The sequence below is a fragment of the Ruegeria sp. YTSA144 genome (assembly GCF_059610125.1).
The window spans coordinates 172,175-229,845 of sequence record NZ_JBXWNA010000004.1 but is presented as its reverse complement, the minus strand read 5'-3'; the positions used below and the strand labels follow the sequence as shown (position 1 = coordinate 229,845).

The following is a 57,671-nucleotide window of genomic DNA, read 5'->3' as shown; positions in this document are numbered from 1 at the left end:
TTGCTGGAAGTCTTCAACAGCTTCTACATTGTCATTGTCGGTTTTTTCTTCTTTTTCCTGGCCGTTGTTGCGATCATTCCGTCCACGGGTCGCCGGATCATGGGAACGCCGGGGGAAAAGCCCGAGTTTTCGAACTTCTCGTGGTTTTCCATGATGTTCGGTGCCGGTCTTGGTGTCGGTCTCATGGTCTTTGCGACAGCAGAACCGCTGGGTCTCTGGGGATCTAACCCGGTTGTCGTTTCTGGTGAGGTCGAAGGTAACACGCCTGAGGCACTGCAATCGGCCTACCGTTTCACTTTCCTGCACTATGGTTTCCACGCCTGGGCGATCTACGTGGTGACCGGCCTGTCGTTGGCGTATTACGCTTATACACGCGACATGCCTCTGACGATCCGCTCGGCGCTGACTCCGCTGTTTGGCCGTTTCGTCAACGGTTTTTTCGGCCACGTGGTCGACGTTTTGGGCGTTGTCGCAACGATCCTCGGCGTGTCCGTAACCATCGGTTTTGGCGTCAGCCAGTTCATCGACGGCCTCTATGCCATCACCGGCATGCAGTGGATCATGGATCTGGGCGGCGAGGTGCCGACCCCCAGCAAGGTTGGTCTGATTGCAGGCTTGGTCGTCATCATGGGTCTGTCGATCATTTCGGCGGTTTCCGGTGTTGGCCGAGGTGTCAAGTACCTGTCCAACCTGAACTTGGTGCTGTCGATCATCCTGCTGGGCACTTTCGTGGTCTTCGGTTCGTTTGTCTTTGCCATGACCACTTATGGCACTGCGATGATCGACTACATTTTGCACTTCGTGTCGCTCAGCTTTAACGCCTATGGCCCGCTGTCGGCCGAAGCATTCGCAGCGGCCCTGCCGGCCGAGGCGCAAGCACATGCCGCAGACCTGATGGCAGGCGCGACCAATGCCTGGGGCAGCTTCGACGGCTTCAAAAGCGGTCTGGAAGGTGCAGCAGCCGAGTTGGACGAAGCAACCTTGGCTGCGGCCTATGCTGCGGGTGAGCAAGGTCGTCAGTTCGGCTGGCAATCAGGCTGGACTACCTTCTACTGGGCATGGTGGATCGCATTCTCGCCCTTCGTGGGTCTGTTCCTGGCGCGCATCTCCAAGGGGCGCAGCGTTCGTGAGTTCATTCTGGGCTGCGTGTTCGCACCTGCGCTGGTATGCTTTGCCTGGATGACCGTTCTGGGCGGCACAGCGATCGATCTGGAACTGGCAGGCGCGGCGGAAGGTGCGATCATTGGAGCATCGAACACCAACAAGCTGTTCGTAACCCTGTCCTACATGATCGACAGTGGGCTTCTGTCCATGCTGAACATCATGTGCGTGATCCTGATCATGACCTTCCTGGTGACCTCGGCTGACTCGGGTATTCTGGTGATGAACACCATCATGTCGGGTGGTAGCCAGGAAACCGGTATCAAGCACCGCATCATCTGGGGTGTGATCCTGACGGCGGTGATCGGCGCGCTGATCCTGGCGGCCGGTGAAAACAACCCGATGGACGCGCTGCGCAATGCCATGATCATCGGTGCGCTTCCGTTCACCGTGGTGATGGGTCTGATGTGCGTATCGCTGGCCAAGGCGCTGTTCCGCGACAGTCAGCGTGACAAGCACTCTGCCAGCAGCACGCAGGCTGCTGAATAAGGCATAAGCTCAAAAAAAACAGGTCAGGCCGCCCCTACTGGGCGGCCTGTTCTTTTTTCAGACCGTAGCCTTTGAAATGAAAAACCCCAATATTACCCCGGGGTCGATGCCGTACTGAACGGAGAACCAAGTCTGTCTCCTATCGACTGCCCGCATACCCCGTACTTCCGCCACCTCTGGCTGCTGTGGTGACAGTTTGCTCACCGGACCGGCGAGGGCCGCATCACCCGCCAGGGTCAATTTCCTTGCTGTTGCAACTTTGGATAAAGGGCTGTCTTAGGGCCGCGGCAGGAACTTAGGACTTTCATCGAATGTTCCAGCGAAGGGCGGAAAGCTGGTCTTTCGAACATGCGCGTACTCGCAGGCATTCTGACGCTGCTTTTCAGTGGCCTGGCGGCTTTGGCCGAACCTTTGTCGCGCGAAGATATCGAATCCCATATTCGCGCGCCGTTCTCTTTGGGGCCGGCGTTGAACGAGAACGGCGTCTACAGTCTGCTGAACTCCGGCGGGGCCGATGCAGGCTATGTCTTTGAATCGGAGCCCCTGGCGCCATTGCCCGGTTTTTCCGGCGCACCGATCAACATGTTGATCGTGCTGGATCTTGAAGGGCGTTTTCTTGACGTGCAGTTGATCGAACATAACGAACCGACTTTTTTGTTTCAGGGCTGGGAAAGGCCCCTTTCCACAAATTCTTCGAGCAATACAGGGGCCTTTCGATCTCGGATTCCATCGTTGTCGGAACCCCGTACGGCGATGCAGCAAGCGGATCGTCATTGGTCTATTTGGACGGGGTTACAAAGGCGACGGCAAGTGTGCGGATCGCGCATGAATCCGTCATGGGTGCTGCTTTGGCAGTCGCGCGTGAGAAAATGCGGGGATTGGAACCGCACCGCTCAGCGTTTTGCTACTGATCTGGTCGTTCGCGCCTTGCGCAAGGCCGGGTGGGAAAAGGTTCTGGTCAATATCGGAGAGTATTATGCAAGTGGCCGTCAGTGGCTGCTGGGTGTCACGGATCCAGTGCACGGGCTTGACGAAGCCACGCATTTGAAAGACCGCGCCATCGCTACGTCCAGCCCCGGCGTCATGCGCCTGCGGTCCGGCGGTGCTTACATCATCAACCCGATGGGCGAAAACGCACCGCTTTGGTCAACGGTCAGTGTCCAGGCCCTGGATGCTGCGACAGCAGGCGCGCTTTCAACGGCATTCTGTCATGCTTCCGAGACTGAAATAGCAGCGGCCCTTGCGCGGGCAGCCGGCGACTGCATCGCGATCTGTGTTGGCCCCAATGGGAAAGTGGTCGTGCTTCAGGGTCAAAAAGCCCCGGATCACACCGAGGCTTTTCGAGTTCTCTAAGATGGCCTATTGGCAGTCTGCAACCGCGCGTTTGGTCATGACCGAAACGAGATGTGCTCGATACTCCTTGCTGCCATGCAGATCCGCAATCATGTTCGCCGGGTTCACGCGCAGGTCCATAAGGGCATCAGGGCGAAATTCTTTGTTCAGCGCCTGTTCAGCCTCTGACCACCGGAAAACGCCGTCCTCGCTCGCGCCGGTTGCCGCGACACGTACTCCATCGGCGAAACGGGCCAGATAGACCCCGACAAGCGCAAATCGCGACGCTGGCTGAAGGAACTTTTGATAGCTCGCCGCTTGCGGCACCGGGAAACGGACCGATGTGATGATTTCACCCTCATCCAGCGCCGTCGTGAACATTCCCTGGAAAAAGTCATCGGCGGCAATCTGGCGGGTATTGGTCACCACTGTCGCCCCTGATCCCAATACCCCTGCCGGATAACAGGCCGCAGGGTCATTGTTGGCAACCGAACCGCCAATCGTCCCGCGGTTGCGGACTGCCGGATCGCCGATCTGACCGGCCAGCGCTGCAAGCGCTGGATATGATCCCGCGGCCTCGCGGGCGACGACAGCGTGGGGCGTCGCCCCACCGATCGACACCGATCCGTCATCCTCGACGCAAACGCCTTGCATCTCGGGAATTCCGCTGACCGACACCAACTTGGACGGGGCCGCCAACCGTTGCTTCAATGTTGGGATCAGCGTCTGTCCGCCCCCCAACGCCTGCGCATCCTCGGCGGCCAGTGCTGCAACCGCGTCAGCAATGGTCGAGGGTTTCTCAAACTCGAAACTGTACATTTCGTTCTTCCTTTCCGAAAGGCGCTGATCCGCCCTTCATCTGGCTATAAATATCCCGGGGAGCGCGAGGGGCTGGCCCCTCGCACTCTAACCTCTCAACCATGCATCGCCGTCCAAACGCGTGACGGGCTCATCGGCATGTCGATATGATCAATAGCCCTTCCACCCGAGTTCAACGCATCCAGGACCGCGTTGACCACCGCAGGCGGTGAGCCGATCGCACCGGCCTCGCCGCAACCCTTCACACCAAGCGGATTGTGGGTACACGGCGTCTGGCTGGAATGGTCGACACCGTAGAATGGCACGTCATCCGCACGCGGCATCGCGTAGTCCATGAAGGACGCGCTCAGCAGCTGGCCGTTTTCATCGTAGGCGCAGTTTTCCAGAAGCGCCTGCCCGATGCCCTGACCGATACCGCCATGGACCTGACCATCCACGATCATCGGGTTAACGATGTTGCCGAAGTCATCCGCCGCAGTGAATTTCTCGATGCTGACCTGACCGGTTTCCGGATCAACCTCGACTTCGCAGGCATAGGCGCCTGCCGGGAAGGTAAAGTTGGCCGGATCATAGAACGCGGTTTCCTCCAACCCGGGCTCCACTTCCAGTGGATAGTTGTGCGGGACATAGGCCGTCAGGGTCACATCGCCCCATGCCACTGACTTATCAGTACCCGCAACGCTGAACTGACCGTCCTTCAGCTCGATATCGGCCTCGGACGCTTCCAGCAGGTGGGCGGCGATCTTCTTGGCCTTGTCGATCACCTTTTCGGTCGCCTTGACCATGGCCGAGCCACAGACCGCCAGCGAACGCGAACCATATGTGCCCATACCGAACGGGATTTTCGATGTATCGCCATGCACGATCTCGACCATCGACTCGTCGATGCCGATCATGTCGGCCACCACTTGCGGAAAGGCCGTCTCGTGCCCTTGCCCGTGGCTGTGCGCGCCGACCATGACGCTGATCGAACCGGTGGCGTTCACCCGAACCGTTGCTGCATCATAAAGGCCCGCCCGGGCCCCAAGCATGCCGACAATGTTGGAAGGTGCGATGCCACAGGCCTCGATATAGCAGTTGATGCCCAAGCCCCGAAGCTTGCCGTTGGCTTCGCTTTGCGCGCGCCGCGCTGCAAAACCTGCCAGATCGGCGGCGGCCTCAAGCTTGTCCATCGTTCCGTTGTAATCCCCGGTATCATAGGTCAGCGCCACCGGCGTGTCGTAGGGGAACTGCGTGATGAAGTTCTGCCGACGCAGCGCGATCGGATCCACGCCCAGTTCGCGCGCGGCCTTGTCGATCACGCGCTCCAGCTGGTACGTCGCTTCGGGGCGGCCTGCGCCGCGATAGGCGTCCACCGGCACTGTATTGGTGAACATCGCCTTCACGTTCACCTGAATGACCGGCGTCTTGTAGTTGCCTGCCATCAGCGTACCGTGCAGCCAGGTCGGGACCGAGCTGGAGAAGGTGGACAGATAGGCGCCCAGATTGGCGTATGTGTTGGTGCGCAGCCCGACGAAATTGTTGTCGGCATCCAGCGCCAGCTCGATCTTGCTGACATGGTCGCGGCCCTGTGCATCCGACATGAACGCCTCGGACCGGCTGGCCGTCCACTTGACCGGGCGGTTGCAGGCCTTGGCGGCGAAAGTACAAAACGCTTCCTCGGCGTAGTGGAAAATCTTGGTGCCGAAACCGCCGCCCACATCCGGCGCCACGACGCGGACCTTGTGCTCGGGCAGGCCCAGCACGAAGGCGCACATCAGCAGCCGGATCACATGCGGGTTCTGCGACGTGGTATAGAGCGTGTATTCATCCGTGCCCCGGCTGTATTGCGCCACGGCCACGCGCGGTTCCATCGGGTTGGCAACCAGACGGTTGTTCACCAGTTCCAGCGTGGTGACATGCGTCGCGTTGGCAAACACCTCGTTCACCTTGGCGTCGTCCGCCTCGCCCAGCTGCCAGTCATAGCAGATGTTGTTCTTCAGATCGTCATGGACCAGGGTCGCGCCATCCTGCGCGGCGGCTTTCATGTCGATCACCGCGGGCAGTTCCTCGATATCCACCTCGATGGCCTCGGCCGCATCGCGGGCCTGCTCAAGGCTGTCGGCCACAACGGCCGCGATCGGGTCGCCCACATGGCGCACTTTGCCCTGCGCCAGAATGGGGTGAGGGGGCTCTTGCATCGGCGCGCCGTGCTTGTCGGTGACTTCCCAGCCGCAGGGCATGCCGCCCACGCCTTCGAAATCCTTGCCGGTAAAAACCTTGACCACGCCCGGCATGCCTTCGGCCGCCGAAGTGTCCAGGGATTTGATCCGGCCATGCGCGATATCAGACCGCAGAAAATGCACATAGGCCTGACCATGTACGTTGATATCGTCGGTGTAATTGCCTGCTCCGGTCAGAAAGCGCACGTCCTCGCGTCGCTTGGAACTGGCTCCGATGCCACTGTCTTTGGGCATTGCTTGTTCTCCTCCCATAAACGGATGCTGTTGCATCCCTTACTCATCCCACGGGCGTCAAGATCACGCCCGCAGCGGCATCATTCGGCAGCGATGCTGCCCACGTCCTGGCCGGATGCGGCCATGATCGCTTTGACGATGTTGTGGTACCCGGTACAGCGGCACAGGTTGCCCTCCAGATATTTCCGGATCTCCGCCTCTGACGGCCGCGGGTTCTCTTTCAGCAGCGCTGCGGCACTCATCACCATGCCCGGAGTGCAGAAACCACACTGAAGACCGTGGTGATCCTGAAACGCCTGCTGGATCACGTTCAGCGAACCATCTGGCGATGCCTGACCTTCAATCGTGCCGACATCAGCGCCGTCTGCTTCGGCGGCAAGCATGTTGCACGATTTCACCGCTTCGCCATTCACATGCACCACGCAAGCACCGCATTGCGCTGTGTCGCACCCCACATGCGTCCCCGTCAAAGACAGATGATCGCGCAGAAAACCGGACAACAATGTCCGGCCCTCGACGTCTCCGCTTACGGCTTTGCCGTTCACGGTCATGGAAATTTTCATGACTTTCTCCTCCCTGAATTCCAAAGGATCAACCGCCTAACACGCGCTTGATCCAACCTTTCTTTTCTTCCCCGGTCTCGCCTTCTTCCGAGGTTTCGGGTTCGGGCGCATCCTGAGGTTCGACCGCATTCTGGAAGTTCTCAAAGAACTGGTCGGCCATTTTTCTGGCAACCCCATCAATCACTCGCCCCCCCAACTGAGCCAGCTTGCCACCGACGCGCGCATCGACCTTGTAGGTCAGCAGCGTACCTTCGGGGGCATCCGACAAGGTGACGTCGGCCGCACCCTTGGCAAATCCGGCGGCTCCTCCCTTACCTTCACCCGATAACTTCACGCTTTCAAGCTCCACGAGATCAGAAAGGGTCACAGAGCCTTTGAAAGTCGCTTTGACCGGGCCTACTTTCTGCACGACGGTGGCCTCGAACCCGTCTTCGATCGAACCTGTCATCTCCTGACATCCCGGCACGCATTCCTTTAGAACTTCTGCCGACAAGAGCGCGGCCCAGACTTTGGATCGCGGCGCGGCGATGACGCGGCTGTCATTGAGTTCCATTTCACTTCTCCAAGTATTTTTTTTGTTACGCTACGCGGTGTTCGCCGCCTTGCCTATAAGACCTTGGGTGTAGTCACCGCAGCGCAGGCGGCGAATGTGCAAGGCCGTGACGATTGAAGATTTCGGTGATGCGCCCGTCCTGCAACGCCGCAAAAATGGCATCGTCCACAGCATAGCCGAGGCCGCGATAGGCGAAATGAACGGCCACGCCAGTGGTCCATGAACTGACGGCAAAACCGGGCAGGGGTGGGGTATGGATGTCCAGCTCTGGCGTCCGCCTGGCCTCAAGTTGGGCACGCGGTCCCATGGCCGCCATCGTCGCACCACCGGCAAGCGCCTGCATTGCCTTGGCGACAGTGGGATATCTGCGCATATTTTGGGCCAATTGACCGCCGGGAAATGCCGACAAATAGAAATCGGCAATCGAATCGTTCTCGACGGCGACAGTGTCGATCCGGAAACACGCAGGAACTGGCGGGTCATCGGGATAGGTATCGCGGCCATACGCGATGGCGATTTCCTCGACATGGTATTGCCCGGTGAAGACCACCTGTTCGACCCGGCAGGCGAATTCGCTGTCATAGGGAACGTGCAACATCACATTTGCGACCCGCCCATTGATCAGGGGTCCCTTCCAGATCCAGTTGCGCAGGTCGGCCTCAAGGTTTTCTCCGGCAGCCACCAGATTGAAACGCGCTTCAACATCCAGCTCCTCGGCAATCAACCTGCCTATGTCGATGTCCACGCCAAGTGTCTTGCCGTCCCTCTCATAGGACCACGGTGGGAAATCGTCATAGGCGGCGAATTCGATATAGCCACGCTCGACAATGGTATCGAGATCGGCGCCAACGATATCCCGACCGGCGTTTTGTGGTTTGGGTTGAGGCACATGATCCTCGCATCGGGCCATCGCCATTCCGGTGGAAAGGGTGGCAGCCAACAGGAGGAGAAAAAGTGAGCGTCCGATCATGTGCTTCAGTCTGCCGTCCTATTGCGCGGCAGACAATCCAATTGTCAGTTGTTCTGCGGCTTCCGCGAAATCAGGACTGTCGCCCGAGATCAGAACAGCGGCGCGGAAGGCCACGCTGTCAGCCACTGGGGCGCCCGATCCTGTTTCCACGGCGCTTGCAATCTCGCTGAGTTCCGACCGAAGCGCCGCGGCATCGCCTTCACCACCGTCGGCCATCGAGGCCAGAAGGTCACGGATTTCTTTCAGCCGATCCGTATGATCGTCCAGCGCTCCATCGTCGGGGCGCGTTTCGATATAGGTGCGAATGGCCCAGGCGGCCTTTTGGCCCAATAACTCTCCGAAGGCCGGCATCTTGGTGATCCCGTTCTGGGTATAGCCTTCGCGGAACCGTTCCACGTACCATTCGTCACCATATTCTTCAGCCTCGAGGTAGCGCAGGTCAGGCGCCAAACCGCCGGAAACCACGCCCAACCCATGGCAGCGCGCACAGTTTTGATTGTAACCGGAATCGCCAATTTCGATGGCGGCTTGCCAAACCTCATCACCCTGATCGCGATAGGGGTTTTCGATCAACCATTCCTCACCCACATCCGGCAGGGCATCTGTATTCACCGGCTGCGGGGCGACATCTCCGTGCGCAAACGCCATGCCGCCTGCGGTCAGGCCAGCCAGCGCTGTGTGAAAAAAAATACAAGACGCATCGTTTCCTCCTTCCGATGCTTGCCCCGGTCATAGCTCAGGGAAAACCATCGTGAAATTCGACCTTGGTTGCAGATGATCCGCCGCGTGCGACAAAGGTCGAATGGCATGCCACCCAAGGACTCATTTTAGTGGAGGCGCATCGGAGGAGGAGCAAACACGGCCATGTTTTTCGCGTCTTAGCAACCCTTGTTCTGTTGCCAATGGTTGCTGCGGCTGAGGTCTCTGTATCTGTTGTCTACCTTCAGCAACAGGTCAGGCGACCACCGGTTTTGTCGAACCTTGACCCATTGCCCGAAGACCTTGGTGCGGCGGGTGCGAAACTGGCACAGACAGACAATCTGACAACGGCCAAGTTTCTGGGTCACAAGTACGAACTGACAGTTGCGACAGCCCCGCAAGACGGGGATTGGCTTCAAACGGCGCGCCGGGCCCTGTCCCAGACAAGCTTCCTGATATTGGACGCACCTGCGCAGGCGCAACTGGCGGTCGCTGATCTTCCCGAGGCCGCCGACGCCATCTTGTTCAACGCGTCTGCACCTGAACGCGACATAAGAGATACCACCGGCCGCGCCAACCTGCTGCACACTGTGCCATCAGACGCGATGCGCACGGACGTATTGGCACAGTTTCTGGTCAAAAGACGCTGGGACGATCTGGTTCTGATCACCGGAGAGCACGTGTCGGACGTGGCCTTTGCAGACGCCTTGAGACAGTCGCTGACCAAGTTCGGACTGGAGTTTCGTGCAGAAAAGATCTGGCGTTTTGATGCTGACCTGAGACGTAATGCGGCCCAGGAAGTTCCAGTTTTCACTCAGGATTTCGGAGATTACGATGTCTTGCTGGTAGCTGATGAACTGAACGACTTTGCCCGGTCCATACCGTTTAACACATGGGAACCCAGACCGGTTGCAGGTTCGGAAGGGTTGCGACAGGTGGCGTGGTCGCCCGCGGTCGAGCAATGGGAGGCGGTTCAGTTGCAGAGCCGGTTCGCCGATCAAGCAGGACGGTCGATGAGGTCAATCGACTATGCGGCATGGGCTGCGTTTCGGTCATTGGGCGAGGCTGTGACCCGAACGCAATCTGGCGATCCTTCTGTTCTGCCGGACTACATTCTGTCGGACAGATTTGAACTGGCAGGCTTCAAAGGCCGGGCGATGAGTTTCCGCGCCTGGAACGGCCAGTTGCGCCAACCAATCCCTTTGGTGACGGGACGGGCTGTCGTGGCCCTCGCACCGCTTCAGGGTTTCCTGCACCAACGAACGGTACTGGATACGCTTGGCATTGATGAGCCCGAAAGCCAGTGCACGGCCTTCAAGGAGGAATGAAGATGAAGGTAGCCACCCTTTTGGCTGCGACGGCACTTTGCGCCCCGGCGGCCGCAGATGAAATCTGGGTAAGCAACGAAAAAGACGACACGCTCAGTGTGATCGACATCGAAACGTTTGAAGTGATCCGCACCCTTGAAACCGGTGAATGACCACGCGGGATTACTCTTACCAAGGACTTCTCGGTTCTCTACATCTGCGCGTCAGACAATGACTCGGTGCAGGTCATGGATCCCGAAACCGGAGAAATCCTTTATGATCTGCCGTCGGGCGAAGACCCCAAACAGTTCGTTTTGCACCCGAATGATCGGCATCTTTACATCGCCAACGAAGATGACGCGATCACAACTGTCGTCGATACGGTGTCGCGGAGGGTGATTGCCCAGATTGACGTGGGTATCGAACCGGAAGGAATGGCGGTTTCACCCGATGGAAAGATCGCTGTCACCACATCCGAGACCACCAACATGGCTCATTGGATCGATACTGAAACACAGGAGTTGTTCGCCAACACCCTGGTGGATTCGCGCCCGCGCCACGCGGAATTCATGAAGGGCGGAACCGAACTTTGGGTCAGCTCTGAAATCGACGCCGAAAACTGAAACAAGCTCCTGAATTTCAACGGCAATAGTGGTCGGCAGATTTTTGGGCGGCCTGAAAGGTCAAGGAAACATATCCCTGCATTCTGGGCGGGACGTCGCGAGACAGACCCGTTCCGAACGACGCGCGCAGGGCCAAATGGCGCAACCGTATCAAGATCATGTTCGTCCGGGAGAAGGATCGGCGCCGCGTCGCAATCCGTTGCGACAGATGCCCGAAAGTGGTCCGATAAGTCACCGCTGGTGCCGCCGAAACCATGAGTGTGGAGCCCGGATGAAATGCGCGAATTGCCCCCACGACCATTGTGCAGTTTCGCCGACAGACCCGCCTGCGAATAGTTGCCATGCCAACAGCTCCGACCTGTCGGGGATTCGGCGTGGAGGGAAGACTCAAGTCTAGAGAGGACACCGATGAACCGGTTCACAATGACGACAGTCGCAAGCGTGATTGCAGTGGGCACGGCCCATGCAGAAGTTACCGAGGATGATCTGGCCAACGACCAGTCAATTACGACCCAGGTCGTGACAAACGGGATGGGACGCCACTTGCAGCGCTACAGCCCGTTGGACATGCTGAACAAGGACAACGTCAAGAACCTGTTGCCGGCCTGGGCGTTCAGCCTTGGTGGCGAAAAACAGCGCGGGCAGGAAACCCAGGCGCTGATCTATGACGGCATGATGTACATCACCGGATCGTATTCGCGCCTGTATGCGATTGATCTGGAGACCGGCAAAGAGGTCTGGCAATACGATGCGCGCCTGCCCGAGGGCATCCTGCCTTGCTGTGACGTGTTGAATCGGGGTGCCGCCATCTACGGTGACAAGGTGATTTTCGGGACACTTGATGCCCGGATCGTGGCCCTGAACAAAGCCACTGTGACGTTGTGTGGCGTGACAAGATCGCGGATTACAAGGCGGGGTACTCTTACACCTACACTGCGGCTCCGCTGATCGTCGACGGGCTGGTGATCACCGGAAATCCCGGCGGGTATTTCTATGTTCTGAACCGCGAAGACGGCGCCTTTGTGTCGGCCAATCCGTTTGTCAAAGACATAACGTGGACGTCCGGCGTGGATGAGACCGGCCGCCCGATCTTTGTCGAAGACAACCGCCCTGGCGATCCGGCGTCAGCGGCTGATGGCAAGAAGGGTGAAGTGATCTTTGCATCGCCTTCTTTCCTTGGCGGCAAGAACTGGATGCCGATGGCCTTCTCGCAGCGTACCGGTAACTTCTATGTGCCATCGAACGAATGGGGCATGGATATCTGGAACGAGCCGATCTCGTACAAAAAGGGTGCCGCCTATCAGGGCGCAGGCTTTACGATCAAACCAAACTAAGAAGATCACATCGGCTCGCTCAAGGCCATCGACCCGGATACCGGCGACTGGAAATGGGAATACAAGAACGACGCGCCGCTGTGGTCAGGCGTGATGACGACGGCTGGAGGTCTGGTGTTCTTTGGCACGCCCGAAGGTGAGTTTATCGCGCTGGATGACGAAAACTGCGGTCGTTCCAGACCGGCTGGGGCATCGTCGGGCAGCCTGTGACCTGGGAACAGTACGGCGAACAATATGTCTCGATCATTTCGGGCTGGGGCGGCGCGGTTCCTCTGTGGGGTGGTGAGGTGGCCAAGAAGGTCAACTACCTGAACCAGGGCGGCACCTTGTGGACTTTCCGCCTGCCGAAGGAACTGGCTTCGGCTAACTGCCCTAGGACGTAACAAAATCCTGACGCGTGCCCCTGATCCGGGGTGCGCGTTGCTATACGACTTTCCGCCAGTATGCGTGGATTTCATTCGTTGCTAGGATTGGTTAGGCTGGAGACCATTTGAATGCAAAAGGCTATACCAGATGCTTGCTGAATCCGCCGCACGCAATGATTTCGAAAACGTGCTGATCGTTGATGACCATCCATTGTTTTGCGACGCCTTGTCGATGACCCTGCAAAGTGTGGCTCAGATTCGGGAAATCCATACGGCAGACCGGCTGGAAGACGCATTGGATCTGCTGGCAAGTGGGCTGAAACCTGATGCTGTCATGCTGGATCTCAATTTACCGGATGTGGACGGGCTGGATGGCCTTGTCCGCTTGAAGGCTGCCGCAAACGCACCGGTAATCGTGGTGTCGTCGCTGACCGACAACCGCGTCGTCAGCCAGGTGATACAGGCCGGCGCATCGGGCTATGTCCCCAAGCACAGTCAGCGCGACGTGTTCCGTACCGCATTCGAGACCGTGCATGCCGGTGACGTCTTCGTGCCGGAAGGCTGCGTTTTGATCGACACAGAGGAAGACGACGAACACGGCGAAGCGGTCAAGCGACTGGCGACACTGACAAACCAGCAGGCGCGTATCCTGCAACTGATCTGCGAAGGTAAACTGAACAAGCAAATCGCCTATGACCTGTCGATTGCGGAAACGACCGTCAAAGCGCATGTGACCGCAATAATGCGAAAACTGGGTGTCCAAAGCCGCACGCAGGCGGTTCTGATCGCCAAGAAAGCGTCCTTTGCCAGTGTCTTGCAAGATCAAGGCTAGGCGTCATACTCTCACGTCATCGTCGCGCTTTTAGGGAGGAGGCACGATGGACCAAGCAGTCGGGCGGGCAACAGCCCGGGCCCGTACGCCAGGCATCGTCAAAACGGCTTTTGCACGCCACGACACCGGGCAGTCGATCGAGACACTCAGACGCCAGTTGGGTGATGACCCACTTGCGCTTGTCATTCTTTTTGTCAGCCCGAACGCTGATGCACCCGTGGTGATCGCGGATGCCGCGCGCGCCTTTGCGCCGACCCCGATTGTTGGATGCACCACCGCCGGAGAGCTGGCGGATAGTGGGTATTGCGAAGATCAGATCGTCGCGATCGGCCTGCCGCAATCCCATTTCGAAACACGCACGGTTCTTGTTCCGGACCTGAATGAATTCGATTCCGACAGCATCATCAAAGAGATGATCCACAACAGGAACGCGATGATGGCAAGCGCGCCCGAATGGAGCCACGAATTCACGTTCCTGATGATTGACGGGCTGTCGACAAAAGAAGATGAACTGACGTCGGAATTGGCTGTGGGGCTTGGGCCGGTACCATTGTTCGGTGGATCGGCGGGGGATGGAACCAAATTCGGGCGCACATATGTTCTGTATCAGGGACAGGCAAGAAGCAATGCCGCCATACTGACCCAGGTTCGCACGCGGTGTCCGATCAAGGTGTTCAAGACCGATCACCTTCTGCCCACCGCGCGCCGCATGGTGGTGACCAAGGCGGACCCGGCCAAACGCATCGTTCAGGAAATCAATGCCGAACCCGCTGCCCGCGAATACGCCCGCATTCTCGGCAAAGACCCGGAACAGCTCACTACATTCACATTCGCAGCCCATCCGGTCGTTGTGCAAATAGGCGGGCAACACCATGTCCGTGCGATCCAGCAGGTGGCGGGAAACGGCGATCTTGTCTTTTTTTCGGCGATTGACGAAGGCTTGGTCCTGACGCTGGCCGAACCTCGGGACATGGTTGAACACCTACAGGAAGAAATCAGCCTGTTGACCGAGAAGCAGCAACCCGACACCATTTTGGGTTGTGACTGCATTCTTCGCCGGCTGGAGGCCCAGCAAAAGCAGAAGACGCGCGCGATCTCGAACATTCTGTCTCGCAATCACGTGGTCGGTTTCTCGACCTATGGAGAGCAATTCAATTCGATCCATGTGAACCAGACCCTGACCGGTGTGGCGATATATCCGCCCGAGAAAGAGTAAGGCATGATCGAGCATCTCACAGATCCCTCGGACTCACTTGATCGTCAGAACGAGAAGCTCAGGAAAATCGTCGAAGCCCTGATGCGGCGCGTGGAAGAATCCACCAATGCCTCTGGCGCGGCTTATGCTCAGTTCCAACGGGCGGCGGTGCTTGAACAAGAGGTCCGCGCCCGAACGGATGATCTTGAGCGCGCGCTTGAGCTTCTGAATGACTCCAACGCCAGGTTGGCGCAGGCCAACAAGGAAACCGAAGCAGCGCGCGCAGATTTGGCAAATGCGATCGAAACGGTGCAGGAAGGATTCGCCCTGTTCAATCGTGACGAAGAACTGGTGCTGTGTAACAGCCGGTTCGGGATGCATATGCCCGACATTCAGGAACAGCTGAACCCCGGCTTGCGCTTTGCCGACTACGTGGAACTGGTCAGCCAATCCGGGTTCCTGTCCTTGCCAGAGACAATGACCCCGGGGGACTGGGCCAAAAGCCGCCTGGATCGTCACGCAGATGACCACGTGGTGTTCAATGTTCGCCTTTCAGGCAATCGGTGGTCGCAAGTTTCCGAACACCGCACGCCAGACGGGGGCACCGTGATTCTGCAAACCGACGTGACAGACATCATGCGGATCGAACGGCAAGAAAGGGATCGCATTCTGGATGACAAGGCGCGGTTGATCCGCGCCACGCTTGAACATATCGATCAGGGCGTCTGCATCTTTGACAACAAGCACCGCATGATCGGGTGGAACACCCGCGCAAGCGAGCTTTTGGCCATTCCGATCACGCAGTTTCAGATGGGCACGCGGTTTGAAACCCTGTCCAATCGCCTGGGCGACAACATCAGCTTTCAGAAAGGCATAACCGAGGCGGATCTGCTGGATTGGGTCAGCCGACCAACCTATCGCCGCCCCCTTCAGTTCCAGATGCATCGGGGGCGATCGAAAATCCTGTCGGTCTTTGCCCAGGAAATGCCGGACCGGGGCTTTGTGATTTCCTTTACCGATGTAACTGCGGAGCGGAAGTCTGCTGAGGCTTTGTACGAAGCCAAGGAAATGCTGGAACAACGTGTGGCGTCTCGCACAATGGAGCTTGCGGATGCGCTGAACGAGGCTGAACGGGCGAATGCGTCAAAATCGCGTTTTGTGGCTGCCGCCAGCCATGACCTGTTGCAACCTCTGTCTGCGGCAAAACTCTATGTTGCGTCACTGGGCAGCGGTTTGGACAAAGACACAGCGCAGACCGTCGCAGCAAAAGCAGAAAGCGCCCTGAACAGTGTCGAACACATTCTCGAAGCCCTGCTGGACATCTCAAAGCTGGATTCCGGGCGGGCCAAGGCGCATCTGTCCACGGTGTCGGTGGGCGAACTTTTCTTGCAGATGGAAGACGCCTTCAAGCCCGTCGCCCAGGCCAAAGGTCTGAAATTGCGTTTTGTCGACACAAAGGCTCTGGTCACAAGCGATGCCAGTTACCTTCGGCGGATATTGCAGAATCTGCTGTCAAACGCGATCCGGTACACCGAGACCGGCAAAGTTCTTGTTGGTGTCAGGCATCGCAAGAACGCAATTGCCTTGGAGGTCTGGGACACGGGCATCGGCATAGCATCAGACCAAAGAGATATCGTGTTTCAGGAATTTCAGCGCCTGCATTCGGATGCCAGCGCTGCCGAAGGCATGGGGTTGGGTCTTGCGATTGTCGAGCGGGCCTGCGGGTTGCTTCAACATCCCATCCAGCTGTTTTCCGAAGTTGGAAAGGGAACGGGGTTTTCGGTCGAAATACCTTTGGCCCGGGCAAAACCAGAGGTTTCTCTCTGCTCTTCAGTGGTACAAAAACCAAACTCGAATGTGCTGGGCAACACCGTCGCCCTGTTGATCGAAAACGATGAAAACCTGCGCGGCGCCTTGACCATGACCATCGAATCCTGGGGCGTCGAAGTTCTTGAATGCGAAAGCGAAAGCGAAGCGATTGGCCTTCTGCGCGAAATAGGCATCCTGCCAGATTTTGTTGTCGCAGACTATCAATTGAACAACGGGAAAACAGGGACGGACGCCATGCGTGCCCTGACGGATGAATTCGGGCATTTGCCTGGCTGCATTATTTCAGCCAATCGATCACAAGAGCTTGTCCAGCAGTGCAAACAAGCAAAGCTGCCGCTGTTCTACAAACCGATAGATGCGCAACAGCTCAAATCGACGCTGGAGGCCTCTGTTGCGCGCAGCATCTGAGTTCTTCCGGTTGTCGCCTGCGTCACAGTGCGGTCGCGTGTCTTTCAGAAATCTTCCGTCCGCGGGTTCGCGTTGGTCTGATCCAGCATCGATACAACTTCCGCCTTCCACCCCGCTTTTATTTTCAGCGCCAATTGCGACGGAGGGCGGTGATCCGGCGACAGGATGGCGTATTCGTATCTGAGGGGGTCCTTGAAAGGCAGGAATACCACACGGCCATGCGAGATGTTCAGTTTCCGTTCCGTCGCAACGGTCAACGGATCGACAATCGAGCAGCACTGCCCCGATCCAACAAACGGAATGAGCGGAAGAAAATACTGGCACGTCACACTTGGTTTGTAAGTGGCTGAAACCATCTGAAAAGCGCGCTGAACTTTTTTCTGGAAAGGGTGGGTGTCGTACAGTCCACCCATTGGCACATCATCGAGATCCGAAATCGTCAAAGCCTTTTCTTGCGCCAACGGATTGTCCCGATCCATTGCGCAAAAGCAATCTCCGCTGATGATCTCTGCCGTGAATTGCGGCTTCTTTCCGACCGGGTGTTCGAAATCAGCAAACCCGAAATCAATGTTCTGAGTGCCAGCAAGTTCCATTATCTGGGGCGAGCTGCGGGTTGACAGCGTAACCCGAATGTCCGGATTTCCGCCAACCGAGCGGCTGATGAAATTCGGAAAGGCAAAAATGGACGGTCCCGGCATGGCGGCAATGTTCAGGTTGCCTGAACTTCCTTTAAGAAGCCCGTGCATCGTGCTGGAAACCGTTGATAATCTGTCCAGTATCCCAGTGGTTTCCGCCAACAGGTAATGCGCCTCGGGCACCGGGATCAAACGCCGGCCTTTTCGTTCGAACAGGGTCAGTCCAAGACTTCTTTCCAGGTTCTTGATTGCCAGGCTGATCGCCGGTTGTGTCCGGTTCAGCTTCTTTGCGGTCTGAGAGATGGACCCGGTTTCCATCACCTCACGAAAAACAGTCAATTGAGCAAGGTTCATGCCCAAAGCATAAGCTAAACTTTCGTTTTGTTAAATATAACAAATTTGTTTTTATGCTAAAATTGCATAGGCTGAACGGATCAGAATTCGGACAAACCGAATCCAATGATCCACAACTGGGAGCTTACGATGAGATTGATGAAATGCCTGACGGGTTTGGCTTTGGCGGGTGCATTGGCTGCACCGGCGCTTGCACAGGACCCAACCTTTTTCCGCATCGGCACCGGCGGTGCGGGCGGCACTTATTTCCCGATCGGCGGGACCATCGCCAACGGAATTTCGGCCCCTCCGGGCTCACGCCCCTGCGAAGAGGGCGGCCAATGCGGTGTGCCCGGGCTGATCGCGATCGCGCAGTCGACAACTGCGTCGGTCTTCAACAATGCCGCCGTGCAAAACGGCGAGCTTGAGGCTGGTCTGGCCGCGGCTGATGTAACCCGTTCGATGTATCTGGGTGAGGGCAAGTTTGAAGGCAAACCCCACCCGAAGCTGCGCATCGTCGCAAACCTGTTCCCGGAAGACCTGCACCTGGTTCTTCCCGCAGGCCAGACGATCAACGATCTGAGTGACCTCAAAGGCAAGCGCGTTGGTATCGCGCAGGCCGGTTCGGGCACGCAGGTGGCCGTGTTGCAAATGCTGGAAGCATGGGGCGTCAACCGTGACAATATGGATGAGGCCGAGTTGAACAACAGTCAGAGCGCCGAACGTCTGGCCGATGGCCAACTTGACGCCTATTTCTACGCGGCGGGCTGGCCGGTTGCCGCAATGGTGCAGCTGTCTTCGACCAAGGGCATGAACCTGCATTCCTTCAGCGATGAAGACTTGGCAAAGATCAACGAGATCATTCCTGCCTATATCCCGTCCGCTATCCCGGGGGGTGTATATGAAGGCATCGATTCCGAAACCAAGACCCCTGCGGTAAGCGCGATGCTGGTCGTGTCATCGGATCTGTCCGAAGACCTAGTCTATCAGCTGACCAAGGCCCTGTGGAACGACAACACGCGCAAGCTGCTGGACAACGGCCACGCAAAGGGCAAGCAGATCACGCCTGATACCGCCCTCGACGGTGTCGAGGCGCTGGGTGTTCCGCTGCATCCGGGTGCCGAGAAGTTCTATAAAGAAGCCGGTCTTCTTCAATAACCACACCTGACTGAAACCTGTCGTCGGTGCCCCGGTCGGGGCACCGCACTCTGGAATCATGCGAAATCGGGGGGCCATCATGTCCGAGACCCAGAAACTTGATGACCACGAACTGACGGCCGAGGAACTTGCGGCCATCGAAGAACAGTTCGACGAAGGCGCCGCTGTCCGGCAGGTCACGCCCACGGCAGGCAAGGTGTTGCGTGTCGTCGCCCTGATCTTTGCATTCTACGAATTCTTCACGGCTGGTTTCGGCCTGCCTGCCGACCACTGGCATATGGGCATCTATCTGGCTCTGCTGTTCATTCTGGTCTACGCCACGATCCCGATTGTCGGAGCCAAAAGCCTCTATGCTCTCAAAGTCAGTCGTTTCCGCGTCGGCAACGTCCCTCTCTATGATCTGGTCTTCATGGCGCTTGGCATCATCGCCGCGCTTTACGTGGGTTTCGCCTGGCGCGGCATACCGTTCCTGGGGATCGAGGAACAAACCTTCCGCATGGGCAACCCAAACAGCTATGATGTAATCCTCGGCGTCATCATCATCCTTCTGGTACTGGACATCGCGCGCCGCACGCTGGGTTGGGTGCTGCCGCTGATTATCTGCGTATTCATTTCATACGCGCTGCTGGGCCCCTATTTTCCCGGGTTGCTTCAACATCCGGGCGTGAACTTCAAAACCTTCGTATCGTCAATGTACTTCCCGCAGGAAGGAATCTATGGCGTGACGCTTTGGGTCGTTTCGACCATCGTGTTCCATTTTGTCCTGTTCGGCGTGATCGCTCAGCGAACCGGGCTTGGGCAACTGTTCATTGACAACGCAACCATTTTGGCGGGCCGCTATACGGGCGGCCCGGCCAAAGTGTCGGTGGTATCCTCGGCCTTCTTCGGCACGATCTCGGGCTCTTCGGTGGCCAACACCGTTTCGACCGGCGCGCTGACAATTCCCAACATGAAGCGCCTTGGATACCCCGGTCACTTTGCGGGCGGGGTCGAGGCCGCGTCTTCGGCTGGCGGCCAGATCACACCGCCCATCATGGGCGCTGCGGCCTTCATCATGGCCGAGTTCCTCGAGGTGCCTTATACCACCATCGTGATCGCTGCGATCTTCCCGGCGCTCCTGCATTATGTCGGCGTCTTTGCCGTGGTGCATCTGATGGCGCGCAAGCTGAACCTGCAAGGTCTGGCGAAAGAGCAATTGCCGCAACTCAAGGCCGTCTGGGCCGAAGGCTGGGCCAATATCGTGCCGCTGATCGGTCTGCTGGTAGTTTTGTTCACTGGATACACGCCCTTCATGTCGGCCTTCTGTGGCATATCGCTGGCGGTGATCGCGGGCATGTCGCGGATCAAACAGCCGCCAACTCTGATCTACGCAGCGGCGTTTCTTGCGTTCGTGCTTTGGAAGTTCTCCGACGGTGGGTTCGACCTGTCCATGACCGCGATTCTGTGCGGATTGTCGGTTATCGCCACGCTGAACCCGCAGAAACGGGTCGAAGTACCCGAGATGCTGGCCGCGGTCGAACTTGGGGTAAAGTACTCGCTGGCCGTGGGGGCCGCTGCCGCCGCGGTGGGTATCGTGGTGGGTGTGATCAACACCACCGGTATCGGTTTCCGCATCGGATTCATGGTGACACAGGGTGCGGGCAATCTGGCATCCGATCTCTACAACATGATCTCGTTCGGCAGTTTCCAACTGTTTGCAATGGAAGACCTGCAACTGTTTATCTCGCTGGTTTTCATTGCCATCGTCTGCATTCTGATGGGGGCCGGCATTCCGACCACCGCACTGTACATCATGCTCGTTTCGGTCGCGCAGCCTGCGCTGGCGCAGTTGGGGGTTCCACCCATCGCCAGCCATCTGTTCGTGCTGTATTACGGCGTGGTCTCCGAGATCACACCTCCGGTCTGCACTTCGGCCTATGCCGCCGCAGCGATTGCGAATTCCAACCCGTTCCGCACCGGTCTGTCCGCCTTTACGCTGGGACTGGGCAAGGTGATCGCGCCGATGGCGTTCGTCTATGCGCCGGTTTTGCTGTTCGTGTCTTCCACAGGGTTCGATCTTTGGGAATTCACCTATACCGCCGCCAGCTGTATTGCCGGTGTCATCGCGCTTTCGGCGGCGGTCGTGGGGTATTGGTTGCAGCCACTCAACCTCGTGTCGCGCATCCTGATGGTCGTTGCCGGGATTATCTTCGTTGCGCCCACGCTGACGGCTGACCTGATCGCTTTGGCGGTGGCGTCTCCTGTCATTGTCACACAGTTGATCGCCCGCAGCCGAATTCAAGCAACGATCTGACATGCCTGAACAAGTGACCATCATCGGCGCCGGGATCGTCGGTCTGTGCTGTGCGCTCTCGTTGCAGGAGCGCGGTATTGCCGTGCGTCTGATCGACCGTGGAGATCCGGGGCAGGAGACATCGTTCGGCAATGCCGGTGTCGTCTCGCCCTGGTCGGTCATTCCACAGTCCACGCCCGGCATCTGGAAAACGATCCCTCGGATGCTGCTGGATCCGAAAAGCGCGTTGACCGTCAGGCCTGCGTTCTGGCCCAGGATGATACCCTGGGGCCTGAGGTTCCTGAAGACTTCGAGCGAGAAATCCGTACGCAATATCTCGGACGCAATGGAGTTGTTGTGCCGCCCATCGGTAGATCTGTACCGAAGACATCTGCAAAATACCGGGCACGAAGACCTTATTGTTGATTCCAATTATATCCACGCGTTTCGCAACCCGGATCAGGCTGACCTGAAAGAACTGGGATATCTGATCCGGCAGGAAAAAGGCGGACGGCTTGAGCGGATCGGCGGGCCAGAGCTGCGCCGGATCGAACCCGCTTTATCCAGGGATTTCAAAGCAGCGATCCTGATCAAAGGGCAGGCGCGGGTTACCTCACCCGGCCGGGTTGGCGAGGTTTTGGCCGACAAGGCCCGTCGACAAGGCGCCGAGTTCGTGCGGACAGAAGTCAATGAAATAAAGCGCACCGAAGACGGCCAATGGCATTTGACCTCGCCGACCGGCACGATCCACGCCGATACTGTCGTGTTGGCCGCCGGGGTTTGGTCTGCCGGGTTGCTGAAACCTTTGGGTTTGCCCGTGCCACTGGTGGCCGAGCGTGGATACCATGTCCAATTCCCGACCCCCTCTGCCAGCCTGGAAAACTCGGTGATGGACGTGGACGCCAAGGTGGTGGCCAGTTCGATGCAGGACGGTTTGCGTGTGGCCGGTACGGCCGAATTCGGCAGCATCGACGCGCCGCCGGATCCTCGCAAACAGTCACTTCTGACCGCACAGGCCCGCGCAATGATGCCGGATCTGAACACCTCGGACACGCAGTTCTGGATGGGTCGACGCCCGTCTTTTCCCGACAGTTTGCCGGCGATTGGTCCGGTTGAGGGGCACAAGGGCCTGTTCACCGCCTTTGGTCATTCCCATTACGGTTTGATGATGGCCCCCAAAACAGGTGAGCTGGTGGCTGACCTGGTGTCAGGGCAACGCCTCAACATCCCGTTGGATTCATTCGCCTTGTCGCGATTTTAACGCGCAACAACCACCGTTTCGAAGAAGGATTGCCCCATTATGCCGATCTACCAGGGTGGACAGAATATCTGCGGAGCCTCAATCGGCGTTTTGTGTCTGGAAAGCTATTTCCCCAAACCGCCCGGTCATATCAAGAACCCTTCCAGCCTTCCGTTCCCCGTGCTGTACGAGATGATAGATGGCGTCACGGTGCCAACGCTGCTGAACAACCCGACACCTGATCTGCTGAACCCATTCATACAAGGCGCGCAACGGCTTGAGGCTGAAGGCGTTCGCGCCATTACCGGAAGTTGCGGGTTTCTCGCCCTGTTCCAAAAAGAGTTGGCCGCGGCCGTATCGGTGCCAGTCTTCGCTTCGAGCCTGATACAGGTGCCATTGGCCTTTCACATGACCGGGGCCAGCGCACCGGTCGGGGTGATTACAGCGGATTCATCAGCGCTGACACAACGTCATTTCGAAGGCGTTGGGGCGGGGGGCGTTCCGGTGGCCGTGCAGGGTCTGGAACACACCAGCGAGTTTGCCGAAGTCATCCTGCGCAACACGCGCACCCGTATGGATACTGATCTTATCGAGGCCGAAGTGCTGGACGCTGCGCGCAGGCTGAAGCGCGATACGCCTGAAATACGCTCGGTGGTATTGGAATGCACGGATCTTCCGCCTTATGCAAACCGCATTCAGGAAGACCTGAAACTGCCGGTCTTTGACCTGACGACGCTGGCGCAAATGGCGCATAACGCAAGCGCGCGCACCGGGTATTGCGGGTTGATGCCGTGGAGTTGAGGCCGTCGCACGCTGGTAGTGTCCAAGAAATGCCAAATAGCCGCAAAAACAGTGGCTACCTGCTGATGCCTTTCGACGGACCGGTACAAGGGACTTCCCCTTGCTGAAACGGCTGGTTAAGAAGCCCTTCCACTGCCGTTTCAGGAGGCCCCCTTGGATCGTATCGCCCGCACCATAGCCACCGAGATCAACGCACGTTCCGATCAGGTCGGTGCTGCGATCAATCTTTTGGATGACGGAGCGACGGTTCCCTTTGTCGCCCGCTATCGGAAGGAAGCAACCGGTGGGTTGGACGACACCCAATTGCGCCTTCTGTCCGAGCGATTGACCTATCTGCGTGAGCTTGAGGCACGGCGGGAAACCATCCTGAAGTCGATAAAAGAACAGGGAAAGCTGACCGAAGATCTGAGCAATTCGATAGCTCGGGCCGAAACCAAGGCACAGCTGGAAGACATCTATCTGCCTTACAGGCCCAAGCGGCGCACCAAGGCGATGATCGCGCGCGAAAACGGGCTGGAACCCCTGGTCGAAGCCATTCTGGCCGATCGCGATGCGGACCCGGAAACACTGGCCGGGGCATATCTGAGCGAAACCGTTGCCACCCCTCGTGACGCGCTGAACGGCGCGCGCGACATTCTGACCGAACGATTGACGGAAAACGCGACATTGCTGGGTGAATTGCGGGCCTTCATGCAGCGCGAGGCGCTGCTCAGCGCCAGGGTTATCGACGGGAAGGAAAAGGAAGGCGCCAAGTTCAGCGATTACTTTGACCATTCCGAGCGTTGGGCGGATGTTCCATCGCACAGGGCATTGGCAATGCTGCGGGCGTCAAAAGAGGGCATTGTTTCACTTGATATCGCGCCGGAACCGGAGTTCGGGGCAGCCCGGGCCGAGACCATCGTGGCCGTACATTTGCAGACACGCGGCAATGGGCCGGGTGATGCCTGGTTGCGCAAAGTTGCCGGGTGGACTTGGCGGGTCAAGCTTTCGCTGTCCATGATGGTCGAATTGATGGCCGATCTGCGCAGCCGTGCGCAGGACGAGGCAATTCAGGTCTTTTCACGGAACCTCAAGGACTTGCTGTTTGCTGCTCCGGCAGGTGCCAAGGCCACTTTGGGCCTTGATCCCGGCATCCGCACCGGCGTGAAAGCGGCGGTGGTTGACGCAACGGGCAAGGTCGTGGCCACTGATACGCTCTATCCCTTTCAACCCAAAAACGATTTGCGCGGGGCGCAGGCGACCATCCTCAATCTGATCTCGGCCCACCAGATCGAGCTGATCGCCATCGGAAACGGAACCGCGAGCCGAGAAACCGAACGGTTGGTTGCAGATACGCTGGCTCTGCTGCCCAAGACGGTAAAAGCGCCAACCAAGGTGGTTGTGTCCGAAGCCGGTGCCTCGGTCTATTCCGCGTCTGAACTGGCAGCGCGAGAGTTTCCCGATCTGGATGTCTCGCTGCGCGGGGCGGTGTCCATCGCCCGGCGATTGCAGGACCCATTGGCGGAACTGGTCAAAATCGAACCGAAATCCATTGGCGTCGGTCAATACCAGCATGACGTTGACCAGCACCGCCTGTCGCAATCCCTGGATTCCGCGATCGAGGATGTCGTGAACGCGGTCGGGGTTGACCTGAACACAGCCTCTGCACCTTTGCTTGCCCGTGTGTCTGGGCTGGGCCCGGCGCAAGCCGAAGCCATCGTCGCCCATCGCGATCTGAACGGACCGTTCCAATCGCGAAAGGACCTGTTGTCCGTCGCAGGCTTGGGTCCGCGTGCCTTCGAACAATGCGCCGGGTTTCTTCGCATAAGGGACGGCGCCGAACCGCTTGATGCGTCGTCGGTGCACCCCGAAGCCTATGAAGTCGCCCGCCGCGTCGTGTCCGCCTGCGGGCGGGATATCAGGCACATCATGGGCCATGAGGGGGCCTTGAAAGGGTTGCGGGCACAACAATTCGTAACCGAAGATTTCGGCCTGCCCACGGTTCTTGATATCTTTGCCGAGCTCGAGAAACCCGGACGGGATCCGCGACCCAGTTTTGTCACGGCCAGTTTCGCGGATGGCATCGAAGAGATAACCGATCTGAAGCCCGGAATGGTTCTTGAGGGCACCGTGACAAACGTGGCGGCCTTTGGGGCATTTGTGGATGTGGGCGTTCATCAGGACGGTCTGGTTCATGTCAGCCAGCTCGCGGACCGCTTCGTCAAGGATCCGCATGAGGTCGTCAAGGCCGGGCAAGTCGTGAAAGTGCGCGTGGTCGAGGTGGATGTGCCCAGAAAGCGGATCGGTCTTTCGATGCGCAAACAGGGCGGCGGCGGAAAGCGGCGCGCCTGATCTGCGATCTGCACATTATCCGGGCGTCACGACATAAAGGCGTTACCCACCGGAAATAGCGTGCAGACCGATACGGGCAGCCAGCATGCGTTGTTTTCATTGTGCGCTGAACTGGGTATCAGCAAGAGAGTTCACAGCGTCGCCAAACCGATCGAAACAGAAACGAAAGCTCATGCAGTACCACAACAAGCCATACAACAAGCTTCAGGTCGGTGATACCGCCGAGTTGGTCCGCACGTGCTCGGTCGATGATTTCTATGTGTTCGCCAACAATTCGGGCAATCACAATCCTCTCCATCTGGCCAGCGAAGACGGCGACGGCGACCACATCAACGAAGCGGTTGCCCCTGCCATGTTCGTGGGGGCCCTGATCTCGGCCGTTTTGGGGAACGTTCTGCCGGGGGCAGGGACGCTTTACAAATCGCAATGCTTTGACTTTGTGGAAAGGGCGCATGCCGGTGATGAACTGGTCTCCAAAGTCACCGTTCTGGAAAAGCGACCAAACCGGGAGGTTGTCTTTGACACGGTCGTTACGCGCCCATCGGACGGTGCCGTGATCGTCAGCGGGCAGGCCGTCGTGATCGCGCCGGAGAAAGAGATGGTGTTTGCCGAGTTGGATTTGCCTGGGCTGGTGGTGAAACGTCATCGTCATTTTGATGCCATGCTGGAAAAGGTACGCCCGCTGCCGCCTATGCCGACTGCTGTTGTGGCTCCGGAAGAGCCCAATGCCCTGGGTGGGGCGCTGTTGGCCGCGCATGAGACGATCATCACACCCATTCTGATCGGTGACCCGGACAAGATCGCGAACGCTGCCGCCGAAATCGGAGCATCGTTGGATGGGATCGAAATCATACCGCAGAGCGATCATTTCAGCGCGGCCAACACGGCGGTCGATCTTGTTGCGGAAGGTCGAGCAAAGGCGCTGATGAAAGGGCATCTGCATACCGACGAACTGTTAAAAGCCGCGCTCAGGCGCGAGAAAGGCCTGAGCACCGGTCGCCGCTTTACCCATGTCTTTGTCATGGACGTGCCCGGACAACCCAGACCACTCTTGGTGACGGATGCTGCGATCAATATCGAACCCGATCTGGAAACCAAGATTGATATTGTCCAGAACGCAATCGACCTGGCCCTGTCTCTGGGGATCGAAAACCCCAGGGCGGGTATTCTTTCTGCAATCGAAACCGTCAATCCGGCGATCCGATCCTCGGTTGATGCGGCTTTGCTGTCGAAAATGGCGGAACGCGGTCAGATCACGGGCGGGCTTGTTGACGGCCCTCTGGCCATGGACAATGCCGTCAGCCTTGCGGCTGCACGTTCCAAAGGGATTGTGTCGGATGTCGCGGGCAAAACCGATATTCTGGTGGTGCCCAATCTGGATGCCGGGAACATGATGGCCAAGCAACTGACCTACATAGCCAATGCAGAAGGGGCCGGTGTGGTCATGGGGGCCAAAGCGCCCATCATTTTGACCAGCCGTGCCGATGACGACAAAGCCCGGCTGGCTTCCTGCGCCGTGGCAGCCCTGCACGACGCCTTCTCACTTTCACGCACCGGAGCACCCGCATGACACATGTCGTGACACTGAACGCTGGATCGTCTTCGATGAAATTTGGCCTGTTTGAACTAACCGATGACGATCCGATCATGGTGTGCACCGGGGCGGTCGAGCGGATTGGGGAACAGGAACCGCTTGTCAAGGCAAAGTCTTCCGACGGAAGTGTCCTTGCCAGCGGCACCGCCGGAGAAATTAGTGATCACGCCGCAGCCCTGGACTGGGTATTGAACCTGCTTGCGCGCTCATTTCCGAACAGCGACGTGACTGCGGTCGGGCATCGTGTTGTCCATGGTGGACCTGACATTGACGCTCCTGTGCCATTGACCAAAGCTTCCATTCAAGAACTGGACAAGCTGTCCCCGTTCGCGCCTTTGCATCAGCCGCACAATCTGGCCGGGGCCAGGGCGGCGATGGAACGTTTTCCGAACGCGGTTCAGATTGCCTGTTTCGATACGGCCTTTCACCGCAATCACCCCTGGGAGAACGACGTTTTCGCCTTGCCGCGCGAGTATTACGACAAAGGTGTTCGGCGTTATGGCTTTCACGGGCTCAGCTATGAATACATATCGGATCACATGGCAAAAACAGCGCCGCTTCTGCACGAAGGGCGCGTGGTCGTGGCCCATCTGGGCAATGGTGCATCGATGTGTGCGATGATCGGAGGGCGGTCAGTGGGCTCGACCATGGGGTTTTCGGCCCTGGACGGGCTGCCGATGGGTTCGCGCTGTGGTCAACTGGATCCCGGCGTGGTCCTGTATCTGATGGATCAGGAAGGGCTGAGCGCTGACGAAATCTCGGACCTGTTGTTCCGGAAGTCGGGGTTGTTGGGCCTTTCCGGGCTGTCCAACGACATGCGTACCCTGGAAAAGGCGGACACACGCGAAAGCCGTCAGGCGATCAGCTATTTCACTTTCCGTATTCGGCGCGAGCTTGGCGCCATGGCGGCCATTCTCGGGGGAATCGATGCCTTGGTGTTCACCGGTGGGATCGGGGAAAACTCGCGTCTTGTGCGTGACCGGGTTTGCTCAGGGATGGGATGGCTGGGCATCGAACTGAATCCCGACGCAAATGCGGACAATGACCGGATCATTTCAACCGATCTGTCACGCGTCGTGGTCATGGCAATCCCGACCAATGAAGAACTGGTCATTGCCCGTGCAGCGGCAGATCTGTTGGCCAAACGCCCTCGGCTCAGAACTGCCTAGCGACCTACGTCTCGACATAGGTCCAGCGGTAGGCAGGCGGAGTCGGTCCCTTGTTCCGGCCGCCTTGCTGCATCTGTTCCCACGCATGGGCCAGAATGCCAACAGATCTGGATAGGCAGAAGAGACCGCGTGCCAATGGGGGCGCAAAGCCCAACTCGGCATAGATCACCGCGGTGGCACCATCAATGTTCATAGGAACGGGCTTCCCCTTGCGCCGGGCCAGTTCTGCCTCGATCGCCTGCCCGATCCGCATAAACTGACCATCACAAGCCCCGTCCTTCACAGCATCACGGACCAACGCCATCAGACGTGGTGCGCGCGGATCCGTTGGCGTGTGGAAACGATGGCCAAAACCCGGCAAGATCTTTCCTTCGCTCTTGATCCACTCGTCCAGCGTTTGATCCAACCGGCCAGGATGTTGCGCCACGAAATGGTACAGCATAACTGCTTGCTCACCCGCCCCGCCGTGAATATCCCCCAACATGTTCACGGCACTCGCCATCGCATTGTTCAGCGGCAGCCCACAAGTCACGGCCATGCGCGCCGTTGCGATGGAGGGCGCCTGAGGTCCATGGTCCACGGCGGCGACCAACGCGGCCTCGAACAACCGGGCCTGCGCGCCAGATGGTCGGTCGCCACGAACCATGAACCAGATCATTTCCGCGAAGCTGAGATGTCCGATCAGATTCTGGATCGGCTCTCCGCGCAGGTCGATCCGTCCAGGTTCCATATCGATGATGGAAGTCGTCCACCAATCGGATACATCGCTCATATGATGCCTTCCTTGCTCAAGGCGTCAATTTCCGCGCCGGATAGACCAATTTCAGACCAGATCGCACTGTTGTCCGCCCCGAGCTGTGGTGGTGCGGTGCGCGGCATGTGCCGTTCGCCGTCCATGACAATGGGGCTGCCTGCAAGTTTCATGTCTTCGCCCTGCACCTTCAAAGACCCGATCAGGCCGCGACCAGCTAGCTGTTCGTCATCAAGCGCCTCGGGCACGGTCAATACCTGCCCGGTTGGCACTCCGATTGCGTTGAGTTCGCGTACCCAGTCTGAGGCCGCTCTGGTCCGCAGACTTTCCTCCAGCGTCGCACGCAGGGCGTGGCGATTGCGCTTGCGGTCTTCGCGTGTTTCGTAGTCCGGGTGATCCAGCAGGTCTTGTCGTCCCAGATGCCGGGCCAGCGCCTGCCACTGCTCATCGCGGTTGGCGGCAATGTTGATGAGGCCATCAGAGGTTGCAAATGTTCCCGACGGCGCTGACGTTGTGTTTTCGTTGCCATGGGCTTTCGGAGTGACACCACCGACCAGATAGTTCGATACGACCCAACCCATTGTCGAGATCACAGCCTCGGACATCGCCACATCCAGATAGGCACCGCGAGGGTCTGCGTTCAGGGCGGCAGAAACCGCGAACGCGGCCGTCATCCCTCCGACCGTGTCCGCCAATGGATAGCCAACGCGATAGGGCGCAGTGTCTGGTCCCCCGGTGACGGACATGAGGCCACTGATGCCCTGCACGATCTGGTCATATGCCGGATCGCCTCGGCGGGGACCATCCTGTCCGAACCCGCTTATGGCGCAGTAAATCAGGTTGGGGTTCACGTCGCGCAGGACGCAATATCCAAGTCCAAGCCGATCCATCACACCGGGGCGAAAATTCTCCACCAAAACATCCGCGGTCTGGACAAGGCGTTTCAGAAGCGCCTTGCCCTGTTCTGATTTCATGTTGAGCGTGATGGACTTTTTTTCAGCATTCTGCGCGAGAAAACTGACGCCCATACCGGCCTTGTTTCTGGCAGGATCAGCACCCAGGACGCGGGCAAGGTCGCCGCCATCAGGGCGCTCGACCTTGATCACTTCAGCGCCCATGAGGGCCAGTTGATAACAGCAATACGGACCCGCGAGGACATTCGTCAGATCGAGAACCCGTATTCCGGCCAGCGGCTCAGTCACCTTCGGCGACCCCTGCGGCCCGGGCACGCGCGCGGCGTGCGCGATAGCTGGGAAGAAGCACCAATAGCGCTGCGATAACCAGAAGACCCAGCGTCATTGGACGCTCCCAGATAAAGGCGATGCCGTCATAAAGCTGCATCGACCGGGCGAAGTTGTCCTCCATCATGCCACCAAGGATGAAACCGATCAGCAGCGGCGCCAGCGGGTAGTCGGCAAATTTCAACGCCGTGGCGCAAACACCGAAGCCAACAAGTATCAAAAGCTCGGTCGCATTGTTCTGCCCGATATAGGCCCCCATCAGGGTGAAGAACAAAATGAAGGGGATCAGGTAATTGCGCGGAACCGAGAGAACCTTGGCGATATATGGGATCAGCGGCAGGTTCAGGATCAGCAGGACAAGGTTGCCAATGAACATTGACATGATCACGGCCCAGAATATCTGCGGCTCGTCCAGCATCAGGCGTGGGCCAGGTGTCACGTTCAGGGCGATCAAAGCGCCAAGCAGGATCGCGGTGGTGCCGGACCCGGGAATGCCCAGTGTCAGCAGCGGCACGAAAGAACCGGTACATGCCGCATTGTTCGCCGTTTCGGGCGCAGCCAGACCTTTTATTGATCCTTTGCCGAATTCTTCCTGTTCCTCTTTCGGGGCAATGTTTCGCTCGACCGCGTAGCCGAGGAAGCTGGCAATCGTTGCCCCCGCACCGGGAAGAACCCCGATGAAGAAGCCCTGTACAGATTGGCGGCCGATCACCGGCGCGATGGCCTTGGCTTCACGGCCTGTGATGCGCAGGTCCTTGATCTCACCGTCATCCCCCTGAAGGTTCTTTGGTTTGAGCACCAGAAACAGCGCTTCGGGCAAGGCGAACATGGCCATGGCAAGCGTGATGAAGCCAAAGCCCGATTGCAGGTCCATGATACCCATGGTGAAACGCGGCAGGTTGAACAATGCACCTTCACCGACCGTTGCCATGATCAATCCAACAAGCGTCATGATGACGGCTTTGGCCACTTGGCCGGTGCCTGCGAAGGCAGCGATAGCGGACAGGCCCACGACCATAAGCGCGAAATACTCGGCCGAGTGGAACAGCAGTGCCACCGAAGACAGAGCAGGGGCAAATACCATCAACAAAATGGCCCCGATCGTACCGCCGGCAAAACTTGCAATAGCTGCAACAGTCAATGCTTTGCCCGCTTTGCCCTGGCGGGCCATCGGATAGCCGTCGAAACTGGACGCAACAGTGCCCGCGACCCCCGGCGCATTAAGAAGGATCGAAGAGGTCGAACCGCCAAAGATGGCGCCGTAATACACACCGGCCAGCAGGATCAGCGCTGCGGACGGGTCGCCCATGGAAATCGCGACCGGGATCATGATGGCAATGATCGACATCGGCCCAAGACCCGGAAGCATGCCGATGAACGTGCCGATCAGGCACCCTGCGATCACCATCAGCAGGTTTTGAATTGAGAAGGCCGTTTGCAGGCCGATCAGAAGTCCTTCGAGCATGTCAGCCTCCGAAAAAGCCCGGCAATGGGCGCATGTAGATGCCAAGAACTTCCTGAACCAGATACCAGACCGCGCCGGTGGCGATCAGCGCGACGAGCAGCATGACGTGCCATTTGCGCTCACCCAGAATGAAAGACCCGAGGATCAGAAAGGCCGAAGTCGAGATCAGAAACCCGACGGGGCGCAGGCAAAGCGCGTAGACGACCATCAAGGCCAGTAGCATAAGCGCCTGATCAAGATGGTATTCTCCCAACCGCCGATAATCGATATCGGCTTCCTTTGGTTCCGTCTTTTCAAAGCCCAGCAAAATGATCGTGGTGGTGATGATACCCAGAACCGACAGCACTTTGGGGAAGGTACTGGGCCAAATTGGGTTTCTCTGCATGAAAGGGGGCAGGCTGCCGTCCATCGTGAACCAAGCCGCACAGCCATATGTCAAACACACACCCAGAAGAATGAGTGCGATCCAGCGATCCAGCGCCATGAGACCCCCTCCTTGTTCTTGTTCGTGGGAAGGCAGAGCGGCAAACCCGCTCTGCCGAAAACGGACTTAGAGGAAGCCCAGCTTTTTCATCAGATCGCCGATCTGCTGTTCCTGCTGCTCCAGGAACGTCTGGAAGTCAGCGCCCGAGTTGTGGATGTTGACCCAACCATTGCGTGCCCGAACCTCTTCCCATTCCGGGGTGTCATACATCTTGGCAATCGCTTCCTGGTAGGCGGCCAGCTTGTCTTCGGGCAGACCGGGAGCCGCGAAAAAGCCGCGCCAGTTCACGAAGGTGGTATCAATACCCTGTTCCTTCATCGTCATCGCGTCAGGAGCCGCGTCAACGCGCTCTTCGGATGTCACGCCGATAATCTTGACTTCACCCGCGTTTGCCAGATCGACCGCTTCCGAGAAACCGGTGGACAGGGCGGCGATCTCACCCGACAGCAGGGCCGCCATGGCTTTACCGCCAGCATCATAGGGGATGTACTTCACGCCAAGCGCATCCTTGCCCGCTGCTTCCATCACCATCGCGGCGACCAGATGGTCCATGCCGCCGGGAACCGAGCCGCCACCGATCGCAGTACCGCTTGGGTCGGCATCAAAAGCGGCAAGCAGATCCGCCATCGAGTTGATCGGGCTGTCTTTGCCCACAACGATCGCGGCATAGTCGCCGATAGTGCCCGAAACCAGCGTCAGATCGCGGAAGTTGTGAGGGAATACACCGGTCAAAGAGCGGATCACGATCGGCGTCGAATTCACCATCAGCGTACCATGGTTACTGTCGGCATTTTCGATCAGATATCCAATGGCTTTGCCGCCACCGCCGCCGGACATGTTTTCGTATGACGCCGTGCCGACCAGACCAGCTTTTGTCAGCGCTTCGCCCGTGCCGCGCGCGGTTCCGTCCCAACCGCCACCGGCACCACCGGGAATCAGAAAGTGAATGCTGTCCACGACCTGATGGCCATCAGCCAAGGCCGGCCCTGTCAGGCCAATTGCGGCCACAGCTGCGATCAGGGCGCGACGGCCCAGTGTGAATGTCGTCATGATGTCCTCCCATTTGACAACCAGCCGCATGGCGGCTCAGATTGGGTGGAACCAAAACACATCAACCTGACATCAACCTGTCACGCACGAAGAATCGCAAAAATCCCATGAAATTCCTTCTTGTGGAAGACAATCTTGATCTGGCGAACGCCATCTGCTCGCGCATGAGGTTAGACGGCCATGTGGTTGATCATGCGTCTAAATTGGATGATGCGACGGCCTTTGCCGAAACTCAGGAATACGACCTTATTCTGTTGGATATCATGTTGCCGGATGGGGACGGGCGCGACTTTCTCAAACGGCATCGCGCTGGTCATCTGGACACCCCCGTGATCGTTTTGACAGCACGCAGCCAGGTCTCGGATCGAATCGGCTCGTTGGATCTGGGGGCCGATGATTACGTCACCAAGCCTTTCGATCATGCTGAACTTGAGGCCCGCTGCCGTGCCGTTCTGCGCCGCAAATCCGGGAATGCAAGGACAACGATCGAAGTGGGCGGAATAATCTTTGACCCTTTGGCAGGTCATCTGACCGTTGGGGATGAGACTGTTTCCTTGCGCAACCGGGAACTGCGCCTTCTGGAACTGTTCATCAGTGCGCCGGGACAGGTGTTTTCGAAACAAAAGCTCACGGACCGGCTTTTTTCTTATGATGACGATGTCTCGGACAATGCCATCGAGGTTTACGTTGGTCGCCTTCGCAAACATCTTGAACCGTCGGACCTGAAGATCACCACGCTTCGCGGTCTTGGATACAGGTTGGATCATGCCTCCTGACCCCTATGTTTCAGGGTCGCTTCGGAACAGGCTGGTCCTGACTTTGATCGGTGGTACCGCGATATTGGCGTTTCTTCTGTTTATCGCGGTTCGCAACTATGCCGCACAGGTCGCGCAACAAGGGCAGGACAACATCCTGGGGGCGGCAGCCACCTCGATTCTGGACGCGGCCGCCTTGCGCGACGGGCACTTGGAGGTTGATATTCCCTATGCAGCCTTCGCCATGCTCAGCACACCGTCCGACGACCGGGTTTTTTACGCGATTTTTCAGGATGGCGCGTTTCTGTCAGGATATGAAGATCTGCCGCCGGCCAAAGGGCAATTCGACGGCAAGTGGAGCTTTCAAACCCGTCGGATACGGGGTGAAACCATACGTCAGGTCAGTGCGCGGCGAACCCTGGTGGGCCTGAACAAACAAACCGTCATCGAGGTCGCGTTGGGCCAAACGCAGGACGCCCTTGCGGAAACTCTGGACCAGATTTCACGCAACGCGGCGATCTTGGGCATCGGGTTCTTTGCTCTTGCCGCTGCGCTGTCGTTCTGGGCCACCTCGTCGACGATTGGCCAATTGAACAGGCTTACCACCTCTGTCACCCGGCGCGGCCCGCAGGACCTGAGCCCGTTCAAAAAGCCCGTACCCCGCGAAATGGCTCCTTTGGTGGCGTCGTTGAACTCTTTGATGGGGCGGCTGGATCAATCACTGAGCCAATCGGAAGATTTCATCGCCGAGGCGGCCCACCGGGTGCGCACCCCTTTGGCAACCGTTCGATCTTATGCCGATGCCACATTGCAGAGGGTCGAAAAGGAAGAAAACCGTGAAGCGTTACGCTCAATGGTGCGGGCCATTGATGAAAGCTCGCGCGCGGCGGGGCAATTGCTGGATCATGCGATGATCACGTTCCGCGCCGATCATCTGGAGCGCGAAGACATTGATCTCAATGCTTTGGTCCGTGATCTGGTGCAGCGTTTGACACCAATCGCCGAAATGAAGGACTTGTCGCTTTCCCTGAGCGGCGATCCAAAGGTTTCCTACTCGGGTGACCCCATTCTTATTCAGAACGCTGTGCGCAACATGATCGACAACGCACTGAAATATGCGCCTGCCGACAGTTTCGTACGCATCGAGGTTGTTTCGGAACCTCGCATTCAGATAATTGTCAAAGACCGTGGGCCGGGGTTTCCTCCAAACGAGATCGACACTTTGACGCGCCGTTTCGAGCGCGGGAAGAATGCAAGCGGAACCATCGGATCCGGATTGGGCCTTACAATCGTTCAGGACGTTGCTTCTGCGCATGGTGGCACACTGGAATTGACCAACCGGCAGGGGGGCGGCGCGTGCGTTATCTTATCGCTTTGATTTTCTTCAGCCTTCCTGTCGTTGCTGCCACCCAAACCTGGGAGGACAGGCAGGTTTTCAACGCCTCGGCGGATGAGGCGCATCTACGCGTGATCTCAAGCACGGACACCTTTCTGTTCGAACCCTTGATTGCGGGTTTCATCGAAGAAAACCCCGGTATCTCTGTCGAATACCTGGTGACAGGCACCGCAGATATTGACCGAATAGTCCGTGCCGCGCCGGACGATTTTGATGTCGTCATATCCAGCGCGATGGACCTGCAACTGAAGCTGGCAAATGATGGGTTCGGACGCGTCATCGACGACATCTCTCTGCCATCCTGGGCGCAATGGCATCAAAGCCTTTTCGCGTTCACATCGGAACCGGCGACAATCGTGATTAACCGCGCGGCCTTTGCCGGTGGCCCCATCCCCGAGACCCGGCAACAACTGATCGAAATCCTTCGTTTGCGTCCCGATGATTTCAGGGGCCGTGTGGGCACCTATGACATCCGTCAATCCGGTCTGGGGTATCTGTTCGCAACGCAGGATGCCCGCGCGTCCGAGACGTATTGGCGGCTCATGGAGGTGATGGGTGGATTGGACGTGCGCCTGTACTGTTGTTCGGCGGATATGATCGATGACCTCGTCAAGGGTGAGATTGCTGTGGCTTACAACGTTCTGGGCAGCTATGCCGAAGCCCGCGCCGGAAGCAAGGACACTGTGGAAATCATTCTGCCGTCGGATTTTCAGACGACCATGATGCGCACGGCCATGGTGCTGAACGGCACCCCGCAACCGAACGCGGCCACGTCTTTTCTAAAACATCTGATTTCCAACCAAACCAAGCGGGTAGGCGACCCCGTTACCTTGCCGCCCTTGGCAACACACGAAACTGGCACCGATCGCGAAACGATTGGGCTGGACCCGGCCCTCATGACCTTTCTGGACAGGCTGAAACGCCGCCGTTTTCTGGCTGAATGGGAAAACGCGGTCATCCAGCGATAACCGCGCCCGCATCATTCGCGAAACGCGCGGTTGAAGTAGTCCGCCATTGGTTTCACGAGATAAGACAACGGCGTGCGTTCATCGGTCTTGATCAGTGTTTCAACCGGCATACCCGGCAAAAGTTCCTGGCCGTTGAGCCGGTCGATCTCGCCGTCATTCAGCACCACTTCGGCACGGTAAAAGGTGAAACCGGACTGTTCATCCGTGAACGTGTCCGCCGAGACGTTGTTGACCTGTCCTTCGAGTTCGGGCGTTTCGCGTTGATTGAACGCCGGGAACCGCAGGGCAACGGGTTGCCCGACATGCAACTGATCCACATGGATCGCATCCACCCGAGTTGCCACCAACAGCGGCGTGTCCTGCGGAACCACGTACATCATGGGTTCGCCCGGCTGAATGACCGATTGCAGGGCAAAGACCTGACTGCCGTAAACCGTTCCGCTGACAGGTGCGCGAATTTCAAGCCTGGCCAGTCGTTCCGCCAGGGACAAGCGCCGTTCCCACAGTTCTGCCACCTGCGCCTGAACGTCCCGCAAAGTGGTGATCGCTTCTTCCCGCCGGGTCGCGGTCAGTTCGACAATCTTGATCTCGGTTGATGCAATCTGTCCCTTCAGGCGCGCGACAGCCGCTTCCAACTTGCCGATTTCACCTGTCAGGCTGGCTTCTTCGCGTTGCAGCGCCAGCACGCGGCTGTTTTGTGTCAGACCCCTGCTCAACAGGCTTTGCTGATCCTTCAACTCCGCCTCGATCAACTCGGTCTGGCGGCGCAACGAGACCAACTGAGCCTGCGTGCCTGCGATCTCGCTTTCTATCTGAACCAACTGTTTGCGCAGTTGTTCGTCCTGCTTGGACAGCGTTTCCAGCCGGGCATCAAACAGATTCTGCTGTCCCTCAATCAGGTCGGGATCAATGTTGTACTCTTTTTGAACCTCGGCCAGGCGTTCCGCCAAGTCTTCGGATGTCAAACCATCCCGTTCGGCCTCAAGCCGGGCACGGCGGGCCAGCAGATCAAAGAGTTGAGATTCTACAATCGTCTGTTCCGAAGACAGAAATGTGTCATCCAACCGCAAAAGCAAATCGCCCGAGGCAACCGTATCACCGTCGCGCACGAAAATCTCGCCAACCACGCCGCCGTCAGGATGTTCAACGACCTGACGGTTGCTTTGAACTTCGATAACACCCGAAGATACAATCGCCCCGGCCAGCCGCGTTTTCACGGCCCAAAGACCCAATCCGCCGACCAGAATGCCAAGGGCAAGAAATCCCACCAGCGCAGGTATTTTGATGCCCCAGACGGGCACGGATTTCTTGGTTGATTTTTTCGCCATTATTCACCTACGGGGCTAAGCTTGCGCTTAATCGCGCCCGCATTCTGGACCATTGCGTTCAGAACCTCGTCGCGGCTGCCGAACCTTACGACCTGGCCTTTTTCCACAACAGCAAGATCGTCACATTCCGAAATGGCCTGCGGGCGGTGCGTCATGATGATGGCGGCCTTTCCCGCTTCCTTGAGGCCGCGCACGGCTGCGTTCAAAGCTTCGGTGCCATCTGCGTCGAGGGCCGAGTTCGGCTCGTCCAAAATGAGAAGGACCGGGTCGCCATACAGCGCACGGGCCAACGCAATGCGCTGTTTCTGACCGCCCGACAACTGACTGTCATTGCCTTCCAGGAACGTGCCATAACCTTTTTCCAATGACAGGATCAGTTCATGTGCCTTGGCCTTCTTGGCCGCCGCAACCACCGCTTCTGAATCCGGGTTTTCCGACATCCGTGCAATATTTTCAGCAACGGTTCCGTTGAACAGGGTCACCTGCTGTGGCAAGTACCCGATATGGCTGCCCAAGTCGTTTGGATTGTATTGGTCCAACGTGGCGCCGCCCAACCGGATCTCGCCCGCCGCCGGCCTCCAAAGCCCAAGCAGAGCCTTGGCCAGGGTCGTCTTGCCCGACCCACTTTTCCCGATCACACCAAGCGCCTTTCCCGGTTCCAGTTTCAGGTTAACGTTCCGCAACGTTGGCGCAGTAGCACCCGGAGGGATTACCGTCAGGGATTTGGCTTCCAATTGGGATTTGGGGATCGGCAAACGAATCCGCTGTTCCTCTGGCGGTGTCTGGTCCAGAAACCGGTTCAGCGAATTCCAGGCCGTGCGTGCCCGTTCGACCAAACTCCATTGGCCGACAGCCTGTTCCACCGGGGCCAAAGCCCGCCCCAAGAGAATCGAGCCCGCAATCATCGCCCCTGGCGTCATTTCGTTTTGCAGTACCAGCCACGCGCCCAAAGCCAGCATGGCCGATTGCAGAAAAAGCCGAAGCGATTTCGTCAGCGACGTGAAGCTACCAGTCCAGTCACTGGCGGAAATGCTTTGACGCAAAGCTTCCGTACGCTGGTTCAACCACCGCTTGGTCACGTCCGCCTGCATTCCCTGAGACCGTACAACCTCTGCTGCCTGCCTCGCGTGTTCGGAAAAGGCATTCGCCCGCGCCGCCGCGGATTGTGCTTCGGCCACCTTACGGCTGGTCAGGGCCTGGTTGAGCAAAGCAATCACCACAAGCAGTACGCCACTTGCAACGGCCAACCAGCCAAGCAGAGGATGAAAAATGAAAATTGCCCCCAGGAAGACGGGCGTCCACGGAATATCCATTACTGCAAGCAACACGGGAGAAGAGCACAAGGTGCGAATGGCCTCGAGATCCCGCAGTGCAGTTGCCGGAGCCGATCGCACCTGGGGCACCAGAGACCGGCGCATTGTCGCTTCGAAAACACGTTCATCCAGCTGTGACTGGAACCGTGCACCAAAGCGGGCAACGATGCGACCGCGTGCATAGTCCAGCATAGCCATCAGCGCATAAAGCAACGCAACAAGCAAAAACAGTGCTGTCAGAGTTTCAACTGCCCGTGAACCAAGAACCCGATCATATACTTGCAGCATGAACAGCGGACCTGTCAGCATGAGCAGGTTGACGAAGATGCTGAACAAAAACGCCAAGGCCAGAAAGGCAATGCCCTGATTGCGCACGTTGCGCAATTCATGGCGAGGGGCCGCTGATAGGCGGTGTTGAGGTTTCACAGTTTACAATCCACATCATTCGGACAGGCATCGCCGCATTTAGAAAGTTAGTTCAGCATTGCCAAGTTTGCACATGTTTTTTTGAGCAAGAAACCGCAGACAGCGGGCTGGAAGAAGCACTTTTCGGCCAACGCCACAAAGAATGTCTTAACCTTTGAACTTGGTGGTTCCGGCGCATGGAAACTATGCGGCCGCGGCCAGAAGCATTTGGCTAATTCCGAGGTCCGGACCAACGCAAGATCAGGTTGGCTGCGACGGGTGCGCCGATGATGACAAGCACGATCCGCGTCAGGTGATGACTGATTACAAAGCCCAGATCAGCGCCCGAGACGATGGCCAGAACCGTCATCTCGGCCTGCCCTCCGGGTGCGAAAGCCAGAAAGGCTTCGACGGGCCGCCCCAAACCAACAGAGGTGACAAGGGCAGTGAAACCCGCCGCCAGAACTGCAAGTACGACAACATATGCAACGCCCGCAGCTACAACCCGGCGCAGTTCCCCCCAGGTTACGCCAACAAATTTTTCTCCAATCGCGCAACCAATGAAAAACTGCGCGACCAGCACGGCTTCGCGCGGCGGGCGAGAATGGATGAAATCCCCCAGCGACAAGGCGGCTGTTAGAATCATCGGCCCAAGGATGGAAGCGCCGAAAAGCCCTATTCTCTCTCCTCCCTTCCAGCCGATGAAAGCCGCCAGAACCATCAGCAGCAGTTCATGAACAGGTAGCTCACGCGCCGGCTGTCCTATGGGATTGGTGAGTTCCGCATCGTAGAAAAGCGTCAGAAACAATGGCGCCAAAGTGACGATGATCAACACGCGCGTACCGTGGATCAGGGAAAGGGTTCTTGGGTCGGCTCCGGCCTCGGTGCCGAAAATGATCATGTCCTGCAAACCGCCCGGCATCGCTGCGTAAAAGGCAGTTTTTTCGTCAAACCCCCAGATTTTTCGAAAAAACGGCACACCAACAAAAGCAATCAGGATTATGAAGACGGGAACCAGCAGGATCGATGCGGCCATCTTGGGCAGTTCGACGAAAAGTGCCGGCGTGATCGAGGCACCAACTGCTACGCCCAGAATCGTTCTGGCGGCGACGGAAACTTGCCCAAACCCTTGCATTGGCGCCTGAGCAAGCGCAGCGATCAGGCAAGCTGCCATGGGGCCGAACAAGAACGGCAACGGCAGGTCCAATACCCCGAAGACCGCTGTGCCAAGCGCTGCAATCCCAAACGTCACCGACCTTTTCACAAGGGGGGAAGGGTGGTCCTTCAAGATGGGCAAAACCTGCATTCCATTGCCATTGACCCGCAATGTGTTCAATTGTATTCACTTGGATACAAAGTGCAAGCAAGAACATGATGACCTTTCAGGACGACCCAATTCAGCCAGGCCCCCAAGGCAATTCCGTGTATCAACGGTTGCTGGACGAGATTCGCGAAGGGGCGCTTTTGCCCGGCGATCGCTTGAGAGAGATTGACCTGTCCAATCGGTTGGGCGTCAGCCGGACTCCTGTGCGCGAAGCGATCCGGCAGCTTGAGGCGGATGGGCTTGTCACGCATGTGCCAAGGCAGGGCGCAACGGTCCGAAGCCTGAGTTATGCCGAGGTGATGGAGCTTTATGAGATGCGTGCCGTGCTTGAAGGCACTGCGGCCCGCCTGGCGGCCCGAGTCGCGTCAGATATCGAATTGGACGAACTGGAGGTGCTGAACGACCAACTTGCCCAGGCAGGTACGGGGCCGGAGGCCGCCCGGATCAACAGGGTGTTTCACGCCACCCTGCTGGATGTAGCCAAGAACCGGTTTCTGGCGAAATCCATGCTTTCATTGCAAAAGGCGCTGCTGATACTCGGGCCGTCGCAACTGTTGGACAATGAACGGGCGGATGCCGCAGTCGCGGAACACAGGCGCATTATGGCAGCCCTCAAATCGCGAGACAGCGCTGCGGCCGAGATGGAAATGCGAACACATATTCAAGCCGGCCAGAGGATGCGCATTCGCGCACTTCAGGAGCGCGACCGCACAACCGATCAGGGCCAATAGGACAAACAGATTGTTTCTCCTCGTAACGTTGCTTGGAAAATCACCGTGATCGATGGCGGCAATTCGCGCAGCACCCTATGGGTTTTGGACGTTGCCAGACCTGCCCGGAAACTCCGGTGGTGCTTTGACGGTGGCAGCTTGTGTTGCCGCGGCTCCGCTCTGGCAAAAGCCCGACCCAAATCCTGGCGAACCGCCTGCTTGGGGTGGCGTTTTTGCTTTCACCCTGCTGTTTCGTTTCCAGGGCTGACAACGCGGTCCCGGAAGGCCGGGGGGCTGATCGAAATCGCAAGCCTATTCAGCGCAATGCGCCAGAAACGGCACCGTCAGTTTGACAGAAAGGGCCGCCGCCAACGCCAAAGCACATCTATATCCAAAAGCTGTCTTCGTCCAAAAGGGGCATATGCGTCAGACTTTGCTCGTCGCCCTCGATGTCCGTGTTTCCACTCAACAACGCGGCCAATGGCTCTTCGGAAACAGAGAGCACCGCGTCCTGAGCCTGATGCAAGCTTACCAGCGTGTAGTCGTCTTCTGCGTCTTCGTGACCGTCAAGATCAGGGGCGAACTTCAGATAATCGACCGTTTCATCCCAATCAGACATTCCCAGGTTTTCTTCGCAAGTCGGTGTGTTCTGATCATCTGTCGCAACTCGAGCGAGTTTGGGCAGTCCGTTTCCTACTGTCCCACTGCCGTCGATATCAAAGCCATAGAAGGTTTCGACTGCCGCAACGTCAGGGATGGTGTTGGAACCGACATATACACCATTGGAATCCGTGACCCATTCCCCGTAGGACCCATCCGTATTCTTCCACAGCACCCGGTAGCCGCCGCCCGAAGCCTCGGCCTGGATGGCCTGCCAGCCGGGGAAACTGTTCGGGCCGACAGTGGCGTTGTTGAATGTCAAAGTCGTGGTGCCGTCGATCAGATACTCACCCCGGGTTGACGCCCCCAGCATTGTCCCGCCGTTGGATTCAACGTTGATCGTTCCATGACCCGTCAACCCGTCATTGTTCAGATCAACGCCATAGAAGACCTCTACATCCGCAACATTGTCGATCGTTGCACTGCTCTGGAATTCACCAGCCGCATTCGTGGTCCATTCACCATAGGACCCATCCGAATTCTTCCACAACACCCGATAACCGCCGCCCGAAGCCTCGGCCTGAATGGCCTGCCAGCCGGGGAAACTGTTCGGGCCGGCAATAACCTGGTTGAGCTTCAAGTCGATGCTGCCGCCGATTACATATGCGCCATTGGTTGACCATCCCAGCGCCGTGGAACCGCTGGACTCGATGCTTGTCGTGATATGACCGATTTGTGCATCATTGTTCAGGTTGGCGCCATAGAAGACCTCGACATCCCGAACGTCGTCTATGGTGCTGCTGCTGAGAAAACGACCACTGGCATCGGTCACCCATTCCCCAAACGTGCCGTCCGTATTCTTCCACAGCACCCGGTAGCCGCCGCCCGAAGCTTCGGCCTGAATGGCCTGCCAGCCGGGGAAACTGTTCGGGCCGGCCTTGGCACCGTTGAGGGTCAGTTCAATGGTGCCGTTAATCAAATACGAACCCAGGCTTGACGAGACGAGCGTCGTGGAGCCATTGGTTTCAACCGTGACCGTACCGTGACCCGTCAGCCCGTCATTGTTCAAATCAGCGCCATAGAAGGCCTCAACATCTGCCACATTGCCGATGCTGCTGCTGCTGAGGAACTGACCATTGGCGTTGACGGTCCATTCCCCATATGTCCCATCCACGTTTTTCCACAGCACTTTGTAATCGCCGCCCGAAGCCTCGGCCTGAATGGCCTGCCAGCCAGCGATCGTGTTTTGACCAACAGCCTGACCATTGAATATCAGCGTCACGTTCGAACTGCCTGCATCCAGTACGTAAATGCCCTGACTTGCATGTTTCAGCGTCGTACCGGTCGTTTCGATATCCGAAAGCTGCATGGCAGCCTCGATATTCGAACGAGTATACGTCTGTGATCCATTCAGGAACTGAATGGCCTCGACATCATCTTCCACCGTGAAGGTAATACGTGACACGGCATCGATAAATTCGTATTTCGTGCCGTTTTTGATGAACAGATAACTGCTGATGGCGCTGACAAATCGGACGGTGTCAGTACCGCTTCCTCCGGAAAACGAGCCGGCATTGTTGGTCACGATGGCCCAATCGTCGCCCTGGCCACCGAAAACCTGGTCAGCGCCGGAACCGTTCGCCAGATAAATGGTGTCGTTCCCAAAGCCGCCATAAACGGTGTTGTTGTTGGTTCCGTCGGACACTGAATAGATTTTGTCGTGGCCATGGTTGCCATTCAGAACGTTCTGAGCGGTGTTCCCGACGATCACATCATCACCGGTCCCTCCGGTCGCGTTTTCGATCACAACGCCATGCGCGATTGTGAAGCCGCCCTTTATGCCCTCTGCGTAAGACACTACGCCGCCGCCGGTCTCGGAATAATCCAGTGTTGCGGCCCGCAGGTCGATCCGCGCCTTGGAACTGCCGACATGCTGGATGGTATCGTTTCCACCAGTATCCCAAATAGACTGATAGCCGGTACCCGCAACGTTTGCCGAGGGGAGCGTGTAGGTATTGTTGGCTGAGTTGTGGCTGGTATTGGCGCCATACATCGCCTGCAACGCAGCAATGTCCAAAGCGCCAAGACCCGTTGAACCACCATAAGTCGCGGTGGGTGAGAGAATTCCGTTCTGTTCGGTCCAGCCGTCATTATACGACATCACCGTGTAGACACCCTGATTCAGGTTGCCGGCCCCGAATGAATTAAATGGTGATGTGACACCATTCATCACGGTTGTACCCAAACCGGTGTCGTGGGGGTGGCCCAACCCAAGCGCGTGGCCCAACTCATGTATCAAGGTTGTAAAGAAAAACCCGCCCGGATCGCCGTTTCCATTTGCTCCGGCAGTCCAGTAAGCGGTGTTGAAAGCGCCTTCGGAGGGGCGACTTGATGGCGTATAGTGGTAGCCAAGCGTTCTGGGATCTGAAAAAAAGCTTGTGGGCGCAATAACCTCAACCAAGTCGGCTGAAGCACTGCCGGACTCGACAAAGCTCACATTTGCGACGGCCTCGATAGCAGAGAGAGCGGCTCGGAATTCTGCCTTGTATTCCGCAGTCCACGCTTGTGTGCCCGCGTATTGTTCGAAGTGATAAGAAATTGTAGTGGTCGAAGGATTGCCGTCAACGTAGGCAACGTAACCTTGTATCGAGCTGAGCGGCGAAGAAGCGGAAGGTCTTGGTATTATAGTCGTAGTAGCCATTGCTCAGCCCTGTAGCTCGGAAGATTAGATTGCACTCGGATGCACGCTCAAATTGTTCTTTTTATGACAAACTACGATGCACCGGTTCTTTTGAAGCAGCAGGTGACACCATGTTTCAAATGACACTTTCTTTCAACGGCAGAACCGTCTCATAAGTGCAACAGAAGCCCCCGATCCTTGGCTGAACCGGGCATCTGCGACCGAATATGGTTTGGGCGTTCTGCCCAGTTTTGTTCCACTTTTTTGGACCCGTTTTCGAAGCTTTTGATCCCGCCGCAAGCTTTTGCTAATTCCTGCCCGGGCTTGTTCGATGGGCTCTGTTGTGTGGATATGCCCAAAGTGATGAACCGGTCAGCGTCGCCGAGGATGACATCCACGCCACTTTCGCCAGATTGCAGGCCCCGATTTGCGCCAACGTCAGACAAAGTTCCAAAAGCCCAATAACCGCGCCGCATGGACACCCATCGAACGGAGCGCCGAGAGCGATTTGCTACGTTGAACCGTTGGCGACATACTCAGCGATGGCCGCCCGGCTGCCACGTTGCCATATCAGCGTCAGCCAGCGGGCAAAGGCGTTGGAAAACTGTGTACTGATTCCAAAGTCACCGCTGTAGAAACCCTGCTCCAGCCAAAGCTCAGGTTCGGTTTTGGACGCCCGCGCAGTGCTGTTCAGGCTTTCCCACTGGGGGTCATTAGGAGCGATCTCGGAGCCATCTTCACGAACACCCGCACACATCCGGCACCAGAACGCTTCGGCAAGCGCGAGCCCACTTACAGAAGAACCTGATGCAAGTGCATCGCGCAGCGACGGCAGCAAAAATCCCGGATGTCGTGCCGATCCGTCGAACGCAACCCTGCGTGTGGTATCGTGAATCGCAGTGTTTGCAAATCGCCTCTCAACCAACTCAAGGTATTCTTGCGCAGTTGTTTCGGGAACGGCTTCGACATGAGGCAGGATTTCTTCAGCTTGCACTTTGCCAAGGAATGCCACGATGTCCGGGTCCTTCATGCAGTCGGCAATCGTCGGAACATTCAGTATTTCTCCGACATTTGCCAGCAGTTGATGACCTCCGTTCAAAATGCGCAACTTCATTTTCTCGTAACCATGAACGTTGTGGGTCAGTGTTACGCCGACCCTTTCGAGAGCCGGGCGCCCGGCACAGAAGGCATCCTCGATGACCCATTGGCGAAAGTTTTCATGCGAGACGGGCGCTCTGTCATCGACGCCAAGGGCGTGGCATTGCGATACCAGTTGGTCGGTCGTCGCAGGCACGATGCAATCCACCATCGAGTTCGGAAACGCGCCATGCCTGTCGATCCAGCTGGCCAGTTCCGGGTCGGACATGCGCGCCAATCCCACAACACAGTTCCGCAAAATCGTTCCGTTGCCTTGAAGATTGTCGCAGCTGAGCGCCGTAAACGGCTTCGAACCCTCGGCGCGCCGCCGTCTGAGCGCCGCAACCATCGCGCCGAAGGCCGTACGTGGCTGATTGGGATTTTCTGCATCATGACGGATATCTGCGTGATCGGAATCGAATGCACCGCTGTTGGCACCCAGAAAATACCCACCTTCGGTAACGGTCAGCGAAACGATCCGGGTGGCCGGGTCGGCCATCGCCTGGATGAGGGCGGTGTTGTTTTCCTCGATCGGCAGATAATCGATCATTGGACCAATCACCTCGGCAGACATTCCGTTTGGTCCCAACTCGATCAGGGTTGTAAGGCAGTCCTGTGCAAGCAGTCGCTCTCGCATAGCAGCGTCATAGCTTCGCACACCCGCCCCGACGATTGCCCAGTCATGGGCCAGCCCCTGCTGCATGAGTTGGTGAACATACCAGGCCTGATGCGCGCGATGGAAATTACCCAATCCAATATGAACGATGCCCGGAGTCAGATCCGAACGTTCGTACAACGGGGTCTTCACGGTGGATGGCAGCTCAGAGAGGCTCTCTTGCCGCAGCCGTGTCGGGGATTTTGCGTTCGCCACAGGGTCCATCAGCTCATCCAGTTTCCACCGTCGACGTTATAAGTCTGCGCGACGATATACCTGGCCTCTTCAGAGGCCAGAAAAACCGCCATGCCTGTCAGGTCTTCCGCGCGTCCCATGCGGCCATATGGAACAGCTGCCGCCACTTCACGCTTTTTCTGGCCAAGGGGCTTGCCTTCATGCTTTGCAAAAAAGGCGTCCACGCCATCCCAATGTTCGCCATCGACGACACCGGGGGCAATCGCGTTTACATTGATTCCATGAGAAATCAGGTTCAGCCCCGCCGATTGGGTCAGGGATATGATCGCCGCCTTGCTGGCGCAGTAGACAGCGACCAAAGGTTCACCCCTTCGCCCGGCCTGCGAGGCCATATTGATAATTCGACCTTTGGTTCCGTGCTCGATCATATGTTTGGCAACGGCCTGCATCGTAAACAGCGCACCCGCGACGTTGATGTCAAAAACGCGATTGTAGTCGGCGCGTTCAATCTCGACGATTGGTGCGGCGGTGAAGATGGCTGCGTTGTTGATCAGAATGTCGATCGGGCCGAAATGGGTCGCGGTTATTGCTATGGCCTGATCGATGCTCTGCTGGTCGGTCACGTCCATCTCGACAGCGAAAGCCGTCGCGCCGATCCCGGCGACCGCGTCCTGCGCGCGCTGGAAGTCGATGTCGGCGACGGCGACTCGCGCGCCCTCTGCCACATAGGCCTTGGCAAATGCCAATCCAATGCCCCGCGCAGCCCCGGTAATCAGGGCGGTTTTGCCCGTCAGACGTTTCATTCGATCCGCAGACCGTCTGCGTCAAATCTGTGGATCACATCGGCGCGTGGGGTCAGATGAATGCGATCCCCATGGCGGAAACCAACCTCGCCGTCTGCACGTACGGTAATCGTTTCAGCCAACCCGGTTTCGTGGATATGGAAAAATGTGTCCGAACCAAGGTGTTCCGAGACGCTGACGACCCCGGACCATTCTCCTTCGGTTTCCGAAACTGCAATGTGTTCCGGTCGAATGCCGATCGTTTGGGCGCCGCGCTTTGCTGCTTCTGGCCCTTCGATGAAGTTCATCTTGGGCGAACCAATGAAACCTGCAACAAACAGGTTGCGTGGCGTTCGGTACAGTTCCAGCGGGCTGCCAACCTGTTCGATCACGCCCGCCTGAAGCACAACGATCTTGTCCGCCATCGTCATGGCTTCGACCTGATCGTGGGTGACGTAGATCATCGTTGTCGCGAGGCGTTCGTGCAGCTCGCTGATCTCCAACCGCATGCCGACCCGAAGTGCTGCGTCGAGGTTTGAAAGCGGCTCATCGAACAGGAACGCGGCCGGTTCACGAACGATGGCCCGACCAATGGCGACGCGCTGACGCTGACCGCCGGACAACTGGCCCGGGCGGCGATCCAGGTAGTCGGTCAGGTTCAAAACGCTTGCCGCGCCCTCAACACGCTTGTCGATTTCAGCCTGATCCAGTTTCGCCATGCGCAGCGGAAATGCGATGTTCTTGCGCACGGTCATATGCGGGTAAAGCGCATAAGACTGGAACACCATTGCCAGCCCTCGTTTGGCGGGCGGCACATCTGTTGCATCTGCGCCATCGATTTCTATGTGGCCGCTGGTGATATCCTCCAGCCCCGCGATCAGGCGCAGCAGCGTGGATTTACCGCAGCCCGAAGGGCCGACGAAAACGGTGAACTCGCCATCTTCAATGGTCAGGTCCAAGGGTGGAATAACCTCAACATCGCCAAATTTCTTGGTCACAGACTTGAGTTGTATACGTCCCATGAGTCGTGTTCCTTATTTCACAGCGCCGAAGGTCAGGCCGCGGACAAGTTGTTTCTGGCTGAACCAGCCAAGGATCAGGATGGGTGCAATCGCCATGGTCGAGGCCGCGCTGAGCTTGGCAAAGAACAAACCTTCCGGGCTGGAATAACTGGCGATGAAGGCCGTGAGCGGTGCAGCATCAACGGCAGTCAGATTGAGCGTCCAGAAAGCCTCGTTCCAGGCCAGAATGAAGTTCAACAGCACGGTCGAAGCGATGCCGGGAATGGCCATTGGGGTCAGGACATAGAGGATTTCCTCTTTCAAAGTCGCGCCGTCCATGCGCGCCGCTTCCAAGATCTCTCCGGGAATTTCGCGGAAATACGTGTAGAGCATCCAGACAATGATCGGCAGGTTGATCAGCATCAGAACCACGACCAGCCCGCCCCGGCTGTCCAGCAGGCCGAGTTGAATGAACAGCAGATAAATCGGATACAGGACACCAACCGCGGGCAGCATCTTTGTGGACAGCATCCAGAGCAGTATATCCTTTGTGCGTTTGGAAGGGACAAAGGCCATCGCCCATGCGGCCGGTACGGCGATGATGACGCCCAGAAGAGTCGAGCCTCCGGCAAGGATGACCGAGTTCCACAGGAACCGCATGTAATTCGAGCGCTCTTGCACGATGGCGTAATTCTCAAGCGTCCAGTCGAAGTTCAGAAACAGCGGAGGGCTGGCAATGGCCTGCGCCTCGGTTTTGAAGCTGGTCAGGATCGTCCAGAGGATCGGGAAAAAGATCAGCAGACCAACGGCCCATGCAAGGACAGTGTTCAGCGATTTACGGCGGGATGTGACGGAGCGGGCCATGAACTTATCTCCTCACGCGTCCAGGTTCTTGCCGACGATGCGCATCAGGAAGATCGCAACGATATTGGCAAGGATGATGGCGTAGACACCTCCGGCTGATCCAAGGCCGACATTTTGGCTTTCCAGCACGCGCTGGAAGATCAGGTAGGTGAGTGTACGGGTGCCGAAGGCGCCGCCGGTGGTCACGAAGATCTCGGCGAAGATCGACAAAAGAAAGATTGTCTGGATCAGGATCACAATGGTGATCGCACGGCCCAGATGCGGCAGGATGATGTGATAAAAGCGCTTCAACGGCGGCGCGCCATCCATCTCGGCGGCTTCCAGTTGTTCACTGTCCAGCGACTGAATCGCGGTCAGCAGGATCAGCGTTGCAAAGGGCAGCCATTGCCACGAAACGATCATGATGATCGAAGTCATCGACGCCTCGGACAACCACGAGATCGGCTCGGCGCCGAAAAAGCGCCACAGATGCGCGAGCAACCCGTTCACGGGATCCATGAACATGTTCTTCCAGACCAGCGCAGATACGGTCGGCATGACAAAGAAAGGTGCGATGACAAGGATACGAACAACGCCTTGCCCCCACATCGGCTGATCCAGCAGCATCGCAAGCAGAATGCCAAGAACGACTGTGATGATCAGAACACCGCCAACAATGACCAGCGTTGCCTGCACCGCGGGCCAGAACGTGCTGGACGAGACAAAGCGGACATAGTTGTCGAACCCGACCCAGCCCAGATCACCCCCCCGCAGAGGCAGATATTTTTTGAAAGAAAAGTACAGCGTCATCGTCAGCGGCACGAGCATCCAGCCAAGCAGCAGGACCACCGCGGGTGCCATCATCAGGCGAGCAACGGATCGGGAATGTTGAGTAGCCATTACGCAAACCCTCTCTGTTCAGGCGTAACTCAGCCTGCGGGAAAAACGCGAATTGTGGAAGTGGTGAGCGGGGGACAGATCACCTGTCCCCCACCGGGAGGGAAGCCTCAGTATCCTGCGGCTTCCATTTCTTCGGCCGTAAAGGCCTGCGCCTTTTCAAGCGCTTCTTCTACGGTCTGCTGTCCGGCATAAACCGCCGAGAATTCCTGGCTGACCTGCGTGGCAATACCAGCGAACTCGGGGATCGCAACAAACTGGATGCCGGTATAGGGCGTCGGTTTGACACAACAGTTCTGCGGGTCGGCCTCAAGGATCGACTTCAGCGTCATTTGCGCGAAAGGAATGTCCTTGTAGTTGGCGTTCTCATAGAGCGAGCTGCGCGCACCCGGAGGGACATTGGCCCAACCTTCGTTTTCCGCCACCAGTTCGATGTAGTCCTTCGAGGTTGCCCATTCGATGAACTGCTTGGCCGCATCCTCTTTTTGGGTGCCCGCCGGAATGGCCAGTGCCCAGGCCCACAACCAGTTGGCGCGTTTGTCGATGCCTTCCGAATTTGGCGCCAGTGCAAACCCGACCTTGTCTGCGACGGTTGAATCATCCGGGTTTGTCACGAAGGACGCCGCAACGGTGGCGTCGATCCACATACCGCACTTGCCTTGCTGGAACAGAGACAGGTTTTCGTTGAAACCGTTGGTCGCGTAGCCGGCAGGGCCTGATTCATTCATCATGTCGACAAAGAAAGTCAGCGCCTCTTTCCACTCAGGCTGGTCGAACTGAGGCTTCCAGTCCTCATCAAACCATCGTGCGCCGAAGGAATTCGCGGTCACGGTGATAAAGGCACCGCCTTCACCCCAACCCGCCTTGCCACGCAGGCAGATGCCGTTGATATCGTTGTCACGGTCCGTCATCGCAGCCGCCGCCTCGCGGATGAACTGCCATGTTGGCGCCTCAGGCATCTCCATCCCGGCCTTTTCCATCAGGTCGGTGCGATACATGATCATCGAGCTTTCGCCATAGAACGGTGCCGCATACAGCGTACCCTCATGGCTCAGGCCACCCGCCATCGCAGGAAGCAGATCGCCGACATCATATTCCTCTGACAGTCCATCCAAAGGAACCAACCAGCCATTCGCGCCCCAAATCGGCGTTTCGTACATGCCGATGGTCATGATATCGAACTGACCACCCTTGGTGGTGATGTCGGTGGTAACACGCTGACGCAGGACGTTTTCCTCCAGCGTCACCCATTCCACGTCAATACCGGTCGCCTCGGTGAAGTTGTCGGTATAGCCCTGCATCCGGATCATGTCGCCATTATTGACTGTTGCGATCGTGATCGTTTCTGCATGGGCCGCGGCCGTTGCGACTAAGGTCAGTGCCGTCGCCGCACGAAGTGCGTTCTTCAAATACATCCTTGTCCTCCCTGAGCTTGGATGCCGTACTCGGAAAGTAGTGCGTAATTTGTCGCGGCGTCAATAAAAACTTTACGCGCGTTAAAAAATGAAGCTACGCAGAATCCCTCAAAACCAGTCGTGCGGGGAATAACGTTTCCGATCGCGCCTGAAGTTTCCCGCCACTTTCAATGAGTTGGAACAGGGTTTCAACACTGCGCGCCGCTACATTATCATAGTCATGCGCTGCCGTTGTCAGGGATGGACATGTAAATTTTGCGAACGGGTGCCCATCATTCGAAGCTACACGCAACGTGCAATCCTCTTTCCGACCGACCCGAATCCCCTGTTCGTAGCAAGCGGCAAGAAAGCCGATGGCGAGCCGGTCATTGCTACACAGAACCGAGTTCGTCCTCAATTGACCTTCCTCCAAGATCTTCATCGTGCCTCTGTGTCCAATTTCTTCAAACGCCCAACCTTTGCCATCAACCTTGAGAATATGCGGCTCATGTCCGAGGCGCTCCATGATTTCGACATACGCCTTGCGCCGTTTGTTGGCATTGGGGTTTGCGGGTGTTCGCATTTCGAAGAAGGACGGGGGTTCACCAGTGCGGGTCATGTATTCGACGGTTTGCGACACAAAACTAAAGTTATCCGATCCGACAAAGGCTGCTCCCAGACCATCAAGATTGCTGTCGAACAGAACGGTCGGCACATTGGCACAGAATTTCTCGATCGCAGATCTGTCCGAAATTCGGCCCAAAGGGGCCAATAGAACACCGGCGGGTTTCATCGATTGCAAGCCGTCCAGAATTTCGTTCTCCAGCTTCTGCTCGCCATGAGAGCTGAACAGGGACGGCCGATAACCTGCCGCAATGCAACTTTGTTCCAGATAGCGTGCAATCTCGACAAAGAACGGGTCCGCCAGATAGGGCACGACGATTCCGATATTCTTGGTAAGCTTCCGGTTCTGGTTCACCGCGTAAATGTTGGGGCGATAGTCGAACCGTTCCAGCGCCTCTTCAATTCGGGCCCGCGTCGTGGGGCGAACGCTGTCGGGATCGTGAAAGTATTTGGAAACCGTAGGGCGCGAGATGCCGCTGAGCGCTGCAAACTCTTCCATGTTCTTTATCTTGGTCATGCCAGTCTGCCTGCCGGATTTGTTCGCCATGAATTTATCATAGTTTTACATATTCTTTGCGCGCGCTAATAAATCAATAGCCAGAGCGGCCTCGTGCAATCAGCGTGCGACAAGACGTTCAAAAGGATTTCGAGAGCGACGCCGGCCTTTTTGGCAAGGTTCATTCAAATTGGGCAAAGATCGTATTCGGGAAGGTCTGCGCGTGGCAGGGCTGGCGCTTACGGCCAATAACCGTGGACCGAACAGCAGGCTTGGATGGGGCAACAAAAAGACTAGAATAATAGGATCGAACACTGAACCCAAGTTCTTGACGATCTTGTTCAAGCGATTGGTTTTAAACAATGGATGCTGTTGCGAAACTGACCAATTGGATGATTGCCGAGGGGCGTCGTTCGGATGACCCGGAAAAAGTGGTGTCATATTTCTGTTCGTCTCTGACCGAGGCGGGTGTGCCGCTCTGGCGGGTCAATATCGGTCAGCGTTTCGCCAATCCGCTGCTTATCGCATGGGGGATCGTCTGGACACCGGATGGCACCGAAAGCTATGACGTGACACATGAGACCATGCTGACGGATGGGTATGTCGGCAGCTCATTCGAGTACATTCTTGAACATCGGAAGCCACTTCACAAAAGTCTGCGGCAATTGAACCCCAGGACTGAGCACTCATCATATCTTGATTTCGCTGAGCTGGGTGGCACCGATTACTATGCTACGTTGCTTTATTACGGAGACGGATCGCTGCACGGCTGTACTTTTGTCACCCGGTCGCCAGACGGGTTCTCGCCCCAGAATCTGAAAATGATAGAGGATGCACTGCCCGCTCTGTCCTCTGCTCTTGAACCTGTCACGATGCGCAAGTCGTCCAAAGGCCTTCTGAGAACCTATCTTGGCGATGGGCCTTCTGATGCTGTGTGGAACGGGCGGATCAAGCGAGGGGAACGCACGACCCTGGATGCAGTTGTCATGTTTTCTGACCTTCGTGGTTTCACCGCTCTTTCGGACAGGGCATCCGAAGAAGACGTTTTCGACATGTTGAGTGGATACTTCGATCTGGTTGTGCAGTCTGTCGAAGAGAATGGCGGCGACATTCTCAAGTTCATGGGAGACGGCATTCTGTCGATATTCACTGTCGCGACACAGGAAGATTTGAACGCCCAATGCAAAAGGGCAGCACGGGCCGCTCAAAGCGTTTTGACCGGTTTGGCCGCACTGAACCATCGCCGCGATGAGGCTCAGAAGCCGCCGTTGGACATAGGCATCGGGATCAATGTCGGGCAGGTCAGCTATGGCAATATCGGCAGTCCCGGCAGGCTGGATTTCACTGTTCTGGGTAGAGCGGTCAACCTTGCAAGCCGTATCGAGGGGTTGACGAAATCCCTGGGTCACAGAGTTCTGGCGACGTCAGCGGTTGCCGCTGCTTCGCCCGACCTGTTCACGGCTTGTGGGTTTCACGAAGTGCGAGGGCTTGCCGGATCCATCGAGTTGTATTCGCTCGTCGAGAAGGAGCATCAAGGCAGCCCCATGCCAGATCGCCGCATTGACCCGGACAACACGGATTGAGAGCGGTAAGCTTCTACCTTGTCCGCAATGGCCGGTTTCGATTTGGGGTGAGGGCGGCCAGGCATGCGCACTGCAAAGATCGGCAGCGCGCAGTCCGGTCCATGGAATCGGGCCTCGCCCTGCGCTGAGCATGGTGCCGTCGCTGGACCCTTGGACGAGACGTATTCGAGTTCAAGGATCTGGGTGCAACCGAGACCGGTGCTGCGGACACACCTGGCATTTTCGCGTCACAAGGCAATCCGGGCCGAGGTCATGGCTTTTCCGTAACCACCGGCCATGAGGCCCGTGATTGCACCGTTCTCGATGTCCAGATCGACCTTTATCAGGCTCGGGCTCGCCGGCTTCATAAACACCCCTTGTTCAATTTCAAATGATCGCTGAGACGTGCCGCCGAAATCATGCAACACGCATGCCAGTGGCCCGGCCGCCATCCCCGTGGCGGCTTCTTCATCTATCGCGTATCTGGGTGCGAACATACGGGTTGTGGCGTCTCGGCTTGTTGCTGAGGGGTCCTTTGTGAAGACATAGTAACCTATCAGATCCAGTTGCTCGCTGATTTGCTTGATTTTGGCGAAATCCGGTCTGACCTTGGCAAGGCCTGCCGCATCAGAAAGACCGACAACGATGAAGCTGTTGCCGGTGTTGACCAGAACCGGAGCAAACCTCTGATCCAGATCAGCATTGTCGATCCCGAGAGAGCACAGTACATCGTCGAGTTTCACGCCCTTTTCGATCCATTCCTGAGCCCCCCAATAGCGTGGGGCCAATTGTTCCATATAGGCGGCGCCGTCTTTCACGAGTATGCGCCTGGGGCCATCAACAGTTTCCTTGGACGTATCGGGTTTCGGAATCCGGCCTAGCGCATCGAGGTGAGAGAAGGCCGCGATTGTTGCATGACCGCAATGAGCGATGCGCCGGTTCGGTGTGAAGAAATCCAGCTTGAAGCCTTCCGTTTCGGAGCGAGAGACAAACGCCGTCTCGGACAATCCAACCCTTGCCGCCACGGTTTGCATATCGCGTTCGCTCAGATCATCAGCGTCCAGGACGACACCTGCGGGATTTCCTCCGGTGCCACCGTCGACAAACCCGTGCACGATTTCAACCGTGACTTCCTTGGCAGTGTTTGCTTGCGTGTTCATTGATCGTCTCCAAACATGAGGCCGCGCCCTTGATCGAGGCGCGGCCAGTTGCGCATCAGTTGCCGGCGGCGGTTATACGGTTCAGGAATGCAGTCATCTGTTCCGCAATCTCGGGCCCGTATTCTTCCAGCGCGAAGTGTCCGGTATCAAGCAGATGAAACTCAAGGTCTTTCAGGTCGCGCTGATAGGGCAGGGCGCCTTCGGCCGGAAAGATGTGATCGTTCTTACCCCACATCAGCAGCGCCGGGGGTTGATGCTCGCGAAACAACGCCTGCCATTTCGGGTACTCGGCAACGTTGGTGCCGTAATCCAGGAAAAGTTCAAGCTGAACCTCCTGATTGCCATCGCGATCAAGCAGGTATTGGACGTGCCAATAGTTGTCCGGGCTGATCCGTTCCGGACTCTGTACACCGTGGGTGAACTGCCACTTGGTCGCATCCAGAGTAAGAAATCCACGAAGCTGGTCGCCATTCTCTTTCGAGGGGTCGGCCCAATAGGCTTTGATCGGGTCCCAGAATTCTCGCAGCCCTTCCTCATACGCATTGCCGTTCTGAATGACGAAGCCGGTAACCCGTTCGGGCTGTTCCGCAAACATCCGGAATCCAACCGGGGCACCATAGTCCATCAGATAGACCGCGTATTGATCGACACCCTTTCGATCCAGCAGGGACGTCATGATTTCGGCGATATTCGCAAAGGAATACTCGAAGTCTTCGGCTTGCGGCATGTCCGACGCCCCAAATCCGGGAAAGTCGGGCGCGATCACGTGATAATGCCTGGCCAGCTCGGGGATAAGGTTGCGGAACATATGTGACGAGGTCGGAAAACCATGAAGCAACAGGACGGTTGGCCTGTTCGGGTCTCCGGCCTCACGATAGGCGATATTGACCTCGCCGATTTTTTCTGCGCGGAAATTGACCGCTTGGGTGGCTTCAATGCCGATCTCATTGGCGATTGCAGGGGCCGGAGCGAATGGCACCGCGATGGTAAGCGCGAGCAGACTGGCGCTCAGGGTGGATTTCAGATTGCGCGACATGGGTGTTTCCTTTCTTGGGGTTCTTGGGGTTCTTGGGGCGCGTCTGAACGCGCGGGGTTCAGCATCGATCAGCGTTGCTGGCCGGGCTTTTCTTTTTGATCTGCGTTTCGAGCTTTCAGTTCCGCCAGTTCATCGCGAAGCGGCGCCAGATGCTCTTCAAACTCTTCCAGGGTCAGGCGTTGGGGGATGTGCTGCGGGCAGTTCCAGTCCATCGCTTCAAGCTTGATCACAATGGCCCGCTCTGGGTGGCCCCTGTAGTTCGGGTCACTCAAATGTTGCATCAGGGCCGGATCATCTGCGCCATCAACAAGTTTCGCCCGGCCCCAGATCTTGAGGCGTCTCCGGTTGGGATAGTCCATCAGGATCAGAGAAACGCGGTCGTTGTTTAGCAGGTTACCTGCGCTCAGATATTGCCGGTTGCCGCGAAAATCTGCGTAGGCCAGCGTCCGTTCATCCAGCACTTTCAGAAAGCCTGCCGGTCCGCCGCGGAATTGGACATAAGGCCAGCCGGTTTCAGAGACGGTCGCCTGATAGAAGCCGTCCCTTTGTGCGATGAAGCTGGCTTCGACCGGGCTGATGAGGTCTTCCTGTACGGCGCCGGCCAGAAACTTTGCATAGCCTTCAGCCGATCCGTTCCTAGCCTGTGTTGCACGTACGGAAGGCGTAAAACTGATTTCTGCAAAAGGACGTGACATTGAATTCTCCATCTCAGCCGGGCAGAGCCCTGGGGTTGAGGTGAAGCTAGTCAAAGCTTTGGTGTTGCAGAATATCCCTTTTCGGCAATATATTATTCCGAAATATGGAATAGTCGTTTGGATAGATTTCACGCTCTGAGCGTTTTTGTGAAGGTGGCCGAGTTGAAAGGCTTCGCTGCCGCAGCGCGCCACCTCAATATGTCGCCACCAACGGTAACCCGACTGGTCTCCATGCTGGAGGACAGCCTGGGGCTC

Annotated in this window: 45 protein-coding genes and 2 pseudogenes (2 of these 47 running past the window's edge); 21 read left to right on the top strand and 26 right to left on the bottom strand. The window is 57.4% G+C overall.

The genetic code is table 11. From position 1 onward, the window contains the following. Both AC2FF8_RS11505 and AC2FF8_RS11500 read left to right on the top strand, forming a co-directional pair. Positions 1-1,650 carry the 3' portion of a BCCT family transporter gene (locus AC2FF8_RS11505; protein ID WP_425079566.1) on the top strand. 177 nt of this gene lie to the left of the window's left edge, so only the last 1,650 of its 1,827 coding nucleotides appear in the window; the start codon falls outside the window, past its left edge; the stop codon is at positions 1,648-1,650. Between the two features lie 348 nt (positions 1,651-1,998). Continuing rightward, positions 1,999-3,003 carry an FAD:protein FMN transferase gene (locus AC2FF8_RS11500; protein WP_496879746.1) on the top strand — a complete coding sequence of 335 codons (1,005 nt, stop codon included), beginning with the start codon at positions 1,999-2,001 and terminating at the stop codon, positions 3,001-3,003. Between the two features lie 6 nt (positions 3,004-3,009). Here the strand turns inward: AC2FF8_RS11500 and AC2FF8_RS11495 are convergent, their stop codons facing one another. The 6 genes from AC2FF8_RS11495 to pedF form a co-directional block, all read right to left on the bottom strand. After that, positions 3,010-3,801: an FAD binding domain-containing protein gene (locus AC2FF8_RS11495; protein ID WP_496879745.1), complete on the bottom strand. Its 792-nt coding sequence runs from the start codon at positions 3,799-3,801 to the stop codon at positions 3,010-3,012. 95 nt (positions 3,802-3,896) lie between these two features. Next, the gene (locus tag AC2FF8_RS11490) at positions 3,897-6,257 is read right to left on the bottom strand and encodes a xanthine dehydrogenase family protein molybdopterin-binding subunit (RefSeq protein WP_496879744.1); all 2,361 of its coding nucleotides are present in this window, start codon (positions 6,255-6,257) and stop codon (positions 3,897-3,899) included. 80 nt (positions 6,258-6,337) lie between these two features. After that, complete coding sequence (locus AC2FF8_RS11485) at positions 6,338-6,820, bottom strand: (2Fe-2S)-binding protein (protein WP_496873292.1); 483 nt, start codon at positions 6,818-6,820, stop codon at positions 6,338-6,340. A gap of 28 nt (positions 6,821-6,848) precedes the next feature. Next, positions 6,849-7,373: an SRPBCC family protein gene (locus tag AC2FF8_RS11480; protein WP_257600917.1), complete on the bottom strand. Its 525-nt coding sequence runs from the start codon at positions 7,371-7,373 to the stop codon at positions 6,849-6,851. 73 nt (positions 7,374-7,446) lie between these two features. After that, positions 7,447-8,283 (bottom strand): substrate-binding periplasmic protein, encoded by an 837-nt coding sequence (locus AC2FF8_RS11475; protein ID WP_496879743.1) that lies wholly within the window; start codon positions 8,281-8,283, stop codon positions 7,447-7,449. 78 nt (positions 8,284-8,361) lie between these two features. Continuing rightward, positions 8,362-9,033 carry a cytochrome c-550 PedF gene (gene pedF / locus AC2FF8_RS11470; protein ID WP_368040355.1) on the bottom strand — a complete coding sequence of 224 codons (672 nt, stop codon included), beginning with the start codon at positions 9,031-9,033 and terminating at the stop codon, positions 8,362-8,364. Positions 9,034-9,314: 281 nt separating this feature from the next. On the opposite strand from pedF, the gene AC2FF8_RS11465 reads away from it, so the two are divergent. From AC2FF8_RS11465 to AC2FF8_RS11440, 6 genes and pseudogenes are all read left to right on the top strand, one after another. Continuing rightward, the gene (locus AC2FF8_RS11465; protein ID WP_496879742.1) at positions 9,315-10,370 is read left to right on the top strand and encodes an ABC transporter substrate-binding protein; all 1,056 of its coding nucleotides are present in this window, start codon (positions 9,315-9,317) and stop codon (positions 10,368-10,370) included. Positions 10,371-10,372: 2 nt separating this feature from the next. Beyond that, positions 10,373-10,957, top strand: a pseudogene (locus AC2FF8_RS11460) (PQQ-dependent catabolism-associated beta-propeller protein); the annotation flags it as partial. A gap of 498 nt (positions 10,958-11,455) precedes the next feature. Continuing rightward, positions 11,456-12,689, top strand: a pseudogene (locus tag AC2FF8_RS11455) (outer membrane protein assembly factor BamB family protein); the annotation flags it as partial. A gap of 130 nt (positions 12,690-12,819) precedes the next feature. Beyond that, the gene (locus AC2FF8_RS11450) at positions 12,820-13,503 is read left to right on the top strand and encodes a response regulator (RefSeq protein WP_425079575.1); all 684 of its coding nucleotides are present in this window, start codon (positions 12,820-12,822) and stop codon (positions 13,501-13,503) included. A 46-nt stretch (positions 13,504-13,549) separates the two neighbouring features. Then, positions 13,550-14,719 (top strand): FIST N-terminal domain-containing protein, encoded by a 1,170-nt coding sequence (locus tag AC2FF8_RS11445; RefSeq protein ID WP_496879741.1) that lies wholly within the window; start codon positions 13,550-13,552, stop codon positions 14,717-14,719. A gap of 3 nt (positions 14,720-14,722) precedes the next feature. Then, complete coding sequence (locus tag AC2FF8_RS11440) at positions 14,723-16,936, top strand: hybrid sensor histidine kinase/response regulator (RefSeq protein ID WP_496873295.1); 2,214 nt, start codon at positions 14,723-14,725, stop codon at positions 16,934-16,936. 44 nt (positions 16,937-16,980) lie between these two features. Here the strand turns inward: AC2FF8_RS11440 and AC2FF8_RS11435 are convergent, their stop codons facing one another. Continuing rightward, entirely contained in the window at positions 16,981-17,925 is a 945-nt protein-coding gene (locus AC2FF8_RS11435; RefSeq protein ID WP_170345435.1) for a LysR family transcriptional regulator, read from the bottom strand. 129 nt (positions 17,926-18,054) lie between these two features. Here AC2FF8_RS11435 and AC2FF8_RS11430 point away from each other — a divergent pair, with 129 nt between their 5' ends. From AC2FF8_RS11430 to AC2FF8_RS11400, 7 genes are all read left to right on the top strand, one after another. Then, entirely contained in the window at positions 18,055-19,062 is a 1,008-nt protein-coding gene (locus AC2FF8_RS11430; RefSeq protein ID WP_171119318.1) for a TAXI family TRAP transporter solute-binding subunit, read from the top strand. A gap of 79 nt (positions 19,063-19,141) precedes the next feature. After that, positions 19,142-21,355 carry a TRAP transporter permease gene (locus tag AC2FF8_RS11425; RefSeq protein WP_496879740.1) on the top strand — a complete coding sequence of 738 codons (2,214 nt, stop codon included), beginning with the start codon at positions 19,142-19,144 and terminating at the stop codon, positions 21,353-21,355. Position 21,356: 1 nt separating this feature from the next. Next, on the top strand, positions 21,357-22,595 hold the full coding sequence (locus AC2FF8_RS11420) for an NAD(P)/FAD-dependent oxidoreductase (protein WP_496879739.1): 1,239 nt from the start codon (positions 21,357-21,359) through the stop codon (positions 22,593-22,595). 39 nt (positions 22,596-22,634) lie between these two features. After that, entirely contained in the window at positions 22,635-23,375 is a 741-nt protein-coding gene (locus AC2FF8_RS11415) for an aspartate/glutamate racemase family protein (RefSeq protein WP_496879738.1), read from the top strand. A 153-nt stretch (positions 23,376-23,528) separates the two neighbouring features. Beyond that, positions 23,529-25,706, top strand: coding sequence for a Tex family protein (locus AC2FF8_RS11410; protein WP_496879737.1), 2,178 nt, complete (start codon positions 23,529-23,531; stop codon positions 25,704-25,706). A gap of 172 nt (positions 25,707-25,878) precedes the next feature. After that, a complete protein-coding gene (locus AC2FF8_RS11405; RefSeq protein ID WP_496879736.1) occupies positions 25,879-27,276 on the top strand; it encodes a bifunctional enoyl-CoA hydratase/phosphate acetyltransferase in 1,398 nt (465 codons plus the stop codon). Further along, positions 27,273-28,469, top strand: a complete 1,197-nt coding sequence (locus AC2FF8_RS11400) for an acetate/propionate family kinase (RefSeq protein WP_257600928.1) — start codon at positions 27,273-27,275, stop codon at positions 28,467-28,469. The genes AC2FF8_RS11405 and AC2FF8_RS11400 overlap by 4 nt, the downstream gene beginning before the upstream one ends. A gap of 4 nt (positions 28,470-28,473) precedes the next feature. On the opposite strand, the gene AC2FF8_RS11395 is transcribed toward AC2FF8_RS11400, so the two are convergent. The 5 genes from AC2FF8_RS11395 to AC2FF8_RS11375 all read right to left on the bottom strand — a co-directional run bounded on the left by AC2FF8_RS11395 (position 28,474) and on the right by AC2FF8_RS11375 (position 33,460). Next, a complete protein-coding gene (locus AC2FF8_RS11395; protein ID WP_496879735.1) occupies positions 28,474-29,241 on the bottom strand; it encodes a citryl-CoA lyase in 768 nt (255 codons plus the stop codon). Beyond that, positions 29,238-30,422 carry a CaiB/BaiF CoA transferase family protein gene (locus AC2FF8_RS11390; protein ID WP_496879734.1) on the bottom strand — a complete coding sequence of 395 codons (1,185 nt, stop codon included), beginning with the start codon at positions 30,420-30,422 and terminating at the stop codon, positions 29,238-29,240. Before AC2FF8_RS11390 ends, AC2FF8_RS11395 begins: the two co-directional genes overlap by 4 nt. Then, positions 30,415-31,926, bottom strand: a complete 1,512-nt coding sequence (locus AC2FF8_RS11385) for a tripartite tricarboxylate transporter permease (protein WP_496879733.1) — start codon at positions 31,924-31,926, stop codon at positions 30,415-30,417. The genes AC2FF8_RS11390 and AC2FF8_RS11385 overlap by 8 nt, the downstream gene beginning before the upstream one ends. Position 31,927: 1 nt before the next feature. Then, the gene (locus AC2FF8_RS11380; protein ID WP_496879732.1) at positions 31,928-32,410 is read right to left on the bottom strand and encodes a tripartite tricarboxylate transporter TctB family protein; all 483 of its coding nucleotides are present in this window, start codon (positions 32,408-32,410) and stop codon (positions 31,928-31,930) included. Positions 32,411-32,476: 66 nt separating this feature from the next. Next, on the bottom strand, positions 32,477-33,460 hold the full coding sequence (locus AC2FF8_RS11375) for a Bug family tripartite tricarboxylate transporter substrate binding protein (protein WP_257600933.1): 984 nt from the start codon (positions 33,458-33,460) through the stop codon (positions 32,477-32,479). A gap of 107 nt (positions 33,461-33,567) precedes the next feature. Here AC2FF8_RS11375 and AC2FF8_RS11370 point away from each other — a divergent pair, with 107 nt between their 5' ends. The 3 genes from AC2FF8_RS11370 to AC2FF8_RS11360 are packed head-to-tail and all read left to right on the top strand — an operon-like array spanning position 33,568 to position 36,579. Next, the gene (locus AC2FF8_RS11370; RefSeq protein WP_257600934.1) at positions 33,568-34,236 is read left to right on the top strand and encodes a response regulator transcription factor; all 669 of its coding nucleotides are present in this window, start codon (positions 33,568-33,570) and stop codon (positions 34,234-34,236) included. Then, the gene (locus AC2FF8_RS11365; RefSeq protein ID WP_496879731.1) at positions 34,226-35,593 is read left to right on the top strand and encodes a sensor histidine kinase; all 1,368 of its coding nucleotides are present in this window, start codon (positions 34,226-34,228) and stop codon (positions 35,591-35,593) included. Before AC2FF8_RS11370 ends, AC2FF8_RS11365 begins: the two co-directional genes overlap by 11 nt. Beyond that, positions 35,572-36,579 carry an ABC transporter substrate-binding protein gene (locus AC2FF8_RS11360; RefSeq protein WP_496879730.1) on the top strand — a complete coding sequence of 336 codons (1,008 nt, stop codon included), beginning with the start codon at positions 35,572-35,574 and terminating at the stop codon, positions 36,577-36,579. Before AC2FF8_RS11365 ends, AC2FF8_RS11360 begins: the two co-directional genes overlap by 22 nt. Before the next feature lie 11 nt (positions 36,580-36,590). Here the strand turns inward: AC2FF8_RS11360 and AC2FF8_RS11355 are convergent, their stop codons facing one another. From AC2FF8_RS11355 to AC2FF8_RS11345, 3 genes are all read right to left on the bottom strand, one after another. Further along, positions 36,591-37,907 (bottom strand): HlyD family type I secretion periplasmic adaptor subunit, encoded by a 1,317-nt coding sequence (locus tag AC2FF8_RS11355; RefSeq protein ID WP_496879729.1) that lies wholly within the window; start codon positions 37,905-37,907, stop codon positions 36,591-36,593. Next, complete coding sequence (locus tag AC2FF8_RS11350) at positions 37,907-39,646, bottom strand: type I secretion system permease/ATPase (RefSeq protein ID WP_425079587.1); 1,740 nt, start codon at positions 39,644-39,646, stop codon at positions 37,907-37,909. The genes AC2FF8_RS11355 and AC2FF8_RS11350 overlap by 1 nt, the downstream gene beginning before the upstream one ends. A 211-nt stretch (positions 39,647-39,857) precedes the next feature. Then, positions 39,858-40,931 carry an AbrB family transcriptional regulator gene (locus tag AC2FF8_RS11345; RefSeq protein WP_496873303.1) on the bottom strand — a complete coding sequence of 358 codons (1,074 nt, stop codon included), beginning with the start codon at positions 40,929-40,931 and terminating at the stop codon, positions 39,858-39,860. A 68-nt stretch (positions 40,932-40,999) separates the two neighbouring features. Between AC2FF8_RS11345 and AC2FF8_RS11340 the strand changes: the two genes are divergently transcribed. Further along, positions 41,000-41,680: a GntR family transcriptional regulator gene (locus AC2FF8_RS11340; RefSeq protein WP_496879728.1), complete on the top strand. Its 681-nt coding sequence runs from the start codon at positions 41,000-41,002 to the stop codon at positions 41,678-41,680. A gap of 364 nt (positions 41,681-42,044) precedes the next feature. On the opposite strand, the gene AC2FF8_RS11335 is transcribed toward AC2FF8_RS11340, so the two are convergent. From AC2FF8_RS11335 to AC2FF8_RS11300, 8 genes are all read right to left on the bottom strand, one after another. After that, positions 42,045-44,960 (bottom strand): M10 family metallopeptidase C-terminal domain-containing protein, encoded by a 2,916-nt coding sequence (locus tag AC2FF8_RS11335; RefSeq protein ID WP_496879727.1) that lies wholly within the window; start codon positions 44,958-44,960, stop codon positions 42,045-42,047. Positions 44,961-45,450: 490 nt separating this feature from the next. Continuing rightward, positions 45,451-46,956, bottom strand: a complete 1,506-nt coding sequence (locus tag AC2FF8_RS11330) for a mannitol dehydrogenase family protein (RefSeq protein WP_496879726.1) — start codon at positions 46,954-46,956, stop codon at positions 45,451-45,453. Further along, on the bottom strand, positions 46,956-47,729 hold the full coding sequence (locus AC2FF8_RS11325; RefSeq protein WP_170345415.1) for an L-iditol 2-dehydrogenase: 774 nt from the start codon (positions 47,727-47,729) through the stop codon (positions 46,956-46,958). The genes AC2FF8_RS11330 and AC2FF8_RS11325 overlap by 1 nt, the downstream gene beginning before the upstream one ends. Next, positions 47,726-48,730: an ABC transporter ATP-binding protein gene (locus tag AC2FF8_RS11320; protein WP_170345414.1), complete on the bottom strand. Its 1,005-nt coding sequence runs from the start codon at positions 48,728-48,730 to the stop codon at positions 47,726-47,728. The genes AC2FF8_RS11325 and AC2FF8_RS11320 overlap by 4 nt, the downstream gene beginning before the upstream one ends. A 12-nt stretch (positions 48,731-48,742) precedes the next feature. After that, the gene (locus AC2FF8_RS11315; protein ID WP_496879725.1) at positions 48,743-49,573 is read right to left on the bottom strand and encodes a carbohydrate ABC transporter permease; all 831 of its coding nucleotides are present in this window, start codon (positions 49,571-49,573) and stop codon (positions 48,743-48,745) included. A 12-nt stretch (positions 49,574-49,585) separates the two neighbouring features. After that, entirely contained in the window at positions 49,586-50,452 is an 867-nt protein-coding gene (locus AC2FF8_RS11310) for a carbohydrate ABC transporter permease (RefSeq protein ID WP_170345412.1), read from the bottom strand. 107 nt (positions 50,453-50,559) lie between these two features. Continuing rightward, positions 50,560-51,864 carry an ABC transporter substrate-binding protein gene (locus AC2FF8_RS11305; RefSeq protein ID WP_496879724.1) on the bottom strand — a complete coding sequence of 435 codons (1,305 nt, stop codon included), beginning with the start codon at positions 51,862-51,864 and terminating at the stop codon, positions 50,560-50,562. 94 nt (positions 51,865-51,958) lie between these two features. Continuing rightward, positions 51,959-52,984, bottom strand: a complete 1,026-nt coding sequence (locus AC2FF8_RS11300) for a LacI family DNA-binding transcriptional regulator (RefSeq protein WP_170345410.1) — start codon at positions 52,982-52,984, stop codon at positions 51,959-51,961. A gap of 341 nt (positions 52,985-53,325) precedes the next feature. Between AC2FF8_RS11300 and AC2FF8_RS11295 the strand changes: the two genes are divergently transcribed. Beyond that, positions 53,326-54,546, top strand: coding sequence for an adenylate/guanylate cyclase domain-containing protein (locus AC2FF8_RS11295; protein WP_496879723.1), 1,221 nt, complete (start codon positions 53,326-53,328; stop codon positions 54,544-54,546). 227 nt (positions 54,547-54,773) lie between these two features. Here the strand turns inward: AC2FF8_RS11295 and AC2FF8_RS11290 are convergent, their stop codons facing one another. The 3 genes from AC2FF8_RS11290 to AC2FF8_RS11280 form a co-directional block, all read right to left on the bottom strand. Then, the gene (locus AC2FF8_RS11290) at positions 54,774-55,685 is read right to left on the bottom strand and encodes a PhzF family phenazine biosynthesis protein (protein ID WP_171364353.1); all 912 of its coding nucleotides are present in this window, start codon (positions 55,683-55,685) and stop codon (positions 54,774-54,776) included. Positions 55,686-55,740: 55 nt separating this feature from the next. Beyond that, the gene (locus AC2FF8_RS11285) at positions 55,741-56,721 is read right to left on the bottom strand and encodes an alpha/beta fold hydrolase (protein ID WP_496879722.1); all 981 of its coding nucleotides are present in this window, start codon (positions 56,719-56,721) and stop codon (positions 55,741-55,743) included. A 68-nt stretch (positions 56,722-56,789) separates the two neighbouring features. Further along, positions 56,790-57,416 (bottom strand): pyridoxamine 5'-phosphate oxidase family protein, encoded by a 627-nt coding sequence (locus tag AC2FF8_RS11280; protein ID WP_496879721.1) that lies wholly within the window; start codon positions 57,414-57,416, stop codon positions 56,790-56,792. Positions 57,417-57,533: 117 nt separating this feature from the next. On the opposite strand from AC2FF8_RS11280, the gene AC2FF8_RS11275 reads away from it, so the two are divergent. Beyond that, positions 57,534-57,671, top strand: partial view of a LysR family transcriptional regulator gene (locus AC2FF8_RS11275; RefSeq protein WP_496879720.1) — the 5' end (the start) only. Its footprint extends 786 nt past the window's final position; only the first 138 of its 924 coding nucleotides appear in the window; the start codon lies at positions 57,534-57,536; the stop codon falls past the right edge of the window.

Coding starts and splice junctions, on each gene's coding strand:
- AC2FF8_RS11500 (WP_496879746.1), top strand. CDS start 1,999: ATGCGCGTACTCGCAGGCATTCTGACGCTGCTTTTCAGTGGCCTGGCG.
- AC2FF8_RS11445 (WP_496879741.1), top strand. CDS start 13,550: ATGGACCAAGCAGTCGGGCGGGCAACAGCCCGGGCCCGTACGCCAGGC.
- AC2FF8_RS11435 (WP_170345435.1), bottom strand. CDS start 17,925: ATGAACCTTGCTCAATTGACTGTTTTTCGTGAGGTGATGGAAACCGGG.
- AC2FF8_RS11285 (WP_496879722.1), bottom strand. CDS start 56,721: ATGTCGCGCAATCTGAAATCCACCCTGAGCGCCAGTCTGCTCGCGCTT.
- AC2FF8_RS11335 (WP_496879727.1), bottom strand. CDS start 44,960: ATGGCTACTACGACTATAATACCAAGACCTTCCGCTTCTTCGCCGCTC.
- AC2FF8_RS11420 (WP_496879739.1), top strand. CDS start 21,357: ATGCCTGAACAAGTGACCATCATCGGCGCCGGGATCGTCGGTCTGTGC.
- AC2FF8_RS11295 (WP_496879723.1), top strand. CDS start 53,326: ATGGATGCTGTTGCGAAACTGACCAATTGGATGATTGCCGAGGGGCGT.
- AC2FF8_RS11355 (WP_496879729.1), bottom strand. CDS start 37,907: ATGGCGAAAAAATCAACCAAGAAATCCGTGCCCGTCTGGGGCATCAAA.
- AC2FF8_RS11450 (WP_425079575.1), top strand. CDS start 12,820: ATGCTTGCTGAATCCGCCGCACGCAATGATTTCGAAAACGTGCTGATC.
- AC2FF8_RS11395 (WP_496879735.1), bottom strand. CDS start 29,241: ATGAGCGATGTATCCGATTGGTGGACGACTTCCATCATCGATATGGAA.
- AC2FF8_RS11430 (WP_171119318.1), top strand. CDS start 18,055: ATGAGATTGATGAAATGCCTGACGGGTTTGGCTTTGGCGGGTGCATTG.
- AC2FF8_RS11425 (WP_496879740.1), top strand. CDS start 19,142: ATGTCCGAGACCCAGAAACTTGATGACCACGAACTGACGGCCGAGGAA.
- AC2FF8_RS11370 (WP_257600934.1), top strand. CDS start 33,568: ATGAAATTCCTTCTTGTGGAAGACAATCTTGATCTGGCGAACGCCATC.
- AC2FF8_RS11300 (WP_170345410.1), bottom strand. CDS start 52,984: ATGACCAAGATAAAGAACATGGAAGAGTTTGCAGCGCTCAGCGGCATC.
- AC2FF8_RS11280 (WP_496879721.1), bottom strand. CDS start 57,416: ATGTCACGTCCTTTTGCAGAAATCAGTTTTACGCCTTCCGTACGTGCA.
- AC2FF8_RS11490 (WP_496879744.1), bottom strand. CDS start 6,257: ATGCCCAAAGACAGTGGCATCGGAGCCAGTTCCAAGCGACGCGAGGAC.
- AC2FF8_RS11315 (WP_496879725.1), bottom strand. CDS start 49,573: ATGGCCCGCTCCGTCACATCCCGCCGTAAATCGCTGAACACTGTCCTT.
- AC2FF8_RS11330 (WP_496879726.1), bottom strand. CDS start 46,956: ATGGACCCTGTGGCGAACGCAAAATCCCCGACACGGCTGCGGCAAGAG.
- AC2FF8_RS11415 (WP_496879738.1), top strand. CDS start 22,635: ATGCCGATCTACCAGGGTGGACAGAATATCTGCGGAGCCTCAATCGGC.
- AC2FF8_RS11310 (WP_170345412.1), bottom strand. CDS start 50,452: ATGGCTACTCAACATTCCCGATCCGTTGCTCGCCTGATGATGGCACCC.
- AC2FF8_RS11440 (WP_496873295.1), top strand. CDS start 14,723: ATGATCGAGCATCTCACAGATCCCTCGGACTCACTTGATCGTCAGAAC.
- AC2FF8_RS11385 (WP_496879733.1), bottom strand. CDS start 31,926: ATGCTCGAAGGACTTCTGATCGGCCTGCAAACGGCCTTCTCAATTCAA.
- AC2FF8_RS11340 (WP_496879728.1), top strand. CDS start 41,000: ATGACCTTTCAGGACGACCCAATTCAGCCAGGCCCCCAAGGCAATTCC.
- AC2FF8_RS11480 (WP_257600917.1), bottom strand. CDS start 7,373: ATGGAACTCAATGACAGCCGCGTCATCGCCGCGCCGCGATCCAAAGTC.
- AC2FF8_RS11290 (WP_171364353.1), bottom strand. CDS start 55,685: ATGAACACGCAAGCAAACACTGCCAAGGAAGTCACGGTTGAAATCGTG.
- AC2FF8_RS11400 (WP_257600928.1), top strand. CDS start 27,273: ATGACACATGTCGTGACACTGAACGCTGGATCGTCTTCGATGAAATTT.
- AC2FF8_RS11405 (WP_496879736.1), top strand. CDS start 25,879: ATGCAGTACCACAACAAGCCATACAACAAGCTTCAGGTCGGTGATACC.
- AC2FF8_RS11475 (WP_496879743.1), bottom strand. CDS start 8,283: ATGGCCCGATGCGAGGATCATGTGCCTCAACCCAAACCACAAAACGCC.
- AC2FF8_RS11345 (WP_496873303.1), bottom strand. CDS start 40,931: ATGCAGGTTTTGCCCATCTTGAAGGACCACCCTTCCCCCCTTGTGAAA.
- AC2FF8_RS11375 (WP_257600933.1), bottom strand. CDS start 33,460: ATGACGACATTCACACTGGGCCGTCGCGCCCTGATCGCAGCTGTGGCC.
- AC2FF8_RS11365 (WP_496879731.1), top strand. CDS start 34,226: ATGCCTCCTGACCCCTATGTTTCAGGGTCGCTTCGGAACAGGCTGGTC.
- AC2FF8_RS11495 (WP_496879745.1), bottom strand. CDS start 3,801: ATGTACAGTTTCGAGTTTGAGAAACCCTCGACCATTGCTGACGCGGTT.
- AC2FF8_RS11325 (WP_170345415.1), bottom strand. CDS start 47,729: ATGAAACGTCTGACGGGCAAAACCGCCCTGATTACCGGGGCTGCGCGG.
- AC2FF8_RS11305 (WP_496879724.1), bottom strand. CDS start 51,864: ATGTATTTGAAGAACGCACTTCGTGCGGCGACGGCACTGACCTTAGTC.
- AC2FF8_RS11380 (WP_496879732.1), bottom strand. CDS start 32,410: ATGGCGCTGGATCGCTGGATCGCACTCATTCTTCTGGGTGTGTGTTTG.
- AC2FF8_RS11485 (WP_496873292.1), bottom strand. CDS start 6,820: ATGAAAATTTCCATGACCGTGAACGGCAAAGCCGTAAGCGGAGACGTC.
- AC2FF8_RS11320 (WP_170345414.1), bottom strand. CDS start 48,730: ATGGGACGTATACAACTCAAGTCTGTGACCAAGAAATTTGGCGATGTT.